Below are 57,671 nucleotides of genomic sequence, written 5' to 3' on the forward strand. Positions count from 1 at the left end.
TTCCAGGTGATCGCGCATCGCCTCGCCGACATGAAGCTGGCCTATGTCAAAGCGCGCTCGCTGCTGCTCCACACCGCCGCGCTGGCCGAGGCCGGGGTCGCCTCAGCGCGCGAACTGTCGCTGCTCAAGGCGCAGGTGGGCAGGCTCGGACGGCAACTGGGCGAAAGCGCGGTGCAGATCCACGGCGGCGTCGGCATGACCGACGAACTGTCGGTCGGGCACTACCTCAAGCGGATCTTGTTCGTGGATGCGCTGCTGGGGGGCGCCGACTACCACCTGCAAAGGATCGGCGCTGGCGTCTAGGCGGCGGCTCGCGGGGATCGTGAAAGCGCCGCGACCGCGGCCAGCACCACGAACACCGCGCCGCTGAACAGCAGGATCACGTCGATCGAGCCGAGCCCGACCAGCTCGCCCGCGACCGACGGCAGCAGCGCTGCGCCGCCCAGCTGGAAAGCGGTCAGGTAGAGCACCGCCTGCCGCGCCGGGTCGATCTCCACCAGCCAGCCCGCGAAGAAGGGCAGCGTGAACAACCACACGAAGCCGAAGGCCGCGCTCACGCCAAGGATCGCCGCCTGATCGGCACGCGCCAGCTGGAACAGGCCTACCAGACCCGCGCCCGCGAGCGCGCAGGTCGCAATCGTCATGCGGCTGGGCAGGCGCTCGCCGATGCGCGCGGCGACCAGCGCCCCCACCACTTGCGCGACAAGGCAGGTCGAAACCGCCGTGCCTTCGAACGCGGGCGCGTGGCCATGGTGGATCAGCCAAAGCCCGAAATAGCCCCACACCGAGACGATCGCGCCGAGGAACAGCCCCGAGCCGGACAGGGCGACCAGCGCCCGCCCGCTCAACCCGCTGCGCTGCTCGTGCGTCTCTGCGGGCCGGATCGCGGCAGGCAGCAACAGCGCCGATCCGGCAGAGACCACCGCGAAACCGGCCAGCGCCATCAGCGCAAGGTCGGTGCGCGATCCCATGCCCGCCAGTTGCGGCAGCACCGCGGCAACCACCGCCTGCAACAGCGTCTGCACCGCAAGGAAGATCGCGCTCGCCCGCTCGACACGCGCCACACGCGAAATGGCGACGAGCGCGACGGCCACCATCACGCCTTCGCACAGGCCCGCCGCCGCGCGGCCCGTGCCCAGCACGGCCATGCCGCCACGCCCCCGCAGGCTCGCGTCGATGGCGGCCAACGCAAGGCTGGCAAGGCAGGCAACGAAACGCGCATCCAGCCGCTTGAGCAGCGCGATCCCGCCAATCGACCCGATGACGATGGCCAGCATCTCGATGGTGACGAGGTTGCCGAGCTGCGCATCGCCCAGCCGTTGTTCCTGCACCAGCGCGCCCAGAAATACCGGATGCACCCCCAGGATCAGCAGCCCGCACGATCCGATGACGATGGCCTGTGCCAGCGCCATGCTTCCGAGCGGCGGCGCGCGCCCGGTCAAGCGGGCTTGGTCCCGGCGGCGCGCAGCGGCAGGTATTCAGGCAGGAACGTGCGCGAATAGGCGATCCGCGCCCGTCGCGCCTGTTCCTCCATGGCGTCGGTGATGAAGCCGTGGCGGTGGATCGACAGCGACCAGATCGCATCGCTGATCACGATCACTTCGACCAGCCGGTCGCGCAGGTCGGGCACTTCCGGCATCACGAACAGCGCGTCCATCAGCTCCAGGCTGCGCTGTGCGGTCACGTAGTTGCTATCGTGGTCCTGTATGCCGATGTCGGGCGACCACGCCGGCCCACCCAGCAGCACCTGCCGCGCGGCGGGGTGCGCGTTGAACCACTGCTGCGCCGCGCGGAACTGGCGGGTCTGCAGATCCTGCCAGCTTTCGACGTTTTCGGGCACTTCGGTCAGCACGGTCTGTTCGAACCGGCGCAGGTAGCGTTCGGCCAGCGCGCTGAACACCAGCTGCGGCTCGGGAAAGAAGTGATAGATCGAAGGCGGCGAAATACCGACTTCGGCAGCAATTGCGTGAATGCTGAGCGCGGCGGTGGGCAGCTTGTCTAGCAGGCGCTCGGCCCCGTCGAGGATCGCCTCGAAACGGACCTTGCTGCGCTTCTGCGCGGGGCGGCGAATTTCGGGGCGGCCGCTGGGATGGGGCGTCAGGCGAGTGTCGGACATGGCCGTAAGGATCACGCGCTTCGCATCCAAAAGCAATCGGGAGTCCGAAAAAAAGTCCATATACGAATCATTCTTGACACATTTTGCAATTCGGTCACTCCTATTGCGACAAATGTCGAAAACGGCGATGAGGGATGACGATGATGCGCGTTGCTACCCTGGTATCGGTTTCGTTGCTGGCTCTCGCGCCGCTCGCGGCAAGGGCGGAGGAGGCGCCGCCGCCCAAGGCCGAAGGGCCTAAGGCTGTGGGATTGGGGGAGATCGTCGTCACCGCGCAGCGCCGCGCCCAGAACGTGCAGGACGTGCCGATCAGCATTGCCGCGATCAGCGGCGAGGCGCTGGCGCAGGCCGGCATCCGCGATCCGCGCGACCTGTCGCTGCTGGTGCCGGGGCTGTCGTCACAGGCGGGCACGGCAGCCACCACCACGTCGCTGTTCCTGCGCGGGGTGGGCATCGGCGATTTCAACTCGAACACCACCGGCGCGGTCGGCGTCTATGTCGATGACGTGTTCCTCGGCGCCAACGCGGGCAAGCTGTTCAACGTGTTCGACAGCGACGGGATCGAGGTGCTGAAGGGGCCGCAGGGTACGCTCTATGGCCGCAATACCACGGCGGGCGCGATCCGCTTCACATCGCGCAAGCCGACCGACACCTTCACCGCCAACGGCTCGGCCTCCTATGGCCGCTACAACGAGATCCAGCTCGAAGGCGGCGTCGGCGGCCCGATCGCGGGCGATGTGTTGAAGGCGCGCGTTTCGGGCACCTATCTCAAGCGCGATGGCTGGCTGCTCAACCGCGTCACCGGGCACAAGCTCAACGATCTCGATATGTGGGCGGGCCGCGCGATCGTGGACTTCACGCCCAACGCCGACACGCTGATCCGCGCCATCGTCCACGGCGGGCAGAACCGGGGCGGCGCGCGGCAGTTCCAGCATCGCGGGCAGGGCATCGATTTCGCCGGAAACCCCAACTACGCCAACGGCGTGCCGCTCGATGGGCTGGGCTATGCCGATACCGACCACAACCTCAACGCGGGCGACTACGACGTCGAGGGCAAGGAAAAGGTCGACGTGTTCGGCGCCTCGCTGACGGCCAGCGTCCAGCTAGACAAGGTCACGCTCACCTCGATCAGCGCCTATGAACAGGTGCGCCGCCACACGCTGGAAGATACCGACGCCAGCCCCAACAACGTCATCACCGCCACCTACATCGACCGGCCCGAACAGTTCAGCCAGGAACTGCGGCTGCAATCGCGCGATGGTGGCAAGGTGAACTGGATCGTCGGCGGCTACTACTTCCACGACAATCTCGTGACCAAGAGCGCCTACGACATTCTGCGCGTGTTCCGCGATCCGAACGACCTGCTCGGCACGTTCGATCCGGCCAACTCGATCGGCAACTTCGTCTTTCCCTACACGCAGAAGACCGAAAGCTGGGCCGCCTTCGCGCAGGCCGACGTCAAGCTGACAGACAAGCTGACCGTGACCGGCGGCCTGCGCTACTCGGTCGACAAGATCGACTTCGATTTCCACTCGGCCTTCGATGACGTGATCTTCGTGCCGGTCCTCGATTTCGCCGGGTCCAAGACCTTCCGCGACCTGTCGTGGCGCGGGGCCATTTCCTATCAGGCGACCAACGACGTGCTGCTCTATGCCACCGCGTCGAAGGGCTACAACAGCGGCGGCTTTGCGGGCGGCTCGTCGAGCGATCCGGCGCAACTCAAGCCGTTCCGGTCTGAAAAGCTCTACGCCTACGAGGCGGGCTTCAAGAGCGAGGTTCTGGGCCGCACGCTGCGCTTCAACGCCGCCGCGTTCTACTACAATTATCAGGACCTGCAGGTCTTCGTGTTCGATACCTCGGGCGTGATCCCGGTGCAGCGCAAGCTCAATGCCGGCAATGCCGAGATCTATGGCGTGGAGGCAGAGCTTCAGGCGCAGCCGAGCCGCAACTTCAACGCCTTCGTCAACCTCAGCCTGCTCCACGCGCGCTACAAGACCTTTACCGCGCTGTCGGCGGCGGACTATTCGGGCAACCAGCTGGTCAACGCGCCCTCGGTCGCGATTTCGGCAGGCTTCGCGCTGACCCAGCCGCTACCCGGCGAGAGCGCGCTGCGTCTGCGCATGGACGGCAGCTTCCAGTCCGAAACCTTCCTCGCGCCCGACAACCTGCCCGGCAACCGCGTCGCGCCTTATGCGCTCGCCAATGCCCGGCTGTCGTGGCTCTCGCGCGACGAGAAGCTGGAATTCGCGCTCTGGGCCAAGAACATCACCAACACGCGCTTCATCACCTACGTCTCGCCCGTGATCACGCAGGACGAGATCAACTACAACGACCCCGCCACCTACGGCGTGCAGGTCGTCTTCAAGTTCTGACCATTCGGGAGAGGATACCCATGAACCGGGCCATCGATCAGGCTTTGCGCGAACGTGCGCTGAAGGTCATTCCCAACGGCATGTACGGCCACGAATCCGTACGTCTGCTGCCCGCCAGCTTCCCGCAATTCTTCAGCAAGGGCGAGGGCGCCTACATCTGGGATGCGGACGGCAACCGCTATCTCGATTTCATGTGCGCCTATGGCCCCAGCCTGCTCGGCTATCGCCATCCGCAGGTCGATGCGGCGGCGCGCGCGCAGCTGGAAAAGGGCGATACGCTGACCGGGCCGGGGCCGGTGATGGTCGAGCTTGCCGAAACGCTCGTCGGCATGATCGACCATGCCGACTGGGTGATGTTCTGCAAGAACGGCACCGATGCCACAACCATGGCGATGAGCACGGCGCGCGCGCAGACCGGCAAGCGCGTGGTGCTGGTGGCGCAAGGGGCCTATCACGGCGCCGCGCCGTGGTGCACGCCGATCCCGGCGGGCGTCGTGGCCGAGGACCGCGCGCATATCCGCACCTACATCTACAATGATTGCGCCAGTCTGGAGCAGGCCGTGGCTGCCGCGGGCGACGATCTCGCCGCGATCTTCGCCGCGCCCTTCCGGCACGATGCCTTCACCGATCAGGAACTGCCCGATCCGGCCTATGCCAAGCTCGCCCGAGCGCTGTGCGACCGCACCGGGGCCAAGCTGATCGTCGATGAAGTGCGCGCGGGCTTCCGCCTCGCGCGCGGCAGCAGCTGGGATGCGCTGGGGGTGCAGCCGGACCTCAGCGCCTGGGGCAAATGCTTTGCCAACGGCCACCCGATCTCGATGCTCGCGGGCGCGGAGTCCTGCCGCGAAGGCGCGGGTTCGATCTATGCCACGGGTTCGTTCTGGCTTTCCGCCGTGCCGATGGCCGCCGCGATCGAAACGCTGCGGATCATCCGCGAGACCGACTATCTGGAACACAGCGTCCGCCTCGGCGATGCGCTGCGCGCCGGTCTGGCCGAGGCCGCCACGCGCCACGGCTTCACCTTGCGCCAGAGCGGCCCGGTGCAGATGCCGCAGATCCTGTTTGCCGACGATCCCGATTTCCGCATCGGCTATGCCTGGGTCGAAGAACTGCTGGCGCGCGGCATCTACATGCACCCCTGGCACAACATGTTCCTCTGCGCCGCGATGACGGAAGGTGACATCGACATGGCGCTCGCCGCCGCCGATGAGGCCTTCGCCGCCGTGCGCGCGCGGATCGACACGCTGGAGCCGCATCCCGTTCTGGTGGCTATGGCAGCCATGCTCGAACACCACGATTGAGCATGGCTACCCCGCTCGATCTGATCGCCTTCGGCCTCACCACGCTCGACATCGCGGTGCACCGCGTCACCGCGCTGCCCGATGGCGAGGAAGGGCAACTGGTCGATACCATCGCGCTGTCGCCTGCCGGAACCGCTGGCGGCACCGCGCTGGTCGCCCGCCAGCTCGGCCTTGCCAGCGCCATCGCCTCGGCGGTGGGGGATGATCCGCAAGGCCAGCTGGTGCGCGCGCTGTTCGACAAGGCGGGCGTCGATACCACGTTGCTCGCCACCGACCCCGCGCACCCCACGTCCACCACCGTCCTGCCGATCAAGGCCAATGGCGACCGGCCCAACTGGCACATGATCGGGGCCAGCCTGTTCGCGCCCGCCGGGCCGGACCTGATCGCCGCGCTCGATCGCACGGCGGCACTGCACTGGGGCGCGGTCGGCTTTCCCGGCACGGCGGGGCAGGGCGCACAGGTGCTGCAAGCAGCGCAAGCGCGCGCCGTCTATACCACCTGCGACCTGATCGCCCCCGGTCCCGACGCCTTGCGCGAACTCGAAGCGCTGCTGCCCCACGTCGACCTGTTCATGCCCAGCCTCGCCGAAGTCGCCGCCCTGCTCGGCACGCGCGATCCGGTCGAGGGCGCACAAGCTTTCATGGCGCGCGGCGCGCGCGGCTGCCTGATCAAGCTCGGCGCACAAGGCGCGTTGCTGGTGCGACCCGACGCCCAGATCCACATGCCGGCGCTGCCGATCACCCCGGTCGATACCACCAGCTGCGGCGACAGTCTCTGCGCCGGTTTCCACGCGGCCCGGCTGCGCGGGGCTGGCGATGAAGCCGCGCTGCGTTTCGCCGTCGCCACCGCCGCGCAAGTCGCGCTGGGCGTGGGCACGCTCGGCAAGCTGGAGAGCTACGAAAGCACGCTGGAGTTGACACAATGACCGAAGCCGAAGCACGCGCCGCGCTGGTCGATGCCATGCGCGCGCTCGATGCGCGGGGCCTCAACCGCGGCACCTCGGGCAACGTCTCGATCCGTTTCGGTAACGGGATGCTGGTCACGCCCTCGGGCTTCACTCCGGACCGGCTCACGCCCGACCTGATGGTTCCCGTCAGCGCCATGGGCGAGGTGCGCGAAGGTTCGGCTCGCCCGTCGAGCGAATGGCAGATGCACATGGGCCTGCTGCGCCGCCGCCCCGACGTGGGCGCGGTGGTCCATTGCCACGCCCGCCACGCCACGATCCTGGCCTGCGCGCACCGCGCGATCCCGCCGTTGCACTACATGGTCGCGGTCAGCGGCGGCTCCTCCGTGCCCGTGGCTCCTTACGCCACCTTCGGCACCGAGGCGCTGGCCGATGCGGTGGCGGACACACTCGAAGGGCGCAACGCCTGCCTCATGGCCAACCACGGGCTGATCGCGCTCGGCCGCACGCTCTCGCAGGCGATGGCCATCGCCGAGGAGATCGAGGAACAGGCCGCCGTCTACTGCGGCACCCTCGCCATCGGCGGCCCGCAGCTGCTGGACCAGGCCGAAATGACCCGCATCGTCGATGCCTTCTCCCGCTACGGCCAGAAGTAGCGCTGCTGCCTTTGATGTGACCTGCGCCGAATGTCCTTGATCTACGTGCTTATACTGACGACAACGCCGCCGTCTTCGAGCGAGGTGGGTTGTGAAGGGATTGACGGCATCGTCCGATGAACTGCTGACGCTGGACTTGTTCCGGTTCCTGTCGTCGGTTGCGATCGTGTATCACCACTCGCACGAATATTTCGTTGCCCCTGCCTTTCGTGCTGCGGCAGGGCAACGCACGGCGGGGCTTGCACTATTTGTCGATCTGTTCTTTCTGATCTCCGGCTTTGTGATCGCCTTACGTCTACAGTGATCGTATCCACCAGCCGGGCGGTGTCCTGCGATTTGGACAGAAGCGATTTGCACGGCTGTTTCCGCTGCATTGGCTGACGCTGCTTCTGTCAATTGCGCTCTGGGCCATCGTCACGCGTTTTGTGCATGTCGATCATGCGCCGTCTACTGATCCGAAGTGCATCGTGCTGACAGCGGCGCTGCTCCAGGGAATTTTCCCCTGTGGAAACGGCATATACTACAATTTCCCGAATTGGTCGTTGAGCGTCGAGATCGCGATGTATGCACTCTACCCGCTGCTCGCTTGGCTGATCGGTGCCGGTCGGCGGATGTATCTCGGATTTTCGCTGCTGCTCTTCCTTGCCATCGGAATGTATGCGTTTCGCCTGACGACTGGCGTGCTGAACTGGACGGATTTGTACGATCCGCTGCGTGCCTTGCCATCCTTCATGCTGGGCACGGCGCTTGCCGCGAACCGCGACCTCCTCAAGGCGATTCCGGCGGCACAACCTTTGAGCCTGCTGTCATTCGCGGTCGCGGTGGCGCTGGCGTTGACGGGAGGCGCCGCGCCGCTTCAGCTTGCGGCGATGGTGCTTGCCGGCACATTCGCAATTGCTGCCGATACGCAAGGGAAGGTGGCTGGGTGGACAGCCAAGGTCGCACCATTGGGACAACTGACCTATTCGTTGTACCTTTGGCATGTCTTGGTCATCATGGTCTTGATGAACGGTATCGCGGACAAGCTGATGCGCGGCAATACGGCGGTGCTCGTGGTGTGCACCGTGCTGACGTACGTCGGCATCGCGATCCTCAGCTATCTTTCCTGGCGCTATTTCGAAACGCCTGCGCGGATATGGCTCGATGGATGGTTCCGCCGCCGCAACTCGCGAGAGGCGCGCGCCTGATCCTGCTGCGACCACCTGTCTGATCCCGCCAGAAACTTGGCGCACGCAGACGTTGCACAACGCGTCGTCCTTCGCGACTATCCCTCCACGAAAAGCCCCGAAGGGGTTGCGCAGGAGGATCTGAAAGTGAGTGACGTATTGGAGGCTGTGGCCGACGCCCGCGGCCACGCGGTCGAGGAATTCGACGTGCTCATCGTCGGGGCCGGGATTTCCGGCATCGGCAGCGCATACCATCTCCAGACGCAATGCCCCGGCAAGCGCTACGCGATCCTGGAAGCCAAGGACGACATCGGCGGCACCTGGCACACGCACCGCTATCCCGGCGTGCGCTCGGACAGCGATCTCTACACTTTCGGCTACCGCTTCAAGCCGTGGGTCGGTCCGCCGATCGCCACCGCCGATGAAATCCGCAAGTACCTGCGCAGCGTCGTCAGCGAAAACGGCATCGACAAGACCATCCGCTTCGGCACCCATATCACGCGCTGTGCGTGGTCGAGCGCGGACAAGCGCTGGACAGTCGAGACCACCACCGCCGACGGCAAGCCGGGGCGCACCTATCGCGCCAACTTCCTGTGGATGTGCCAGGGCTACTACGACCATCACAACCCCTACATGCCCGCATGGCCGGGCATGGAAGATTACAAGGGCCTGCTCGTCCATGCGCAGAAGTGGGACGAGAGCATCGACTATGCCGGCAAGCAGGTGGTGGTGATCGGATCAGGCGCGACCGCCGCCACGGTGATCCCGGCGATGGCCGACAAGGCCGCGCACGTCACCATGTTGCAGCGCTCGCCCACCTACTTCTACGCCTATCCCAACCGCAGCGATCTGGTCGACCGCCTGAACGAGATCGGCGTGGACGAAGAGACGATCCACCACTGCGCGCGGCTCGATTACCTGCACAACCTCAAGACGATGGACCGCCGCGCGCGTGAGGAACCGGACGTCGTGTTCGAGGAACTGAAGGAGCTGATCCGGCAATATGCCGGGCCGGACTTCGATTTCACGCCGCACTTCACCCCGCGCTATCGCCCATGGCAGCAGCGGCTGGCCTTCGTGCCCGATGGTGACATGTTCGAACAGATCCGCGACGGCAAGGTGTCGGCCGTCACAGATACCATCGACCACTTTACCGCCGATGGCATCAAGCTCGCTTCGGGGCAGGACCTGAAGGCCGACGTGGTGGTCGCGGCTACCGGCTTCAACCTGCTGGTCATGGGCGGTATCACGTTCGAGGTCGATGGCACGGTGGTCGACTGGTCGCAGACCCCGACCTATCGCGGCATGATGTTCGCAGGCGTGCCCAACCTCGTCTGGGTATTCGGCTACTTCCGCGCGGCCTGGACGCTGCGTGTCGACCTGCTGGGCGACTTCGTGTGCAGGCTGTTGCAGCACATGGACGAAAAGGGCCGGTCGGAGATCAACATCGTCGTGCCCGAGGGCCTCGGCGATGAAGCCCTGCTGCCTTGGATCGAGGACGACAACTTCAACCCCGGCTACCTCGTGCGCGACATGGACAAGCTGCCCAAGCGGCTGGGCGACCGCCCCGAATGGCGCCACACGCAGGACTATTGGCGCGAGGCCGAGGACATTCCCGCGATCGACCTCGACGGCGCGGAGTTCGCCTACAGTTGAGGTGAAACCCACCCCCGACCCCTCCCGCTTGCGGGAGGGGCGCGAGGCTTGATGCGCCGCAGGCGAATTTAGCCGCAGCTGGGTGGGCGAACCGCGCACCGTGCCCGCCTTCGCCCCCGGGCCGTGTCGGCCTCTCAGGCCAGCATCTGCCGCCGATATTCCAGCGCGCCCATGCCCGACCAGCGCTTGAACGCCCGCGAAAAGCTCGAAGGTTCGGCAAAGCCCACCGCGAAGGCGATGGCTTCGATCGTCATGCGGCGGTCGGCCAGCAGTTCGCGCGAGCGGGCATAGCGCGCCTCGTCCACCATCGCCGAAAACCGCGTGCCTTCCTCGGCCAGTCGTCGGTGCAGCGTGCGTTCGGACAGCGCCAGTTGCCGCGCCGCCTCGCCCGCGCTCAGGAACTCGCCGTCCGATCGGCTGAGGAGCGCGCCCAGCCGCTGCCGCACCGGGCAATCGGCCTGCGCGCGTCCGATCATCGCATCGCAGCGCGAACTGTAGAGCGTCAGCAACTCGCTATCGGCCAGCGGCAGCGCGCGGTTCACCGATCCGGGCAGGAAGATCCATTGCGTCCGGTCGGCGTTGAACTCCACCGGGCAGGGGAAGTTGTGCCGCAGCGAAGCCCAGCCCGGCGGCGGCGGTGCCGCCACGGTCACGCGTTCGAGCGGTAATTCGCCCCCCATCAGGTCGGCCACCAGCGTGCGGATGGCGCCCAGATCGCGATATTGCGTGAAGTCGTGCAGATGGGCAGCCAGGGGGCCTCCGCCACCGATCAGCGCGCAGGCGCCGTTGGGTGCGGTTGCCAAGCGATAGTTGATCAGCGAATAGGTCAGCGCCTGATAGCGGCAGGCGATTTCCAGCGCATCGCCCAGCGTGCGCGCGGTCATCATGGCAAGGCCCAGCGAGCCGTACTTGATCGAGCGATAGCGCAAGCCGACATCGAACCACACGTTCGGCATCTGCGCCGTGCAATAGACGAAGCTCTGCTGCAACAGCAGTTCGTCCTGCGCCAGAAGCTCGCTCACCCCGTCGTCGAGGCGCACCGGCTTGATGTGGCTGTTACGGCAGAATGCGTCCCAATTGACGTTGAATTCGTTGACCAAAGTATTGCGCATGATGCGCGCGCTGAGGTCTGGCAGCGCCGCGTAGAGTGCGTTGGAGTCCATGACGCCCAGCCTCCCCAATTGCCTGTTGTCCGGCTTGTGATTCCACGAGGATAACGCCCGCTGGCAATTTCCGTCAATAAGTTGGCGGACAGCGTCATGGCGCACGCGCGTCCGGCGGCGCACAACCTGCCCATAACCGGCATCAAACGGATCGGGAGGGACTGTGATTTCACGCGCGCGCATGGCGGCACTGGCCGCCGCAGCATCGATTTTTGCTGCATATGGCTTCCCGCAGCAATCGGACGCGGCCGCGTCGGCGGGCGAGGCGGTCGGATCGGCCTGGCAGGCGCTGCTGACGGCCACGAAGTCGGCCAGCAACTGGGCGACCTATGGCGGCACGTTCGAGGAGCAGCGCTTCAGTCGCCTGACCCAGATCACCGACCGCAACGTGGGCCAGCTCGGCTTTGCCTGGTCCTATGAATTCGACACCAACCGCGCGCAGGAAACCACCCCGCTCGAACTCGACGGCGTGATCTATGCCACCACCGCGTGGTCGAAGGTCGTCGCGCTCGATGCGGTCACCGGCAAGCTGTTGTGGCAGTACGATCCGCAGGTGCCCGGCGAATTCGGCGCCAAGGGCTGCTGCGACGTCGGCAACCGCGGTGCCGCGATCTATGACGGCAAGCTCTATTTCGGCACGTTCGACGGGCGTCTGATCGCGCTCGACATCAAGACCGGCAAGCCCGTGTGGTCGGTCGTCACCGTGGACCAGAGCAAGACCTACACCATCACCGGCGCGCCGCGCGTGGTGAAGGGTAAGGTGCTGATCGGCAACGGCGGCGCAGAACTCGGCGCGCGCGGATATGTCACCGCCTATGATGCGAAGACCGGCAAGCAGGTCTGGCGTTTCTACACCGTGCCGGGCGATCCGGCGAAGGGGCCGGACAACGCAGCTTCCGACGCCATCCTTGCCAAGCTCGCCAAGGGCACGTGGTTCGGCGATTACTACTACAAGACCGGCGGCGGCGGCACGGTGTGGGACTCCATCGTCTATGACGAGGAACTCGACCAGCTCTACATCGGCGTGGGCAACGGCTCCCCATGGAACCACCGCCTGCGCAGCGAAGGCAAGGGCGACAACCTGTTCCTGTCCTCGATCGTCGCGCTCAATCCCGATACCGGGGCCTACCTGTGGCACTATCAGGCCTCGCCCGGCGAAACGTGGGACTACACCAACACCCAGCAGATCACGCTCGCCACGCTGCCGGTCGACGGCAAGCCCCGCAAGGTGCTGATGCAGGCGCCCAAGAACGGCTTCTTCTTCGTCATCGACCGCGCCAACGGCAAGCTGCTGTCGGCGAAGAACTTCGTCGATGTAAACTGGGCTACCGGCTTCGACATGAACACGGGCCGGCCGATCGAAACGCCCGAGGCGCGCTATTCGGACAAGCCGCAGGTGGTGATCCCCGGCGCGCTGGGGGCACACAACTGGCAGCCGATGGCCTACAACCCGCAGGCCGGGCTGGTCTATATCCCCGGCAACCACGCGCTGTTCGGCTATGCCCAGCCTGCGAACTTCGCGGTGCGCCCTGGTCGCTGGAACCTCGGGCTTGAAACCAAGGGCACCTCGCCGCCTGACGATCCGCAGGCGATCCGCGCCGCGCGCGCCGGGCTCAGCGGTCGGCTGATCGCGTGGGACCCCGTGAACCAGCGCGAGGCCTGGGGCTTCGACTATCCCGAACCGTGGAACGGCGGCGTGCTGACGACGGCGGGCAACCTCGTGTTCCAGGGCGACACCAGGGGTAACTTCCGCGCCTTTGCCGCCGATACCGGCAAGGTGCTGTGGAGCATGAACCTTGGCATGGCCATCATGGCGGCCCCGATCACGTTCGAGCGCAATGGCAGCCAGTACGTCGCGGTCGCGGGCGGCTATGGCGGCGCCTATGCGCTGACCTCGTCGTTCAACGACAATCCGGGGCCGCGCCCCAATGGCCGCCTCTACGTGTTCAAGCTCGGCGCGAAGGGCGAGTTGCCGCACATCGAAAAGCTCGCCAACCCGCCTGCCAACCCGGCCTCCGACGCGTTCACGCCGGCGCAGGTCTCGCACGGCGAGGAACTGTTCCAGCGCGATTGCTGGGCCTGCCACGGCCCCGGCGCGATCTCCAGCGGCGTGGTGCCGGATCTCCGGCGCTCGGGGATGCTGCCCAGCGCCGAGGCATGGAACTCGGTGGTGATCGGCGGTGTGCTCAAGGATCGCGGCATGATGAGCTTCGCCGCCACGCTGACCAGCGCTGACGCGGAGGACTTGCGCGCCTATGTGTCGAGCCGGGCGCGTCTGCTTGCCCGCGAAGAAGGAACCAAGTGATGGTCGAACCTTTCGTCCTGCCCGAAACCGCGGCGGTGCTGGCCGGCCTTGCCGCACAGGAAGGCCCGCACCTTGCCGACATGAGCGCGGCCGACATGCGGGCCACCTACGGCGCGCTGGGCACGATGTTCGATGCCCCGCCCGAAGCGGGCGTACGCAGCATCGACGTGCAGGGCGGCGGCTTGCCCTTGCGCGCGTATTTCCCCGTAGCGGCGCAAGCCGGTCCCGTTATCGTCTACATGCACGGCGGCGGCTGGGTGATCGGCGATCTCGAAACGCACCACCCGCTCTGCACGATGCTCGCCGCCGTCACCGGCTTGCGCGTCGTCGCGGTCGACTACCGCCTCGCGCCAGAGCACCCCTATCCCGCCGCGCACGACGATTGCCTTGCCGCCGCGCGCTGGGTGGCCGGCAGTCCGCCCGAACTCGAAGCCCCGGTTTCGGGCATCGCCGTTGCTGGCGACAGCGCGGGCGGCAACCTCGCGCTCCATGTCGCGACCAAGATGGGCAGCGACACGGTCAAGGCCCAACTCCTGATCTACCCGGTCGGCGATTGCACCGCGCCCGACCACGGCTCGTACAAGCAATTCGCCGAAGGCTACGTGCTCGATCGCAAGCTGATGGACCGCTTCATCGGCGATTACCTGCCCGATCCGGCGCGGGCAGGGGAGCCGGCGGTCTCGCCCGTGCTGCATCCGGTGCCGGCCGACCTGCCGCCGACGATCATCCTCACCGCCGGGCTCGACCCCTTGCGCGATCAGGGCCGCGCGCTGGCGGGGCTTATCGCCGCCACCGGCACCGAGGTCCACTTCATCGAGGCGCAGGGCCTGATCCACGGCCTTGCCACGATGCGCGGGGCGTTCCCCACCGCCGACCGCAAGATGCGCCGCGCAGGCGGCCTGCTGGCCGACCTGATGCGCGGATAGTCGCCCGCCCTTTACCAGCGTGCCGCCGCCGCCCGCAGGCCAGACCTGCGGGCGGCCTATGGTCGTTCTCTTCTGAAGAATCCAGTAATTGTGGCCATTTACGCCAATAAATTGGCGGAATGCGTCATGTCGTTTTGCGAGGTGGCGGCGCATATCCACCCTGTCTTTCGGGGGCGTGTCTTCCCGACGATCAAAGAACAACGACAATAGAACAGTATAGGAGAGGGACCATGAAATCCGTTCTGCGCGCCGCGCTGGCCGCGTCCACCGCGCTTGTCCTTGCGGCCCATGCGGCCCCGGCCTTTGCCGCCGACAATGAGGACGCCGCCGCCACCCCCGGCGAGATCATCGTCACCGCCAACAAGCGCAACGAAAGCATCAGCAAGGTCGGCGCCAGCATCGCCGCCTTCGACAACACGATGCTGGAAAACCGCAACATCGTGAAGCCCGAACAGCTTGCGGCTTCGATCCCCGGCATGGCGCTGGCCCCGTCCACCCACGGTACCCCGGTCTTCACCCTGCGCGGCATCGGCTACAACGCCGACGCGCTCGGGGTCTATCCGGCGGTCAGCGTCTCGATCGACCAGGCGCCGATGCCGTTCCCGGTGCTGGCCGGTCATTCGATGTTCGACCTCGAACGCGTCGAAGTGCTGAAAGGTCCGCAGGGCACGCTGTTCGGCCAGAACTCCACCGGCGGCGCGATAAACTACATCGCGGCCAAGCCGGGCAAGGATCTAGAAGCCGGGTTCAACATCGACTATGGCCGCTTCAACGAAGTCCACGGCACCGCCTACATCAGCGGCCCGGTCAGCGACACGCTGGGCATGCGCCTTGCCGTCGATGGCACGCACCGCGACGCCTGGCAGTACAATTTCCTCGGCACGGGCCGCAATGGCGAGCAGAACTACATCGCCGCGCGCCTCGTCACGGTGTGGAAGCCGACCGACCGGCTGAAGTTCGAACTCAACGTCAACGGCTCGATCGACCATTCGCAGCCGCAGGCGCTCCAGATCGTCGCCTCGTTGCCATCCAACCCCGCCGCGCCCAGCTTCGAGGAACTGAACGCCGTGCTCACCCCGCGCGATCTGCGCGCGGCGAGCTGGTCGATCCACGGTCGCCCCGCCAACGCGCAACAATCGGCCACCGATGCCGCCACCCCGCGCGGGGATCGCAAGCTGTTCCAGGCCTTCCTGCGCGCCGACCTTGACGTGACCGATACCATCGCGCTCACCTCGATCAGCACCTACAACCGCCTGACGCAGAAGATGTCGTTCGATCTCGACGGCACGCCGTACGAACTCGTCGACAACCCGCGCGACGATGGCCGCATTTCCGATTTCAGCCAGGAACTGCGCCTGTCGAACGCCTCGTCGGGTGGGCAATTCCGCTGGACGCTGGGGGCCAACTACAACCACAGCACGGTCGATGAATACCAGGACATCACCTACGGCGACAACTCGCTGAGCAGCGCGGGCACCAATTTCATCCACATCAGCGCCGTCGACAACAAGGGCCGCATGGAATCGTGGGCAGCCTTCGCCAACGCCGAATATGACCTCACCGACCAGCTCACGCTCAAGGGCGCGGTGCGCTACACCAAGTCCAAGAACCGCAACGCGATGTGCAACTACGACCCGGCGGCCGATCGCAACGGGTCGGAACTGCTGGAACTGCTGGGCACGCTGCTGGGTGGCAAGCTGGTGCCGCTTGGTCCGGGTGATTGCTACACGCTTAACGCGAAGAACCTGCCGGGCGACGTGTTCTACAGCACGCTCGATGAAGACAACGTCTCCTGGCGGGCCGGTATCGACTACAAGGTCACGTCCGACACGCTGGTCTACGCCAACGTCTCGCGCGGGTACAAGGCAGGCAGCTTCCCGGTCATCACCGCCTCGGTGCAGGACCAGCTGAAGCCCGCGAAGCAGGAATCGGTGACGTCCTACGAAGCGGGCCTCAAGACGAAGCTTGCCAATGGCAAGGTTTCGCTCAGCGGCGCGGTGTTCTATCAGGATTACCGCGACAAGCAGATCCAGGGCACAGTGCCCACGCTGCTGTTCGGCCTGCTGCAGCGGCTCGACAACGTGCCCAAGTCGCACATCTTCGGGGTCGAGGCCGATCTTGTCATCCGCCCGGTCGATGGCCTCACGCTCACCGGCTCGGCCAGCTACCTCAAGACCAAGGTCGATGAATACGCAGGCTTCACCGTGTTCGGCGCGTACAAGGACTTTGCCGGAAGCCGCCTGCCGTTCGCGCCCGAATGGACGCTGGTGGGCGATATCGACTACCGCGTGCCCACGGCAGCGGGCGGTGCTGTGTTCATGGGCGCAGGCGTCAATTACCGCACCAGCGTCGATGCCTATGTCGGCGGCAGCACGCTGGCCATCCCCGACAACGGCGTCAACCGCTGGACCCGCCGCGTGCCGTTCAAGATCGACGGCTATGCGCTGGTCGATGCGCGGCTGGGCTACGATTTCCCCGGCGACAAGCTGAGCCTGTCGGTATGGGGCAAGAACGTGTTCAACACCTTCCACGTCCAGAACGTGATTTCCTACAACGACATCATCACCCAGGCCACCGGCCAGCCCGCCACCTATGGCGTCTCGCTCAAGGTGCGCTGGAAGTAACCGTTCCACCCTTGCGGAAGGACGCGTCGGGGCTTGCCCTGAACGCGTCCTTCCGCTCTTTTCATCGCAAGCCTGACCGCAACACCGAAAGCTACCGATGACCCTCGAAACGACCATCGCCCGCGCCCGTTCGCAATCGCTCTCGGGAATGCTGCGCCGGGTGGCCGAACGGCACGCGAGCAGGACCGCCATCATCTGCGGCGATGTTTCGTGGACCTACGCCGAATTCGTGGCCGAGATCGACCGGCTCGCCTCGGGCCTGCGCGCGCTCGGCATCGTGGCAGGGGACCGCGTCGCCATCCTTGCGCGCAACAGCCACGCCTTCATCGCGCTGCGCTTTGCCATCGCGCGTGCCGACGCGGTTCTGGTGCCGATCAACTTCATGCTCAATGCAGAGGACGTGCGCTTCATCCTCGACCACGCGGGCGCGCGCGTCCTGTTTGCCGATGCGACCACGATCGAGGTTGCCCACGCCGCGCGCGGGGCCAGCGTCGAACACCTCTTCGGCATCGACGGTGAAAACGTCCCGCCGCCTGCCGGCGTTCCTTCATGGCAGATGCTGATCCACGACGAACCGCTGCCGCAGGAAGAGCGTGGCGGCGAGGACATGCTCCAGATCGTCTACACCAGCGGCACAGAATCCCGCCCCAAGGGCGCGATGCTCTCGCACAACGCGGTCCTGTGGGAATACCAGAGCTGCATCATCGACTGCGAATGGACGCCCGATACGGTGGCGCTCCACGCCATGCCGCTGTTCCACTGCGCGCAGCTCGATTGCCACATCGGCCCCGCGCTCCACGTCGGCGCGCGCAATATCATCACCGGCACCCCGTCGGCGGACAACATTTTGCGCCTGCTGACCCAGCACCGCATCACCTCGTTCTTTGCCCCGCCCACGGTGTGGATTTCGCTGCTGCGCGCGCCCGAAATGGCCGCGTCCGACCTCTCCGCGCTGGAAAAGGGCTATTACGGCGCCTCGATCATGCCGGTCGAAGTGCTGCGCGAACTGCGCGCGCGCCTGCCGCAGCTGCGTCTGTGGAACCTCTACGGCCAGACCGAGATCGCGCCGGTCGCCACCGTTCTGTTCCCCGAAGAACACGCTACCCGCCTCGGCTCGGCAGGACGCCCGACTCTCCATGTCGAAACCCGCATCGTCGATGATGCGATGAACCCGGTCGCGCCGGGCGAGATCGGCGAGATCGTCCACCGCTCGCCCCAGCTCCTGACCGGCTACTGGAACGATCCCGAACGCACCGCCGATGCCTTCGCGGGCGGCTGGTTCCACAGCGGCGACCTCGGCACGATCGACGCCGATGGGTACATCACCGTGATCGACCGCAAGAAGGACATGATCAAGTCCGGCGGCGAAAACGTCGCCAGCCGCGAAGTGGAAGAAGCGCTCTACCAGCACCCTGCCGTCAGCGAAGTCGCGGTGATCGGCCTGCCCGATCCGCGCTGGATCGAAGCGGTGACCGCCATCGTCGTCGCACGCGAAGGCCACGCCCCCGACGCCTCCGACATCCTCGCCCACTGCGCCGCGCTGCTGTCGAGCTTCAAGGTGCCCAAGCGCGTGATCTTCGTCGAAACCCTGCCGCGCAACGCCAGCGGCAAGATCCTCAAGCGCGAACTGCGCCTCTCGCTATTGGCGGAACAGCCCAACGCATAAGCACTGGCTGCTTATTAAGTTTCACTTGACAACCTATCGCAATTCCTCAAGCGACATTTGCGCAAATCCGTGCATGGCACGCGCCTCGTTATGGGGAATTGTATGGGTCAGGCTTGCGAGGCGGAAAGTCCGCCACCCTTTGATCTGGAGCCGGTGATCGCCGGTCTGCGGCAGGTCCGCGACGACTGGCGCGGCGGGCAGGATCGCCACGCCGAATTCGGGGCGCTGGGCTTTCCTTCACGCCAGGCGATGTCGCGCGTCATCGACGTGATGTCGGCCGCGCTGTTCCCGCTGCGGCTCGGGCCCCCCGACCTGCACCTTGAAAGCGAGGACGAGTTCGTCTGCGCCAGCCTGCAGACCGCACTCCCGCTGCTCGCCGCGCAAGTGCGGATGGAACTGCACTACAGCCGCCATGAACGCGGGTCCGAAGCGATCGAACGCGCGGTCAAGGCCATCGTCGAGGAGCTGGCGCGCCGCCTGCCTGAAATCCGCCGCATGATCGATACCGATCTCGAAGCGGCCTATGCGGGCGATCCCGCAGCGCGCAGCGTCGATGAAGTGCTGCTGTGCTATCCCTTCGTCACCGCCGTGATCCACCACCGCATCGCGCACGAACTCTACACGCTCGGCGCGCCGCTGGTCGCGCGCCTGATCGCCGAGATCGCGCATTCGCGCACCGGGATCGACATCCACCCCGGCGCGCAAATCGGCGAAAGCTTCTTTATCGACCACGGCACCGGCGTCGTCATCGGCCAGACCGCCATCATCGGCAACCGCGTGCGCATCTACCAGGCGGTCACACTCGGGGCGCGCAGCTTCACCACCGACGCGGAAGGCCACCTCGTCAACGAACCCCGCCACCCGATCATCGAGGACGATGTGACGATCTACGCCGGGGCGACCATCCTCGGCCGCATCACCATCGGGCGCGGCTCGGTGATCGGCGGCAACGTCTGGCTGACGCGGTCCGTGCCCGCGTGCAGCCGCGTGCGCCAGACCCAGCCTAGCGTGAGCATCGAAGCCGCCGACTGCTTCGACTGAGGTCAGGACACGGTTGCGGCCACCTCCGGCAGCTGCGCCAGCACGGTCTCCGCCTCGGTCCGCACCAGCCAGTCCGGGCTCGCGTCGATGTAGCGAATGGTGTGGTCACTTTCGAGGATTACCACCGCCGGTTCGGTGATTTCGTAGCTTTGCGTGCCCAGCGTTGCGCCGATCCATGGCTGGCCCGGCTGCACCGCCGGCTGGTCTTCGGGCAGGAAGGTCAGCCCCAGCGTGCGGCCCAGCGCATAGTCGGGATCGGAGAACGTGGGGAAGCGCAGGCCGTGCCGCTCGGTCGGGCCCTTGTCGACCGGAACTTGGGCGCTGACAGCCAGCAGTGGAATGCCCGCCGCCGACAGCACCGGTTCCAGCGTCTCGTTGTAATAAGGCAGGGCGATGTTGCACGCCGGGCACCCGCCGAAGCGGAAGAACACCAGCACTGCCGGACCATGCGCGAGCAGCGTCTCGCTCGACACGGCCCGGCCGTCGGCATCCACCAGCGTGAACGGGGCCAGCTGATCGCCTGCGCCGGGCCTGCGCGCGGGATCAAACCGTTCGACCAGCACGCGCCGCTGCGCCGCGTTTTTCTCCAGCTGTTCCTTCGGCCAGCTCCGTTCGCGTTCGGCCTGAAGCTCGGCGAACTGGGCTGCAAGGCTTCTCGTGCTCATCGTCGTGATCCTTTCGCTTGGTCGGGATTCACGGAGCTAGGCCCGCGTCCGGCGCGGGGAAAACGAGAAGCGAGCGCAGGCGCTTGAGTGTTGCTGATAGAACCGCCGCGCCTCAGGCCGCCTGTGCCAGCCCCGCCAGGGTCTCGCGGGTCAGTTCGGCCAGCCGCTGCGTCGCCGAATCCAGTGCATTTGCGGTCTGCAGCACGCACGATATCGAAGGCAGGTCGGGCAGACCCGCATCCTGGATCGGCGCATCCCGCAGGAACAGGTGCGTGCGGCAGGTAATGCCAAGGCCCGCCTGCACCCCCGCGCGCAGCGTCGTCAGGTTGGGCGTTTCGACCGTGATCCGAAACCGACGCCCGGAATCCTCCAGCGCGCGGATCGCCGCCTCGCGAAAGCGGCAGGGCTGTTCCAGCACGGCCAGCGGGATCGTTTCGCGCGCGGCCAGCGCCGGATCGCCGTACCAGGCCATCGGCGCGTGCGTCACCGCCGCCGGATCGTTGGGCGCGGCAAAGCCCAGCACGATGTCGAGCTGGCGCCGCTCCAGCAGACCGATCAGTTCCGCCGTGCCAGCGATGCGCGAATAGATCTGCGCGTCGGGGTGCAGTTCGGCAAACTGCGCCAGCAGGCCCGACAACAGCATCTCGGCAAAGTCCTGCACCATCCCGATCCGTGCGGGGCCCGCGAACTGCCCGGCGGTGACGGCGGCCACGGCCTCGTCGTGCAGTGTCAGCACCTTGCGTGCGTAGTCCAGCATCAGCTCGCCTGCCGACGTCAGCGTCAGGCGGCGGCCATCGCGGTGGAACAGCGTCTGTTGCAGCAGGTCCTCCAGCCGCTTGATCTGGAGGCTCAGTGCCGACTGGGTGACGAAGACCTTTTCCGACGCGTTGAGCATCGAGCCCGTATCGACGATCGCGACGAACGAGCGCAGGAGATTGGTCGGCAGATTGACCGGCATGGCGGGGGGCCTTGGAATTCGAGGAGCGGGGATGGGGCCGCTGCGGTGGTCCGCCGGGCGGTCTCGATGCACCGCATTTAGGCGGCGTCACTTTATCAATCAAAATAGTAGAGGTTCTGATCGACAAAGCAAGGGTTGATTGCCGGCTTGCCGCGCCGCCCGCACGGCTCGTCGTCCTAACACGCTGAAATTTGGCTCACTATGAGGGATTCTGATAGCCGTGGCTTAAATCTCAATTGTCTTGGTAGAGTTTTGAGCGGAGTTTGTTGAAAGCCATCCCCTCGAGTGTTCCGTGCATGTCTTTCATCAACAAACTCGTTAACAGCCGCTGGTTCAGCCCGCTCGCCTTGCTGGCGGCATGGGAAGCCGGTTCGCGCCTCGGGCTCATTCCCGAACGCACGCTGGCTGCCCCCTCGGCTGTTGCGGGCACATTGTTCGGGATGCTGGTCTCAGGCGAATTGCCAAGCAACCTCGCGGTCTCCTTCGGTCGCGTGCTGACCGGCCTTGCCATCGGCGTGACCTTCGGCGTGGTCTTCGCGCTGATCGCAGGGCTCTCGCGCAAAGGCGAGGCGGCGGTCGATCCGCTGATGCAGATCAAGCGTACGATCCCGACACTCGCGCTGACGCCGCTGTTCATTGTCTGGTTCGGCATCGGCGAAACCCCCAAGATCGCGCTGATCGCCTTCGCCTCGATGTTCCCGGTCTACCTCAACCTCTACAGCGGCATTCGCGGCGTCGACCTGCGCCTGCTCGAAGGCGCGCGCAGTTTTGGCCTCAGCCGTGCCGAGCAGGTGTGGCACGTCATCCTGCCCGGCGCGCTGCCCTCACTGCTGGTCGGCCTGCGCTATTCGCTGTCGATCGCGATCCTGGTGCTGGTCGTGGCCGAACAGATCAACGCCTCGGCGGGTCTTGGCTACCTCATCAACAACGCCCGCGACTTCATGCGCACCGATGTCATCGTCGTCTGCCTGATCGTCTACGCCGTGCTGGGTCTTGCCGCCGACTGGCTGGTCCGCACGATCGAAAATCGCGCCCTCGTATGGCGCCCCAGCCTGGTGAAAGCCTGATCCCTCTCACGCGGAGAACCACGATGGACGCCCGCCTTAACCTCCTGAACAAACCGTCGGTGCCGGCTGCCGAGGCAGAGCCGCCGGTGGTGCGCCTGCGCCATTTCACGCGCCGCTTCGGTGACAACACCATCCTTGCCGATCTCAACCTCGACATCGCGCCGGGAGAATTCGTCGCGCTGCTGGGCCGTTCTGGCTCGGGCAAGACGACGCTGCTGCGCACACTGGCGGGTCTCGACAGCACCGAAGGGCAGGACGTGACTGTGCCCGCTTCGCGCGCGGTCGTGTTCCAGGATGCCCGCCTGCTACCGTGGAAGAAGGTCTGGCGGAACGTCGCGCTCGGCCTCAAAGGCAAGGACGTCAAGGCCCGCGCGGTCGCCGCGCTCGAGGAAGTCGGGCTCGACCATCGCATCGACGCCTGGCCGCTAACCCTCTCGGGCGGCGAGGCGCAGCGCGTTGCCTTGGCCCGCGCGCTGGTGCGCGAACCCAAGCTGCTGTTGCTCGATGAACCCTTCGCCGCGCTCGATGCGTTGACCCGGATCAGGATGCACCGCCTCGTGCTCGACCTGTGGCGCGCGCATAAGCCCGCGGTCCTGATGGTCACGCACGACGTGGACGAGGCCGTCGCGCTGGCCGATCGCATCCTTGTTCTCGACGAAGGGCGCATCTGCGCGCAGGATCGCATCGCCATCCCGCGCGGGGAACGCGGGGAGCTGGCGCGACCTTATCGGGAGAAGTTCCTCCAGATCCTTGAAGGCTCGGTCCGCAACGACGCGGTGATCCCGTTCCCCGCAGGAGGTGCCCAGTGAGCGCACTCGTTTCTCCATCGCCGGTCCTGCCGGGCGTGGGCCTTGCCCGCCTGCGCGGCTTCGTCACCAGCCTCGCCGAACTGATCGACGCCACGCGTGACGAGAAGGGCCTGCTTGAGACCGGCGCGAAGCTGCTGTCGCGCCTCGTCTCGCAGGACGACTGGCTGCCCGATGCCTACGCGCAGCCCGATCCCGATCGCTACCGCCAGTACCTGCTCCACTGCGACGCCCGCGAACGCTTCAGCGTGGTCTCGTTCGTCTGGGGGCCGGGGCAGGGCACGCCGATTCACGATCACCGCACCTGGGGCCTTGTCGGCGTGCTGCGCGGCAGCGAGCGGTCGGAACGCTTCGTGCGTAATCCCGACGGCACCCTGCGCCAGATCGCGACCGATGTCCTTCACGAAGGCGAAGTCGAGGCGGTGAGCCCGCGGATCGGCGACATCCATCGCGTTTCCAACGCTGAGGACCGGCACCCGTCGATCTCGATCCACGTCTATGGCGGCAACATCGGCGCCATCGAGCGCGCGACGTACGCGCTCGATGGCACCGCCAAGCGCTTCGTCTCGGGCTATGCCAACACCACCTTGCCCAACCTGTGGGACAGGTCAGTGCGGTCATGACGGTTCTGCCTGAAGACATCCGCAAGGCGCTGCTGGCGCGCGAGGAGATCGCGCTGATCGACTTGCGCGAGGAAGCGGATTTCGCGCTCGGCCATCCCTTGTTCGCCGCGCAGATCCCGCTGCGCCGGATCGAGGCCGAAGCGCGTTGGCGCATCCCGCGCCCCGATACCCGCGTGGTGGTCTACGACAACGGCGAAGGACTCGTGGCGCCTGCGCTGGACCAGTTGCGCGCGCTCGGCTTCACCGATGCCGATGCGCTCGAAGGCGGACTTTCGGGCTGGCGCGGAGCGGGCTATGAGCTGTTCGAGGACGTCAACAGCTACTCCAAGGCCTTCGGAGAACTGGTCGAACACCGCCGTCATACGCCCTCGCTGCCTGCCCACGACGTGCAGGCCCTGATCGACGAGAAGGCGGACATCGCGATCCTCGACGCGCGTCGTTTCGACGAATACGCGACCATGAGCATTCCCGGCGGGGTCAGCACGCCCGGCGCCGAACTGGTGCTGCGCGCCCGCGCCGTCGCGCCCGATCCCGACACCACGATCATCGTCAACTGCGCCGGGCGCACCCGCTCGATCATCGGCGCGCAGTCGCTGGTCAACGCAGGCCTTCCCAACCGCGTCTTCGCGTTGCGCAACGGCACCATCGGCTGGACGCTGGCCGGGCAGTCGCTCGAAACCGGCCAACAGCGCCGGGCTCCGTCGCCCGACGGCACGATCGCCGACGACGCGCGCGAGAAGGCGCGCGAGGTGGCCTATCGAGCGGGCGTGCGCCGCATCAACTGGGCGGAACTGGCCCATCTGCGGCAGGACAAGGCGCGCACGCTGTACCTCTACGATGTGCGCCTGCCCGAAGACTTCGCGGGCGGCCACTTGCCAGGTTTCCGCAACGCGCAGGGCGGCCAGCTGGTGCAGGAAACCGACCACTTCGCGCCCGTTCGCGGCGCTCGGATCGTACTGGCCGACGACCTCGGTCCGCGTGCCGACATGACCGCCTCGTGGCTCGCGCAATTGGGTTGGGAGGTCTTCGTCGTCGAATGGCAGCAAGGCGTCGCGCTCGAAGCCGGCGGCGATGGCGCTCCGAGCCCACGCGGACCGGAGGGCCGCTACAAGCGCCCCTACGAGGGTACCGACAATGCCGCCGCCGCGATGCAGGCCTATCTCGACTGGGAATTCGGCCTTGTCGAACAGCTCCGCCGCGATGGCACCCACGGCTTTTTCGTCATCTGATTTCAACGGCTTCAAGAAAGGGTTTCCCATGCCCGTCAAGTTCATCGGTTATATCGGCTTCAACAACACGTCCGAAATCCACGCCGGCCAGCGCAGCCGCATCCTCGATCGTGATTATGTCGATGCCGCCGCCCGCGCGCAGGAAAAGGGCGGGTTCGACCGCGTGCTGATCCCGTTCGGATCGAACACGCCCGAAAGCCAGATCGTCGCCGCGCACGCTGCCGCGATTACCGACACGCTCGGCTTCCTCGTCGCGCATCGTCCTGGCTTTACCCAGCCGACGCTGGCCGCGCGCCAGCTCGCCACGCTCGACCAGCTGTCGGGCGGGCGCGTGGCCGTGCATATCATCACCGGCGGCGCTGACGAGGAAATGGCGCGCGATGGCGATGTCGGCCCGGACAAGGCGCAGCGCTACGCCCGTACCAACGAATACCTCGACATCGTGAAGCAGGAATGGTCGGCGGCGCGCCCGTTCGACCACAAGGGCCGCTTCTACGAAGTGCGCCAGGGCTTCAGCGCGATCAAGCCGGACAATCTGCCGGTGTTCTTCGGCGGCTCCTCGCCCGAGGCGATCGACGTCGCCGGACGCCATGCCGACGTCTACGCGCTGTGGGGCGAAACGCTGGAGCAGGTGGGAGATTCGTTGCGGCAGGTCCGCCAGTCGGCGGCGCGCTATGGTCGCTCGCCCGGCTTTTCGCTGTCGCTGCGCCCGGTGATCGCCGATACCGAGGAAGCCGCGTGGAAGAAGGCGGCCGAGATCGAGGATCAGGTCCGCGCCGCGCGCGAGGCCGCCGGGCTTCCGGTCAGCGGCCACCGCCCCGCCAATGCCGGGTCGCTGCGCCTGCTCGAAACCGCCAGCACCAACCGCCGCGACGGTCGCCTGTGGACGGGCGTTGCCGCGCTGACCGGCGCGCAGGGCAACTCCACCGGGCTTGTCGGCACGCCCGAGCAGGTCGCGGAAGGGATGCTCGAATACTACGACATCGGCATCGACCACTTCCTAATCCGTGGCTTCGATCCGCTGGCCGATGCCATCGCCTATGGCGAGCACCTCCTGCCGCTGGTCAAGGCCAGGGTGGCAGAGCGCGATGCCCGCCCGGTCGCGCTGGCGAGCTGAGGGGAGCGCACGTCATGGCCACTGTCCTCGAACGTCCGCAGCCGTAGGACGAGCTGCGTAGCTGCGGTTTTGATCCCTGAACTTGGGCCGGTCGCCGCGCGGCGCCGGCCCCTTTTTCGTACGCCCGTACGGTGCGGCTTGAGGATTTCTCGAACTGCTATCAGCCTTCCGCGATGGCTGGGACGGCAGGCCGGGTGCACCTTTTCGGCATCGGAAATCAGGAGGTACCCATGACCAGCAAGCGCCAGCTGCGGCTCGGCTTCATTCTTCACGGCGTCGGCCCCGGCTGGGACGATTGGCGCCATCCCGATGCGCAAGTCGATGCCAGCACCAGCCTCGCGTTCTACAAGCGGCAGGCGCAGACCGCCGAGCGCGGCAAGTTCGACTACCTGTTCGTGGCTGACAGCGTTTCGATCAACGCGCGCTCCAGCCCGCACTACCTCAACCGCTTCGAACCGCTGACCATCCTGTCGGCACTGGCGGCGGTGACCGAGCGCATCGGCCTCGTCGGAACGGCGACGGTTTCGTACATCGAACCGTACAACCTTGCCCGCCAGTTCGCCTCGCTCGACCACATCAGCGGCGGGCGTGCGGGGTGGAACGTGGTGACGAGCTGGCTGGAAGGCAGCGCGGCCAACTATGGTAAGGACGAACACCTTGCCCATGACGTGCGCTACCGCTTGGCCGAGGAATACCTCGATGTGGTCAAGGGGCTATGGGACAGCTGGGAGGACGACGCGCTGGTCCGGAACAAGGAGACCGGACAATTCCTCGATGCCGACAAGCTGCACGAGCTGAACCACAAGGGCGAGTTCCTGAAGGTGAAGGGACCGCTGAACATCTCGCGCAGCGCGCAGGGCCAGCCGGTCATTTTCCAGGCTGGATCGTCTGAGGACGGGCGCAATTTCGCCGCAAAGCACGCCGAGGCGATTTTCACCCATTCCGACGATCTGGCTGAGGGCCAAGCGTTCTATGCCGACTTGAAGGCGCGAGCGAAGGGCTTCGGGCGCGATCCAGAGCAGCTGCTCATCGTGCCCGGCGCGCGGCCCGTGATCGGATCGACCGAGGAAGAAGCCGAGGCGAAGTACCGTGAATTGGCCGACCTCGGCAATCTGGAGAACGCGCTGCGTTCGCTGGGGCGCGGGTTCAACGATCACAACTTCAGCGTCTATGACCCCGATGGCTCGTTCCCGCGCGAAGTTGCCGCCGAAGGGTACAAGTCGAACCAGAGCCAGTCCAACCGCGTGCTGGCGCTGGCCGATCAGGGCCTGACCCTGCGCGAGATCGCGCTGCGCCATGCCACGCCGCGCGGAAACTTCGTCGGCACGCCCGAGCAGATCGCCGACCGCTTCGAGACCTGGCTGAACGAACGCGGGTCGGACGGCTTCAACCTGTTCGAGAGCCTGCCGGGCCAGCTCGACCTGTTCGTCGACCACGTCGTGCCGATCCTGCAGCAGCGCGGGATCTACAAGACCGACTACCCCGGCGGGACCTTCCGCGAGACGCTTGGCCTCGACGTTCCCGTGAACCGCAACACCGCCGCTCGCCTGCAACGCGACGCGGCCTGAGGAGAGGAGCTTACCCCCATGGCTACCACCGCAATCGACACCGCCATCACCGGCCTCGACATTCGCCCGCTCCAGCCGACCATTGGTGCTGAAGTCCATGGCATCGACATTTCGCAGCCGATCAACGACGCCCAGCGCGCCGCGATCCGCGCGGCGGTGCTGAAGTACAAGGTGATCTTCTTTCGCGACCAGCCGCTGACCAACGAGCAGCACGCGGCCTTCGCCGGGCAGTTCGGCCCGCTCTACACCCACCCGACCACCAAGCGGCAGGACAACCTGTCGCCGGTCCATTCGATCGCGGCCGCCGACGATCGCGAATATGGCGAGCGCTTCAAGGCGGTGCTGGATTCTGGCGATGCCTATCACACCGACACCAGCTGGCGCCTGGTGCCGACCTGGGGTGCGGTGCTGCGCGACATCACGCTGCCGGAGGTGGGTGGCGATACGATCTGGGTCGATGCCAACCTTGCCTATGAGGCGTTGTCGGATGACCTGAAGGCGCGGCTCGAAGGGCTGCACGTGACGCACAACTTCATCGGCGCGCTGAAGGCTGTGGGCCATGAATATCCGATCGTGGCGCACCCGATCGTGCGCACGCACCGCGAAACCGGGCAGAAGATCCTGTGGGTGAACTTCTCGCAGCAGCCGCAGATCCTGGGACTGGAGCTGGCGGAGAGCAAGGCGCTGCTCGACGAGATCCTGCGCCAGTACAAGCGGCCCGAATTGCAGGTGCGCTTCAGCTGGCGCAAGAACTCGGTGGCGTTCTGGGACAACCGCGCGGCGGTACACTACGCGGTGCGCAACTACGGCAATTTCCCGCGCGAGCTGCATCGCATCCTGATCGCGGACGAACCGCTGTGGGGCGATCTCTGACCATGCTGTCCCGACGTCAAGCCATCCTGACGTCCGGCGCCTTCTTCGCCCTGGCCGCGTGCGGCCGGGGCGGGGGAGGCGCCAAGACGTTGCGCGTAGGCAGCCAAAAGGGCGGCACCAAGGCGCTGATGCTGGCTTCGGGCGCGCTGGAAGGCGTGCCTTATGCCATCGAGTGGTCGGACTTTCCCGCCGCGCAGAACCTGCTGGAAGCGCTGGCCAGCGACGCGGTGGACGTGGGGCTGGTGGGCGATGCCCCATTCCAGTTCGCCTTCCAGAGCGGCAGCCCGGCGCGGGTGGTCGCGGCGATGAAGTCGGACAGCCGGGGTGCGGGCGCGCTGGCCGTGGTGGTCAATGGCCATTCGCGCGCGCATTCGATCCGCGATCTGGTGGGCAAGCGCGTGGCGACCACGCGCGGCAGCATCGGGCACTATCTGGTGCTGCGCGCGCTGGCGGCGGCGCGACTGCCAGCCGATGCGGTAAAGATCACCTGGCTCACCCCCAGCGATTCCAAGGCGGCGTTGCAGACGGGGGCGATCGACGCATGGTCGACCTGGGTGCCCTATACCGCCGCCGCGCTGGCCGAAGGCGCGCGCATCGCGGTGGATGGCCGCGACTTTTCGCAAGGGGTGGGCTTCGACGTGGCGAGCGCCGGGGCGATCCGCGACAAGCGGGCGATCCTTGCCGATTTCCTGGCACGCGAGGCGCGGGCGCTGGATTGGTCAAACGATCACGTTGACGATTATGCGCGCATCCTTGCGAGCGAAACCGGGCTGCCACTGCCGATTGCCGAGGCGACGGTGAAGCTCAACAGCAGGCGGCGTACGCCGATCGATGCCGGGCTGGTGGCGAGCCAGCAGGTCATTCTCGATACCTTCCGCGAGGCGGGCGAGTTCAAGGCCTCGCGCGCGCTGAAAGAGGCCTTCGTGCCGCTCGCTTGACTGGAAGCAATAACGACGTTTGATAAGTCAATTGGATTGGTAGAGATAATCGCGGCACGGTCTCCCCGAAACCAATGAGGGCTTTCGGGGAGTTCCAATGAAACTGCTTCTTTCGTCGAGTGTGCTGGCTTCGGGCTTGCTGCTTGCAACCCCTGCCAGCGCGGCAGACGCCGCGCCTGCCGCCGAAGCTGCTGCCGACGCGGCCAGCGACATCGGGGGCGATGCGATCATCGTGACCGGCGTGCGCGGGGCGACGCCGCGCACGGTCGCTGATAGTCCGGTGCCGATCGACGTGATCACGCCTGCGGAGCTGAAGGCCACGGGGCGAACCGGCCTGAAGGAAATTCTGGGTAACATCATCCCGTCGCTGACGATGCCCGCGCTGGGCGGCGGCGGCACGTCTGCCAGCGTGCGCCCGATCTCGATCCGCGGGCTGTCGGGCGATTACCTGCTGGTGCTGGTCAACGGCAAACGTCGACACACCACCTCGCTGATCAACAACCTGTCGCGCGTTTCGGGCGGCTCCACGCCGGTCGATATCGACCTGATCCCGACCAACGCGGTGGGCAGGATCGAAGTGCTGCGCGATGGCGCGGCGGCGCAATATGGGTCGGACGCGATTTCGGGGGTGATCAACCTGATCCTCGATTCCAGCCCCGAAGGCGGCGAGTTCAGCGCGACGGCGGGTCAGCTTTACGAAAAGGGCGGGGCGCTGCTCCAGCAATCGCTGGGCTATGGCACGCGGCTGGGCGATGGCGGGTTTGCAAGGGTTTCGGTGGAGGCCAAGTTCCACGACAGGGCCGACAGCTCGGCCGATCCGATTGCGCGCGTGTTCCCGCTGGTGAACGGCCAGCCTGACCCGCGCGAAGGCAGCGTCGATCACGTCATTGCCGGGGGCTATGGTCGGTCGAACCGCGACAAGATCATCAATTCGAGCTTCAACGCCGAATTGCCGCTGTCGGACACGCTGAAGGGCTACACTTTCTCGACGCTGAGCTATCGCGACATCAAGGACGCGCGCGGGGCTTATGCGCCCTCCACCTCGATCGGCGCCCTGCCGCAGATCTATCCTTCGGGCTTTCAGGCCTATCGCCGGATCTGGGAGTGGGACTACCAGACAACCTGGGGGCTCAAGGCGCAACTAGGCGGCTGGGATGCGGACGTTTCGACCAGTTTCGGGCGTGACCATGTAAGGCTTGGGGCGGAAAATACGCTCAATCCGTCGCTTGGGCCGACCAGCCCGACCAGCTTCTTCATGGGCAAGCAGGTGCAGACGCTGTGGGTCAACAACCTCGACCTGTCACGCGCGTTCGACGTGGGGCTGGCTGACAAGCTGGAGGTCGCGCTGGGCGTCGAGCAGCGCTGGGAGAAGTTCCAGAACATCGCGGGCGAGCCCGACAGCTATCGCGACGGCGGCTATGTTGTGCCAGTGGATGGCACTGGGTTCGGGCAGGCCTATGGCGGTAAGTCGCCTTCGCCGGGGCTGGTCTCGTTCACGGGCACGTCGCCCGCCGATGCCTCGTCGATCTCGCGCGGGAACGTGGCGGCATATCTCGACGTGTCGACCAAGCTGACGCCCGCCTGGTTCGTGGGCCTGGCTGGACGGTTCGAGCATTATACCGACAGCGCGGGCAACACGTTCAGCGGCAAGTTTTCGACGCGATACGAACTGGCGCGGGGGGTTGCGTTGCGCGGCGGCGTGAACACGGGCTTCCGCGCGCCGAGCCTTGCGCAGACGGCGTTTTCGACGACGCAGAACACGGTGACGGTGGTGGGCAACGAGCGCGTGACGACCACGTCGAAGTTCCTGCCAGTGAACAGCGCGGCGGCGCAGGCGCTGGGGGCGCAGTCGTTGAAGCCGGAAAAGTCGCTCAACTTCACGGCGGGGCTGACGTTCGAGCGCGGGCCGTTCCGGCTGACGGTGGACGGCTACCAGATCCGCATCGACGACCGCATCGTCAAGACCGACTTCCTCGGCACGGCGAGCAACGGCGGGGCGGCGATCAAGGCGATCCTGGTGGCGAACGGCGTGGCCAACGTCGACAGCGCGCAGTTCTTCACCAACGCCATCGACACGCGCACGCGCGGCGTGGACGTGGTGGGCGAATATACGTGGCGCACGGGTGGACTTGGTACGGTGCGACTGAATGCGGCGTGGAGCTATTTCGACACCAAGATCCTGCACGTGATCGACAATCCGGCGCAGCTTTCGGCGATCAATGTCGTGCTGTTCGGGCGGCAGGTGCAGCGCGACCTGCTGGTGGCGACGCCCAAGAGCAAGGTCGTCCTTTCGGCGAACTGGGATCTGGGCAAGGCGCGCATCCTCGCGCGGGCAACGCGCTATGGCCAGTATACGGAGTCGAGTTCGGTCGAGGCGAGCGACCGGACGTTCGGCGCGAAGTGGGTGGCGGATCTCGAACTGGGTTACGAACTGTCGGACCACGTCAACTTCTCGGTAGGTGCGAACAACCTGTTCGACAGCTACCCCGAACGCAACGGGCTGGTCGCACAGGACGGGTCGGGCGCTTACGGCAGCTTTGCGCCCTTTGGGCTGAGCGGCGGGTTCTACTACGCGCGTGTTGGCGTGACGTTCTGAGGCGGCGCGGGGCTGTGTCCCCGCCTGTCTGATGACTATCGGGAAGGGGCGTGCGCTGTTGCGCGTGCGCCCTTTTTCGCGTGCAGGCAGAACGTGCTTTTTCCCAAGTGCCGTGGCGAGCCCAAAGGCGTATGATTACGAATGCAGCAGGGCTGCGGCATCTGCGCGAACTTGCGTTTACGGCAAACGTGACGTAATCAGGCAAAGGTTTGCTGAATGGCGCGAAAGCGCGGCAGCAAGATGGGAACCGAAATCGGTTCCCCGTGCCAACAGGGGGAGGACAAGTCCATGAATGCACGCAAGAGTCTCGTCTGCTCGACCGCGATCGTCGCGTTGTTGAGCGGCAGCGCCGCGCTGGCCCAGACGGCCGGTGCGCCCAGCGACCCGAATGCAGCGCCGCCGCCCGCCGATGAAGGCATCGTTGTCACCGGCATCCGCGCCAGCCTCCAGCGTTCGCAGGCGGTCAAGCAGAACAGCACGACCGTGGTCGAAGTGCTGGCCGCCGAAGATATCGGCAAGTTGCCGCAGTCTTCGGTCGCCGATTCGCTCGGTCGCCTGGCCGGTCTTGCGGGCGAACGCCGCGCCGGGCGCGTCAGCGGCATCTCGGTGCGTGGCTTCCGCGAAGACTTCGTCGGCACCACCATGAACGGTCGCGAACTGATCGGCATCGGCGACAACCGCGGGGTCGAATACGATCTCTATCCGTCGGAAATCATCGACAGCGCCGTGGTCTACAAGACCCCCAGCGCCGACCTGAGCGCGATGGGCGTGGGCGGCACGGTCGACCTTCGCACGATCCGCCCGCTTGAGCACAAGCGGACGCTGGTGGTGAACGGCACGTTCGAGAAGAACGGCATGAAGTCGATGAACCCCGACTTCAAGGATACCGGCTATCGCGTCGCGCTGTCGTACAGCGACAAGTTCGCCGACGACACCATCGGCATTGCGCTGACCGCCGCCACCACCTCTTCGCCCACGCAGGACCGCTTCTTCAGCGTCTGGGGCTATGACAAGGGGGCGATCAGCTCTGGCCCGGATGCGGGCAAGTACGTTCCGGCCGGCATCGACATTTCGTCGCGCTCGCGCGTGCTCAAGCGCAAGACGCTGGCGGGCGTGCTGGAATTCAAGCCTTCGGACACCTTCTCGATCACGCTCGATGGCCTTTACATCGATTTCTCCGACCGCGGCATCTCGCGCGGGTTCATCGAGGCCCTGCCGGTGGCATCGGACGGCAGCACGGTGATCAGCTCGAACAGCACCGCCGTTACGTCGGCCACGACCACTGGCTTCAATTCGGTGCTGCGCACCGACCCGCTCGACAAGCGCGGCAAGCTCAAGACCTTCGGTGGCAACCTCAAGTGGGAACCGGCGCACGACCTCCACGTGGTGCTCGATGTTTCGCACGCCGAGAGCGACAAGCGCGATACGCGTGGCGAGAGCTATTCGGGTCTTGGCCGTGCGGGCCTGACCACCCAGGGTCCGAACAACATCCGCACCTACAACTACACGCCCGATGGCCTGCGCTTCTCGAACAGCACGCAGTCCTATGACGACTTCAACGTGGTACGTCTGGCCGGGCCGCAGTCGTGGGGTGGCAGCCTCGCCCCGATCGGGGAACTGAGCCAGTCGGAAGTGCTGGGCCGCAACGGCGAGCCGATCGGCTTTGCGCAGGCGCAGGACGGCTTCGTCAACACCGGCATCTTCGACGAGCGGCTCAACTCGCTGCGCTTCGAAGTGGTCAAGGACTTCGATGAAGGCTTCATCCGCCACGTCAACGTCGGTGTGCGCTATTCCGATCACAAGAAGGCCAAGACCAACCAGGGCTACTTCCTGACAGCCGAGACTTATCCGCTCGACGGTGCGATCCCCGAAAGCGCGCGTCGCGGCACGGCGGACCTGGGCTGGGTCGGCATGGGCAACGTCGTCGCCTATGATGCGCTGAGCCTGATCAACAGCAACTTCTACACGAAGTATGACGCAGGCAGCCTCGAACCCGATCGTCTGGGCGACACCTACACCATCCGCGAGAAGGTGTGGCAGCCGTTCATCAAGGCCGATTTCGAGCACGAGTTCGGCGGCGTCCGTATGTTCGGCAACGTGGGCGTGCAGGGCGTGATCACGCGCCAGCGCGGCTCGGGCTTCAACTCACAGATCGGCGCGGACTTCTTCGACATCGCGACGCCGATCAACGACGGCGCCAATTACAGCCGCGCGCTGCCTAGCCTGAACGTGAACTTCGACCTCGGCGGTGGGCACACGCTGCGCTTCGCGGCATCGAAGGTGATCAGCCGCCCGCGCATCGATTACCTGAACCCCGGCTCATCGGTGAAGTTCCGCAACAACATTGCGAACGTCCTCAACACCGATCCCAGCCTTGGGCCATGGGTTTCGACGTCGGGCAACGCGCGCCTTCGTCCTTATGAAGCCAACCAGTTCGACGCGAGCTACGAATACTACTTCGCACCGGATGGCTTCATCTCGGTCGCTGGCTTCTACAAGAAGCTGGTGAACTGGAACGTCGCTACGACCACTCTGCGTGATTTCACCCAGTTCTACATTCCCAGCTACCACTACGGCACCGATGATGAGGGCGTGAAGCACGCGCCGGCCACCTTCACCGGCCTCAACACCACCTACACCGGCGGTCTGAAGGGCTCGGTCAAGGGCGTGGAACTGCAGCTGAGCGTGCCGTTCGGTCGCCTCGTTCCGGCGCTGACGGGCTTCGGCGTGGTCGGCGGCGCGGCCTTCACCGATGGCAAGCTCGACAACGGCACGGCCGTGCCGGGCCTGTCGAAGCGGGTCTATCAGCTGACCGGCTACTTCGAAAAGGCGGGCTTTTCGCTGCGCGGCTCGCTCAACAAGCGGTCTTCGTGGCTGTCGGAAGACCGAGGCGGTTCGAACACGATCTCGCCGGTCAACCGAGCCGGGCAGACGCTGGTCGATGCCCAGATCGGGTATGACTTCAAGGATAGCGGTATCAAGTACCTCGAAGGCCTGCGCATCTCGGTGCAGGGCCAGAACCTGACCAACCAGAAGGACGTCTACACCGACTCCGCCAGCGGCCTCGTGACGCGTGTGGAAACCTTCGGTCGCAACGTGCTGCTGAACATGACCTACTCGTTCTTCTGATCGAACGGGCGTGATACGTCTCCCCGTCGGCGACGACCGACGGGGAGACTCATGGTGTCGCATTCGGGGTTGCATTCGGGAGAGGAAGGCGACGTGACCAGACCGATCCGCAAGGTCGTGATCCTGGGCGGGGGCACCGCCGGGTGGATGACCGCCGCGCTCATGGCCAAGGTGCTGGGGCGGCAGGTCGCGATCGAACTCGTCGAATCCGACGATATCGGCATCATCGGCGTGGGCGAGGCGACGATCCCGCCGATCCAGCAGGTCAATGCCGTGCTGGGTATCGACGAAGCCGATTTCCTGCGCGAGACCAAGGCGACGATCAAGCTCGCCATCCGGTTCGAGAACTGGGGGGCGCAGGGTGATTCCTACTACCACACCTTCGGCACGGCGGGGCGCAACCTGGCGTTCTGTTCGTTCCACCACTTCTGGACGCGCGCGCGCAAGCTCGGCATCGAGGGTAGTTACTGGGACCACGATCTCAACTACCTCTGCGCCGAGGCAGGCAAGTTCGCGCCGACGCAGGGCAACGATCCCATCTGGGATATGCCCTATGCCTACCATTTCGATTCCGGCCTCTATGGCCAGTTCCTGCGCCGCTATTCGGAACGGTTGGGCGTAACGCGCACCGAAGGCATGGTCGCCGACGTGCAGCGCGCGGCGGGGATCGGCGATATCATGGCGCTGGTGCTGCGCGATGGGCGCGTGATCGAAGGCGACCTGTTCGTCGATTGCTCGGGCAGCCGGGGCGTGCTGATCCAGCAGCATCTGGGCACCGGCTACGAGGACTGGGGGCACTGGCTGCCCTGCGACCGCGCGATGGCGGTTCCCTCCGAACGCTTTGCGACGACGCTGCCGTTTACGCGGGCCATTGCACACGGCACCGGCTGGCAGTGGCGCATTCCCTTGCAGCATCGCAACGGTAATGGCCTCGTCTACTCAAGCCGCCATACCAGCGATGACGAGGCGGCGCGTATCCTGCTGGGCAACCTCGATTCTCCGGCGCTTGCTGATCCCAAGATCATCCATTTCCGCACTGGCCGGGCGCGCAGGCAATGGAACCGGAACGTGGTGGCGGTCGGGCTCTCAAGCGGGTTCCTCGAACCGCTGGAGTCCACCAGCATCTACCTGATCCAGTCGGCGATCGTGCGGCTGATCCACCTGTTCCCGCACGAAGGCATCACGCCCGAACTGATTGGCGAGTACAACCGCCAGTCGCAGATCGAGATGGAGCTGATCCGCGACTTCATCATCCTGCACTATCACGCCAACAATCGGCGCGATTCCGCCTTCTGGCGCGACTTGCGGCTGATGGACGTGCCCGAGCGGCTGGCGCGCAAGATCGCGCTGTTCCAGGCCAACGGTACGCTGGTGCAGGACCAGTACGACATCTTCATGGAGCCTTCGTGGGTGCAGGTGCTGATGGGGCAGGGTGTGCTGCCGCAAGACCATCACCCGCTGGCCGATGGCCCGAGCGACGACGAACTACGCGCGCAACTGGCGCAACTGGCGGAACTCAAGCGCCGCCCGCTGGCACAATTGTCGAGCCATGACGAATACCTTCTGCGCAAAGTTGGCGGGGATCGGGTCGGCGTTGCGGCATGAGTGCGCCCGCGCCCTTGCGTATCGTCATCGTCGGCGGGGGAACGGCGGGGTGGATGACGGCCAATCTGCTGGCCGAGCGATGGGCGGATCGCGGGGTAAGGATCACGCTGATCGAAGCGCCCGACATCGCCACGATCGGCGTGGGTGAGGGCTCCACGCCGTCGCTTAAGCGCTTCTTCGAGGTGCTGGGCATCGCGGAGGCCGAGTGGATGCCCGCCGCGCACGCCACCTACAAGGCGAGCATCCGTTTCTGCGGCTGGAGCCCGGCTTCGGGGATGGCGGACTATGCGCATCCCTTCCTCAGCCAGGTTGACGTGCACACCGAGGACGCCTTCGTGCTCAACTGCCGCAACCGGCGGCTGGGTTATGACGTGCCGACCGCGCCCGAGCGCTTCCTGCTGAACGGGGAACTGGCGCGGCAGGGCAAGGCCCCGGTCGCGCCCGCCAACTTCCCGTTCCGCATCGAATACGGCTACCATTTCGACGCCGGCCTGCTCGGCGCGTTCCTGCGCGATCATGCGGTGGACCGGGGCGTCACGCACCTGCCGCGCAAGGTGACCGGCTGCCTGCGCCATGATGGTGGCGACATTGCCGCGGTCATGACCGACCGCGACGAGCGGATCGAGGCCGACCTGTTCGTCGATTGCAGCGGCTTTGCCCGGCTGTTGATGGACAAGTCGCTGGCCGTTCCGTTCCGCAGCTTTGCCGACAACCTGTTCAACGATGCCGCCGTGGTCATGCCGACGCCTACCGAAGCAGACATCCCGGTCGAGACGCGCTCCACCGCGCTGTCGAACGGGTGGCTGTGGTCGATCCCACTGACGCACCGCACCGGCAACGGCTATGTCCATTCTTCCGCCTTCATCAGCGCCGATGCCGCCGAGCGCGAGTTGCGCGCCGCGCTGGGCATGACCGACAGCCCGGTCGAGGCGCGCCACCTGCGCTTCGAGGTTGGCCAGCTCGAACGCCACTGGGAGCGCAACTGCCTTGCCGTGGGGCTGGCGCAGGGCTTCATCGAACCGCTTGAAGCGACCGCGCTGCATCTGGTGCTCAACACGGTCGAGCTGTTCATGGGCCATTTCGAGCAGGGTGACTTCACGCCCCGCCATCGCGATGCCTTCAATGCGCAGATCACCGCGCGGGTCGAGCGGGTGCGCGATTACATCGTCGCGCATTACAAGCTGAACACCCGCGATGACAGCGACTACTGGCGTGCCAACCGCGCCAACGAGGCGCTGTCCGATCCGCTGCTGCACATCCTTGATACATGGTTCCGTCGCGGCGATCTTGCCGCCGAGCTGGCGCAGGCGGGCGATCTCAGCCACTTCACCAGCGCTTCGTGGCACTGCTTGCTAGCAGGGTACGGGGCCTTCCCGCCGCTCGCGGCGCAGCAGCGCGATGACGTCGATTTCCACCGCGACCGTGACATCGCCCGCCTGCTCGAAGGGTCGGCGCTCAATTTCGCTCCCCACGCCGAGGTGCTACGCGCCATGGCCCCATCGGAGATTCCCGCATGAAGACATCCCGCATCGCCCGGCTGGCGCTGGCTGCCGCGCTGGCCCTTGGCGCGCTCCCCGCCGCCGCCAAGCCTGCCGCCAAGGCCGACGCATGGTGGAAGAACGCGGTGATCTACGAGATCTATCCGCGCAGCTTTCAGGACACCAACGGCGACGGTATCGGCGACCTCAAGGGCGTGACGCAGCGGCTCGACTACCTCAAGAAGCTGGGCGTCGATGCGATCTGGCTGACCCCGTTCTTCCCGTCGCCCAATGCCGATTTCGGCTATGACGTGGCCGATTATACTGGCGTTGCGCCCGAATACGGCACGATGGCGGACTGGGACGAACTGGCGCGCGAGGCCCGCAAGCGCGGCATCCGCGTGCTGGTCGATCTGGTGCTGAACCACTCCTCGGATGAGCACCCGTGGTTCAAGGAATCCCGCTCGTCGCGCAACAATCCCAAGCGTGATTGGTACGTCTGGCACGATGCTGCGCCCGATGGTGGCCCGCCCACCAACTGGCAGTCGATCTTCGGCGGCTCCACCTGGGCGTGGGACGAGAAGACGAAGCAGTACTACTACCACATCTTCCTGCCCCAGCAGCCCGATCTCAACTGGAACAGCCCCGGCCTGAAGCGCGCGATGTACGATGTCATGCGCTTCTGGCTGAAGCACGGGGCGAGTGGGTTCCGGCTGGATGCCACGCCCTATCTGTTCGAGGATCCGAACTGGCCCAACGATCCCGACGTGAAGGGGGGGCGGCCGGTGTGGCTCAAGCCCTACAATTCGGGCTTGCCCAAGGGCAACGCGATCCTGCGCGACATGCGCGCGATCGTGAACAAGGCGCCGGGCGGGGCGATCCTGCTCGGGGAATCCTCGACCGCGACGATCGAGGATCTGCGCAAGGTCTATGGAAAGAACGCCGACGAGATCAACCTGCCGATGGACTTCCTCTATGGCAACCTGACCAAGCTCGACGCCAGGGTGTTCAAGCAGCAGATCGACGATGCCCATGGCAAGCTCGACGGGTTGCCGCCGGTGTTCTTCTTTTCAAGCCACGACCACTCGCGCCAGTGGACCAGCTTTGGCGATGGCGTGAACAATGACCGCATCGCGCGCATCACTTCTGCCATGACGCTGACCCTGCGCGGCACCGCGCTGATGTACTATGGCGAGGAGATCGGTGTGGCCGATCTTCCGGCGCAGGAACTGAAGGACTTCCCGCTCGGGCCGAAGCGCAGGGTGGCGGACAACCGCGATCCTGAACGCTCGCCGATGCAGTGGACAGGCGAAACGGGCGCAGGCTTTTCGAGCGGCGCTTCGTGGTTGCCGGTGGCCAAGGCGGCCAGCACGGTGAACGTCGCGGCGCAGCTGGCCGATCCGGGGTCGATGTACCATTGGTATGCGCGGCTGCTGGAACTGCGCAAGACCGTGCCCGCCCTGCGGGACGGGGCTTATTGGCCGCTCGAATCCGGCAATCCGGCGGTGCTGGCCTATGCGCGCGTGGATGCGCAGGGCGATGGCGTGATGGTGCTGCTCAACATGAGCGATGTGGCGCAGACGGCGACGATTTCCGGCTGGCCCACGGGGCCGCGCACGGCGGCTGCGGTGTTCATGGCCAGCCCGGCAGCTAGCCCGGCGGCAGGCGCCAGCCTGTCGGCCGCAAGCCTTGAGCCTTACGCGGCGCGGCTGGTGTCGTTCAGGGGGCGGTGATGGCACTGGCCGCAATCCGGCGTGGCCATCGTCGCCCCGCATAGCGGGCAGGTGGCGGCCTGCGCCCAGCGGGCGAGCAGGCGGAGCAGCTTCAGCATGGGCAGGTCTCCATGGCAGCGGTTGCGGTGATGACGGTACGCTCGGCCAGCGCCTGCCCGATCAGCAGCAGCGCCGGGCCATCGCCCAGCGCGCTGCGCGCGGCGATGGGCAGCAGGTCGAGCCGGGTGCGGAAGTGGCGCTCGGTTGGCAGGCTGGCGCTTTCGACCAGCGCGACGGGCGTGTCGGCGGGAAGCCCTGCGGCGATGAGCTGGCGCGAGACCTCGGTCGCCGCGGCCTTGCCCATGTAGATCGCCAGCGTCGCGTCGCGGTCGGCAAGGCTCGCCCAGTCGAGATCGAGCGTTTCCCCGGCGCGGGCGTGGGCGGTGACGAAGGTAAGCTTGCGGGCAAGGCCGCGCAGCGTCAGCGATGCGCCGAGCGAGGCGGCGGCGGCGCTGGCGGCGGTGACACCGGGGCAGATCGACACGGACACGCCCGCAGCGCGGCAGGCGTCGAGCTCCTCGGTCGCGCGGCCGAAGATCGCGGGATCACCGCCCTTGAGGCGCACCACGCGTTCCCCCTTCAGCGCGGCGTCGACGATCAGGCGGTCGATCGTGCCCTGATCCTTCGAGTGACGCCCCGACCGCTTGCCGACATGGACGAGGCGCACGTTCGGCCCGGCGAGGGCCAGCACGCCTTCGCCCACCAGTGCATCGTAGAAGATGGTCTCGGCGCTGGCGATCAGGCGCTCGGCCTTGCGGGTGAGAAGTTCGGGATCGCCGGGGCCTGCGCCCACGAGCCATACGCTGCCTTGGGGGAAGTCGTTCATGCCGCTTTCTCCTCGATGGGTTTCACAAGCGCTTCGAGCAATTTGGCGATGGCCGGGCGGCACGAGCCGCAGTTCGTGCCAGCTGCCGTGGCCGCGCCGACGGCAGCGACGGTGCAAGCCCCGCCGCGCGCCGCCGCTTCGATCGTGCGCGCGCCGATGCCGTGGCACACGCAGACGATCGGGCCGAGATCGGGCGCCGGGCTGGCGGGACGGGCGGCGAGCAATTCGGCGGGCGCCGCTTCGCCGAGGCCGACCTGCGCCGCGATCCAGTCGCGCGCCGGAAGCGTGCCGCTGCGGGTGACGTAGAGCGCGGCGGCGACCGTGCCGTCCTCGGCCAGGACGATGATGCGTCGCATCCCGCGTGACGCATCGGCCACTTCCAGCCGCTGGCCTTGCGGAAGCAGCGCGTCGATGTCGATCATGCCCATCCCGGCGAGTTCGGTCAGCCAGCCTTGTAGCAGGCGTGCGGTCGTCCAGTACAACAGGCCCTCGGGCCGCACCGCGTCGGCGCGGACGAGGAAGGCGCGCCAGTCCGACGGCACCGGCTCGATCCGCGCAGCGCCGTTCTTGAAGCCGGGCTGGCCCGAGACCGGATCGACGTTCGGCGCGACCAGTCGGTTGGCGCGGCCTTCGCCTGCCATCGCGTCGGTCCAGTGCATCGGCACAAATACTTCGCCGGGGCGCTGGCCACTGTGGACCGAGACGCGGAACACTGCGCTGCCCTGCGGCGTGACCACGCGGGCGAGCGCGCCATCTTCGATCGCTGCCGCCGCCGCGTCGTCCGGGTGGACTTCAAGCAGCGGCTCGCGACGGTGCTGCGACAGCTTGGGGCTGAGGCCGGTGCGCGTCATGGTGTGCCACTGGTCGCGATAGCGCCCGGTGTTTAGCCGCAGCGGGAAATCGGGATCGACCTGGATCGAGGCGGCGCGGACCGGAACCAGCTGCATCGCGGAGGGGAGGGCGTGGCGTCCGCCCCACTGGAAGGGGTTGAGCGTTTCGTAGTCCTCGTCTGACAGCGCAGCGAGGGCCGACAGGTCCAGCACCTTGCCGTGGCGCGGGGCGAGCGCGGTCATCGCGGCATATTCGCGGAACACGTCGGCGGGCTTTTCCCAGCTGAAGGCGTCGGCGTGGCCAAGGCGGCGGCCAACTTCGGCGACGATCCGCCAGTCGGCGCGCGCTTCACCCGGCGCGTCGAACAGCGCGCGCTGGCGGCTGATGCGGCGTTCGGAATTGGTGACGGTGCCGTCCTTTTCCCCCCAACCCAGCGCGGGCAGGCGGATATGGGCAAGGCGCGCGGTGTCGGTCTCGGCAATGACGTCGGAGACGACCAGCGTTTCGCACTTGGCCAGTGCCTCACGCACGAATCCCGCATCGGGCATCGATACGGCGGGGTTGGTGGCCATGACCCACAGGAACTTGATCCGCCCTTCGTCCACCGCACGGAACAGGTCCACGGCCTTGAGGCCGGGACCAGCGCAGAGGAGGTCGGTGTCCCAGAAGGTAGCGACATCCGCGCGCTCGGCATCGGAAAAGCCCAGGTGGCAGGCGAGCGTGTTGGAAAGGCCGCCCACTTCGCGCCCGCCCATGGCGTTGGGCTGGCCGGTCATGCTGAACGGTCCCGCGCCGGGCTTGCCAATCCGGCCTGTCGCGAGGTGCAGGTTGAGGATCGCGTTGCCCTTGTCGGTGCCGCCGACCGACTGGTTCGCGCCCATGCTGAACAGCGTGACCATGCGCGGGTTGGCGGCGACGAGATCGACCAGCTGGGCAAAGACGTCGGCGGGCACACCGGGGTCGCAGGCCAGCCCCTCCCAAGGAACGAGGTCGGCAAGGCCCATCCCGTGCAGGGCGTGGAGCAGCGCGTTGAACAGCGCAGTGTCGCCATCGGGGGCGAGCGCGACGTGCAGGTCGGCCTGTTCGGCGGTTTCGGTGCGGCGCGGGTCGATCACCACGATCTTGGTGCCGCGCGCTTCGCGCGCCGCTTCGATGCGCTGCCAGATCACCGGGTGGCACCAGGCGGTGTTCGAGCCGACCAGCAGGATCAGGTCGGCCTCTTCCAGATCGGTGTAGGAGCAGGGCACGAGGTCTTCGCCGAAGGCCCGGTTGTGCGCGGCGACCGCGCTTGCCATGCACAGGCGGCTGTTGGTGTCGATGTTGGCGGTGCCGACGAAACCCTTGAGCAGCTTGTTGGCGGCGTAATAGTCCTCGGTCAGCAACTGGCCCGAGACGTAGAAGGCGACGCTGTCCGGCCCATGTTCGGTGATGCAGGCGCGCATCCGGTCGGCCACGAGATCGAGCGCTTCGTCCCATCCGGCGCGTTCGTTGCCGATCATCGGGTGGAGCAGGCGGCCTTCGAGACCGACGGTTTCGCCAAGGTGCGTGCCCTTGGAGCAGAGGCGGCCGAAGTTGGCGGGGTGTTCGGCATCGCCCTTGATGGTGACGGCGCGCGGGCCGGTCACCGTGGCGCGGATGCCGCAGCCGACACCGCAATAGGCGCAAGTGGTGCGAACGTCGGTCATGCGAGGCTTCTCCGGCTGGACAGGGAGGGGCGGGCGCACCGATTTGGGCCCGCCCCCGATCATCACGCGGCCTTCCGTCCGACCACTGCTTCGCGCAGCAGGTAGATGCGCCCGGCGTCCACCTTCAGCGGGATCACCGGCACGCAGCCCTTGTCATCCCCCTGCGCCTCGCCGGTCTTGAGCGAGATGTTCCAGCTGTGCAGCGGGCAGGTGACCACGCCGCCGTGGACGATGCCTTGCGACAAAGGCCCATGCTTGTGCGGGCACTTGTTGACGAGCGCGTGGAACTCGCCGTTCTGGGTGCGGAACACCGCGATTTCCTCACCGCCGCGCACCGGCAGGGTGCGCGCGGTGCCGGGGGCGATCTGGTCCACGGGACCGATGTCGAGCCAATCACCGATCATGTCAGGCAAACTCCATGGGGCGCACTTCGGCGAGGTGCTGGTGCAGGTCGGCGTGCGCGCCGGCGGCGCGTTCGGCCCAGGGATCGTCCTGGCAGAACTGTTGCGAGTGACGGAACCGCGCGGCGAGGCGGGTCACGCTGTCGGGATCATCGAACAGCCCGGCCTTGACGTGATCGAGGCCGACGCGCTCGATCCACGGCGCGGTCCGTTCGAGGTAGTGCGCCTGTTCGCGGTAGAGCTGGATGAAGGCCGCACAGACCTCCATCGCTTCCGCTTCGGTCGAAACCTTGGTCAGAAGGTCGGTGGCGCGGACCTTGATCCCGCCGTTGCCGCCCACGTGCAGCTCGTAGCCGCTGTCGACGCAGACCACGCCGAAGTCCTTGATCGTCGCTTCGGCGCAGTTGCGGGGGCAGCCCGAAACCGCGATCTTGAACTTGTGGGGCATCCACGAACCCCAGGTCATGCGCTCCAGCTTGACGCCGAGGCCGGTGGAATCCTGCGTGCCGAAGCGGCACCATTCGGATCCCACGCAGGTCTTCACCGTGCGCAAGCTCTTGCCATAGGCATGGCCCGAGACCATCCCGGCGGCGTTGAGATCGGCCCAGACCGCGGGCAGGTCTTCCTTCTTGATGCCGAAGATGTCGAGCCGCTGGCCGCCGGTCACCTTGACCATCGGGGCGTTGTACTTTTCGACCACGTCGGCGATGGCGCGCAGCTCCTTGGGGTTGGTGAGGCCGCCCCACATGCGCGGGACCACCGAATACGTGCCGTCCTTCTGGATGTTGGCGTGCATGCGTTCGTTGACGAAGCGGCTCTTCTGGTCGTCCTCGACCTCGCCTGGCCAGGCGCAGAGCAGGTAGTAGTTGAGCGCCGGACGGCACGAGGCGCAGCCATCGGGCGTCTTCCAGTGCAGCTCCTGCATCACCTGCGGGATCGCCTTGAGGTTCTTTTCAAGGATCAGGCGGCGCACGTCGTCGTGGCCGAAGCTGGTGCACTTGCACAGCGTCTTGGGGCCCGACTGGACTTCGCCGCCAAGGGTGAGGGCGAGCAGGCTTTCAACCAGCCCGGTGCAGCTGCCGCAGCTGGCCGAAGCCTTGCACGCCCCGCGCACCGCGTCGAGGCTGCACGCCCCGGCCTCGATGGTGGCCACGACCTTGCCCTTGGAAACGCCGTTGCAACCGCAGATCTCGGCATCGTCCGAGAGGGCGGCAACGGCTGCGTTAGGGTCCAGCGAGGGCCCTCCATTGGCGAAGGCCTGCCCGAAGATCAGCGCTTCGCGGATGGGTGAGATGTCCTCGCCCTTCTTCAGCAGGTCGAAGTACCACGATCCATCGGCGGTTTCGCCATAGAGCACCGCGCCGACCAGCTTGTTGTCCTTGACGACGACGCGCTTGTAGATCCCGCGCGAGGCGTCGCGCATGACGATGTCCTCGGCCCCGTCACCGCCCGAGAAGTCGCCCGCGCTGAACAGGTCGATGCCGGAGACCTTGAGCTTGGTCGAGGTGACCGAGCCGGTGTAACCGGTCGGTTCCGCGCAGGCTGCATCGGCAAGCGCGCGGCACATATCCCACAGCGGCGCGACGAGGCCGTAGCAGGCCCCCCGGTGCTGGACGCATTCGCCCACGGCCATGATCGCCGGGTCGCTCGTTACCATGTGATCATCGACGACGATGCCGCGTTCGACCACGACGCCCGCCGCCTTGGCGAGCCCGGTGGCAGGGCGGATACCGACCGCCATGACCACGATGTCGGCGGCGAATTCGCGCCCGTCCTTCAGCTTGACGCCGGCGACCTTGCCGTCGCGGCCGGTGATCTCGGCGGTGTCGCCGCCGGTGACGATGGTCTGGCCGCGACGTTCCAGCTCGCTCTTGAGCAGGAAGCCTGCTGCTTCGTCGAGCTGGCGCTCCATCAGCGTGGGCATCAGGTGGACGACGGTGACCTTCATGCCGCGCAGGGTCAGGCCGTGCGCCGCTTCAAGGCCGAGCAGACCGCCGCCGATAACCACCGCCGAGCCGCCGTTTTCGGCCGCCGCGAGCATCTTGTCGACATCGTCGAGATCGCGGAAGGTGACGACGCCGTCGAGGTTGTGGCCGGGGACGGGGATGATGAACGGGTCGGACCCCGTGGCGATCAGCAGGCGGTCGTAGGCCTCGACATGGCCTGACCGCGTGGTGACGGTGCGGGTATCGCGATCGATGGCGGCGACCGGATCGCCCGAGATCAGCGCGATTTCGTTGTCCGCGTACCATTCGGGACCGTTGATCACGATGTCCTCGAACGCCTTTTCGCCTGCCAGCACGGGCGAGAGCATGATGCGGTTGTAGTTCACGCGCGGCTCGGCGCCGAAGATCGTCACGTCGAAGCGGGCGGGATCGCGGGCGAGGATTTCCTCTACCGCGCGGCACCCGGCCATGCCGTTGCCGATCACCACCAGGCGCTCACGGACCTGCGCGGATTCCGCTCGGTCCTGTTCGGTCACTGTCGTCGGGGCGTTCACTTCAAGGTTTCCCTTTGCGAAACGCGCGGAACACGAAAAAGCCGCCCGAACGCATCCCTGTTGGGAAGGTCTGGGCGGCGACGTTGCCACGCGATGTTGAAACTGGATGAGGCGGCGCTGGATTGCCCATCGTTGGGCGGCGCTTGTGCCTTCGAGAGAAAGGCTAACCGATTCGGGGCGGTAAGCGCAAGCCGTTTTTGCACTGCAGCAAAATGGGCGACGAATTTTGTGGGGACGGCGCCAGCGTTGGCGTTGTTTGACTCACGGACCGCCCACCCGGACGCGCCGTCCCCCGTACTGGCTCAGAAGGCGTAATCGGCCTCCAGCCAGAACTTCTTGGTATCGACGCCAAAGCCCTTGGCCTTGTAATCGGCATACTTGGCCAGGATCGCCACCTTGCGCACCTTGAAGCCAAGGCTGGCGTCCCATTCCTCGCCGTACTTCACGTGGCCGACGTCCGAGTGGAAATCGTGCCAGACCACGTTGGCGGTCAGGCCCTTGGCCTTGGGGAAGGCTTTGGCGAGGCCAACGTAAACATCTTCCAGCCCCGCTGCCGGGGTGGTCAGGAACAGGTCCGCCCAGCCGTTGAACTTGTGCAGCGTCGCCATCGGGGTCTGGAGCGCGATGCCCTTGTCCGATCCCAGCTTTTCGTATCCGCCGGTCGCGGTGAAGCCGTATCCGGCCAGGCCCGCCTCGGCATTGACGTAGTCGACGCCGTATTTCGCCGGGTTGTTCTTCCACCCCTGCTGGTGCGCGTAGCTGCCGACAAGGTTCAGCTTGACCTTCTTGCCCAGCGGCAGCGCGGCCGTCGCGCGCACGCCATAGGTCTGCGTATCGGCCAGCGTTACCGCCAGCGGCCCGATCTGTTCCTTGGTGTCGTAGTCGAGCAGGTAGGAGAAGCCCTTGACCGTCACCGGGCCCTGCTTGACGCCTGCCTGAAGGAACCAGAAGTGCCCGTCGTAGGAGGTGCGCGGTCCGGCATCGTGGCCGAAGATCGTGCGCTGGCTGTCGGCATAGGTGACGTCGGCCATGACCGGGCCGATGCTGGCCTCTCCGCGAACGGCATCGAAGGTCTGCTCGTTCTGGCGCCAGGCGACCCCGCCGACCCAGCGCTGGTCATCGAGGTTGATACGCTGCCGCCCGACGGTCAGGCCCAACTGCTTGGTGCGATACTGGAGCTGGAGGCGGTTCAGTTCGACGTTGGCGGGATCGGCAACCCCAGCAAAGGCCGGGCGGGCCTTGGTGGGCACGAACGACAGGCCGTTGTAGTTCTCGTCGATCGCCAGCGTCGCTTCCGCTTCGGCCAGCACGGAGAGGTGCGAGGGCGCGTGCTTCAGCTCGAAGCCGCTGCGCAGGCGCAGGGTGACGGCGTCGGCGTCCTTGGTAGGGGTATCGACGTTCTCCCAGCGGAGGCGAGCGTCGAGCATCGGGTCGATGGTCAGCGTGTCCGAGATCTTGACCGGATCGCCGAAGGTCTTGGGTGCGGCGAGCGCGGGCTGAGCGAGGGCGAGCGGCGCCGCCAGCGCGGCCGCGCCGAGAAGCATGGTCTTCATGGTTGGATTTTCCCTCATGATTGGGGCCGGGGCGGTATCGTGCCGCCCCGGTCACCCGGCAGGACAAATCAGATGCGGGCGCCCGAAAGGGCGGCGCCCCAGGTGGTCCGCCAGCGGCTCTTGACCGCGGTCAGCCCGGCGAGGGCGACGATGGCCAGTGCGGCGAAGATCATGAAGCCCAGCGAGGCGCTGCCTGTGGCCTTCTTGATCGCGCCGAGCGAGCTGGCGAGGTAGAACCCGCCTACGCCGCCGCCGAAGCCGACGAGCCCGGTCATCACGCCGATCTCCTTGCGGAAGCGCTGCGGCACCAGCTGGAACACCGCACCGTTGCCGACGCCCAGTGTGCCAATCACCGCCACGAACAGCGTCACGGCCACGGCGATCCCGCTGGTAGCGACCATCGCGATCACGGCCAGCAGCACGGCCGCCACGACATAGACCACGGTCAGCGTGCGGATGCCGCCGAAGCGGTCCGCCAGCGCGCCGCCCATCGGCCGCAACAGCGAGCCCATGAACACCGCCGCGGCCGTGCAATAGCCTGCGATCACAGGCGTCACGCCGAAGCTGTCGGCGTAGAAGGTCGGCAGCGAGCTGGACAGGCCGACGAACCCGCCGAAGGTCACGAAGTAGAACAGCATGAACCACCAGGCATCGGCTTCCTTGAGTACCGAGGCATAGGCCGACAGCGGCTTGGGCGCGGGCTGGTCGGGGCTGTCCTTGGCTGCGACCAGGTAGAACACGAAGACTGCGATCAAGGGGATCAGCGCGAAGCCGAACACGTTGGTCCAGCCATAGGCCTTGGCCAGCAGGGCTGCGAACAGCGATGCGAACACGGTGCCCGAATTGCCCATGCCGGCAATGCCCATGGCTTTGCCCTGGTGTTCGGGCGGATACCAGCGGCTGGCGAGCGGCAGCGAGACTGCGAAGCTTGCTCCGGCAAAGCCGAGGATCACGCCGAGCGCCAGCGTGCCTTCGTAGCTCGAAATGCCGAAGTGCCACGCCACCGCCAGCCCGGCGATGACGATCACCTGGCTGATCGTGCCGGTCAGCTTCGGCCCGATGCGATCGACCAGCAGCCCGTTAATCAGGCGGATGACGGCCCCGGCCAGCGTCGGGATGGCGACCATCATGCCCTTCTGCGCGGGGTCGAGGCCCAGCTCCTTGGAGATGATCGGCGCCAGCGGCCCGAGCAGCACCCAGACCATGAAGGCCATGTCGAAATAAAGGAATGCGGCCAGAAGCGTCGGGCTGTGCCCGGACTTCCAGAAGCTGGTGGACGTGGATCTGTCAGATGCCATTTGCGATCCTGGGGCAAGCGTGGCCATGGTTGGTCCTCCCTGCACTTGACGAGCGATGGGTTGAAGCGATCCTCACGCGGGCGGGCGACGTGCCCGTGCGCATGGGGTGCGAGCGGAAATGAAGAACGTGGGTGAACTGGTTGTTGCGGCGGGCTTTTTCAGCGCGACCGGGCCGCGTGCGGACAATCAGGATTTCGGCGGCGTCCATCTCGGCACCGCGACCGAGCGCGCGCGTCACGGCGTCGTCGCGGCGGTGGCCGATGGCGTCAGTGGCGGGCGCGAGGGGCGCGCTGCGGCGGAACTCGCCGTGCGCGCGCTGGTCGAGGGTTTCTACGCCATGCCCGAAACGTTGGGTCCGGCGCGCGCGATCCAGCAGCCGATGACCGCTTACAACCGCTGGCTCCACGCGCAGGGCCGGGGCGACAGCATGGCTAACAGCGGCGCGACCTTCACCGCGCTCGCGCTGCGGGGCCGACAGGCGCACGTCGCACACGTCGGCGACAGCCGCGCCTGGCGCTTTGCCGGAGGCAGGCTGACCTGCTTGACCACCGACCACGTCCGCCCGGAACCGGACCTCAACCACGTGCTGATCCGCGCGCTGGGGTTGGAAGCAGACTTGCGGCTCGATCACCTGACACTGGAGCTGGCTGAACTCGATCGCCTGCTGCTGACCACCGATGGCGTCCATGCCGTGCTGTCGCAGGCCCGCATCGCCGCAATCCTTGCCGAAAATGCCAGCGCCGAGGCGACCGCCGAACGTCTGGTCGAGGCCGCTCTGGCGGCGGGCGGGCGCGACAACGCCACCGCGCTGGTGCTTGATGTGGTCCGTCTGCCCGCACCCGATCACGAAGGCATTCTCGCGGGCGTATCCGCGCTGCCCTTCGCCGAACCGCCGCGCGTGGGCGAGGGGATCGACGGATTTCGCATCGACCGCGTGCTGAGCGAGGGCCGTCACGCGGTGCTGCTGGTCGCCACCGACCAGGAGAACGGCGAGCCCGTCGTGCTGAAATTCCCGCGTCGTGAAGTGCTGTCCGACCACACGCTGCGGCTGGCTTTCGCGCGCGAACTGCTGCTGTCGCGCCGCGTCTCCAGCCCCTTCGTGCTGGCCGCCCGCACCGTCCGTCCCGATCGGCAGAGCGCGCTCTACTCGGTCCTGCCGCTGCTGGAAGGGGAGAGCATGGCCGAACGGCTCGAACGCGGTGTGCCGCCGCTCGAAGAGGCGCGACAGGCGGCGATCAAGCTGGTGCGCGCGGTCGCCGCCATCCACAAGCTGGAAGTGGTCCACCGCGACATCAAGCCTGACAACGTCATGCTCACCGTCGATGGCGGGTTGAAGCTGATCGACCTCGGCGTCGCGCGCCTGCCGCGCGTCGAGGATTTCCATCCCGACGAGATCCCCGGAACGCCCGGCTACATGGCGCCCGAGCAATTCGAGGGCAACGCCGGCGATGCGCTGACCGACCAGTTCGCGCTGGGCGTCACGCTCTACCGCTGGTTCACCGGCCACTGGCCCTATGGCGAGCAGGAAGCTTTCCAGCGCCCGCGCTTCGGGGTTGCGCCGCCGCCCTCGCGCCATCGCCCGGACCTGCCGAGCTGGCTCGACGCTGCGATCCTCGCAGCGATCGCGCCGCGCCGCGAAGATCGTTTCGGCGATATCGTGGAACTGCTGCGCGCGCTCGAAAGCGGCGGGGCGCTGGGGCTTGCCGCCGCGCGTCGCCGCCCGCTGATCGAGCGCGACCCCGCGCTGTTCTGGAAGGGCACGAGCGCCGCGCTGGCGCTGGCGTTGATCGCCTTGCTCTTGCTGCGCTGATGCCCCGTTCCTCGTCACGCCGGATCGTCCCTGCCAGACGCGCAACGCAAAAAAGCCGCCTCGATCTGACCGGAAAGGGCCAGTTCGGGCGGCGACGTTGCCACGCGTAGTTGATGCTGTGCGAGGCGACCTTTGGTCGCACCCCATCGTCGGGGCGCGGCCGTCTCACGAGAAGGAAGCTAAGCGATTCGCGGGGGCGGCGTAAAGTTCTTTTTGCGATGCAGCATCAGGTCGGCGTCAGGGAAGGCGGGCAAGGTATCCTGCAAGGTCCGCCGGATCGAACACCCCACCATCAAAGAACTGGTTGCTTTCCAATGTCATGCGACCCTGCTGGGTGCCTACGACCGTGGTCCCGGCAAGGCTGCCTTCGACTTTCGAACTGGCCCCCGGAAGCGGTTCGGTGCTGCCGATGAGTGCGCTGCGGTAGACGTCGGGGCGGAACACCCGCGCGGCCTTCCGGGCCTCCTCAGAGTCGATCGTCCCATGTTCCCAGCGCACCATCTGCGTGTAGAGCCACTCGGCCTGGCTCACCCACGGGAAGTTTGCCGCCTCGCGGTACTGGAACATGAAATCGGGGAAAGGCACGATCTCCCCGCCGCGCGCCAGCAGCAGGCGATCGGAAATGGCGCGGCGGATCAGTACCGGATCGCCGTCGAGATATTCGCTCCGCGCGAGGATCGCGGCGTTCTCGTCCCAGTGCTCCGGATCGACGAAGTGCCGCGCGGCCCGTACCAGCGCCCGCACCAGCGCCTCGACGTCCTCGCGCCGCTCGAGGAGCAGGCGCTCCTTCATCGCCAGCACCTTTTCCACGCCGCGCCGCCAGATCTGCGCCGTCATCAGCACGATCTCGCCCGCGCCGCGTTCCACCGCAACGCTGTTCCACGGCTCGCCCACGCAGATCGCGTCGACTTCGCCCGCCTCCAGCGCGTCGGCGCAGAAAGGCGGGGCGACGGTCGTGATCTCGACATCGTGGTCGGGACGGATGCCACAGCCTGCCAGCCAGTAACGCAACATGTAGTTATGGCTGGAATGGCGATGCACGACGCCGAAGCGCAAGGGATTCCCGGCCTCGCGCCGCTCTTGCGCCACCACGCGCAAGGCCGCGCCCGCCGCCACCGGATCGGCAAGGTGGCCGGGCGTGGTCAGCCGCCGGGCAAGGTCGGGTCGCATCGTCACCGCATTGCCGTTCAGCCCCAGTACGAAGGGCACCGACAGCGGCTGTGCCGGGCGTCCCCGCCCCAGTGTGGTGGCGATGGCGAGCGGGGCGACCATGTGCGCGGCGTCGCTGTGGCCATAGAGCAGCCGGTCGAGCACGGTGGCCCAGCTCATGTCCTTGACCAGCCGCAGCGACAGCCCCTCGGCCTCGGCGAAACCGTGTTCGCGGGCCAGGATCGGCAGGCAGGCATCGACCAGCGGCAGGAAGCCGACGGTCAGTTCGCTCGACATCACTTGCCTCCCATCAACTGGTGCGCGGTGACTACCGCTTCGGCGATTTCGGCGATGCGCCGTCCCTGATTCATCGCGGTCCTGCGCAGTTCGGCATAGGCCTGCGGCTCGCTGAACCCGCGACTGTCCATCAGGATGCGCTTGGCCTTGTCGATCGCCTCGCGCTCGGCCAGCTGGCCCTTGGCTTCGGCAAGGTCGGCCTGAAGCCGGGCGAAGGCGTTGAAGCGCTTGACCGCGAGGTCGAGGATCGGGCGGATGCGGTGCGCGGCAAGGCCATCGACCACGTAGGACGACACGCCCGCGTCGATCGAAGCGGCAATGGCCTCGTCGTCGCTCTCGTCCACGAACATGGCGATGGGCCGGGCCAGCGCGCGGCTGACCGCGAAGTATTCCTCCAGCACGTCGCGCGAGGGATTGCCGAGGTCCATCAGCACGATGTCGGGATCGATTTCGGCGATGCGGGCGACTAGGGCGCGCCGCTCGGTGACGACGAACAGCTCGCAATCATCCAGCGCGGCCAGCCCTTCGCCGATGACGGCGGCGCGTGAGGCGCTTTCATCGACAATGGCGATCCGCATGCCTGTCTATTGCATTGCAACACGCAGCAATTGCAATGCCCTAAAGGACGAGCCGCCAGAATGGCGACAGACGTGCTGGACCCGGCGGGCGAGGAGCCTAGCGTGGCGGGCATGGTCCGTCTGCTGTGCCTGCTCGTCGCGCTGCTGCTCCCGGCCCTCGCCGCAGCGCGAGCGCTGCCTTCGCCGCTGCGCGGGGTCACGGTCGATGCGGTCGGCAATCTGCCCGCGCTGGTGGCTGCGGTTTCGGCGCATGGCGCAAGACCCACGGTGCGGATAGTGTTCGATCCGGGGACAACGGCAGCAGACTATGCCCCAGTAATCAAAGCCTTGTACCCCCATGCTTATATCATGGGTGAACTTGTCGACTCAACCGCTCTGCGCCGGATCACGCCTGCGCAGATCACCGCGCGGGCGCGGGCGTTCGCGCGGGCCTTTGGTGATCAGGTGGATCTATGGGAGATCGGCAACGAACTGAACGGGGCCTGGGCCGGGCGCAATCCCGACGAGATCAATGCCAAGGTGCTGGCTGCCCACCGCGTGATCGCAGGCGAATATCACCTGCGCACTGCGGTGACGCTGAACTACTGGGCCGGGCCCCAGTGCTATGAAAAAGGATGGGAGCCGACGCTGACTTTCGCGCAGGGGATGCCCGAGGAACTGCGCGCAGGGACCAACGTCCTGCTGCTGAGTGTCTACGAAACCGCGTGCAGCCCCGCGCAGCACCCCGGGGCAGCGGATCTTGCGCGCACGCTCACCCGATTGGGCAGGGTGTTCCCCAAAGCGCGGCTCGGTATCGGCGAAATCGGCGCGCAAGGTTTGGCCGATGGGCTCCTCGCCAATCCGACGCTCGCCGAAAAGACGCGGATCGCGCGTACCTACTACGCAATGCAACCCGAACTGCGACTGCGCGTCGGCAGCCGGTTCGTCGGCGGCTACTTCTGGTGGTACTACCGTCGGGACGCCGTGCCGAAGGACCGCAAGGGCTCGCTATGGCCCGAGCTGGATCGGCTGTTGACCGGCCTGTGACGCGCTCAGGCGATGAGCGCGGGCAAGCGTCGTTCGAGCAGGTCGATCAGGGCGCGCACCTTGGGCACGGTGAATCGGCGTTGGGGATAGACCGCCCAGACCGGCTCGGGCAGATCCTCGTAATCTTCCAGCAGGCGTACCAGCCGCCCGGCAGCTATCGCCTCGCGCACGTAGAAAGCCGGAAGCTGGCACAGCCCCATGCCGTTTTCCGCCGCGTGCATCACGGCATTTCCGCTATTGCAGCGCAAGCGCCCGGTGGGAACGAGGCTGGAGCGCTGGCCGTCTTCGCGGAAGTGCCAGTTGGTGCTGGTGCCGAGCAGGCATTCGTGCGCCACGAGTTCGGCGGGATGCGCCGGGGCCCCTGCGCGCGCGATGTAGGCAGGGGCGGCACAAACCAGCAGCGACCGCTCCGCCACCTGACGGGCGGCAAGGCGCGCGTCGAGCTGGTTCCCCGTGCGGATCGCAATGTCGAACCCTTCGCTGACAAGGTCGATCACGCGGTTGGTTGTCTCCAGATGCACGGACAGCCCCGGATGAGCGCGCAGGAACTCCTCGACCACCGGGGCCACGAACCGCTCGCCGATCGCCACGGACGACGTTAGCCGCACCTCGCCGCGCATCTCGCCCTGCGCGTGTACCAGTCGCAGGGTCTCGTCACGCTCCTCGATGATGCGGCGGAACTGCTCGACGATCGATCGCCCCGCGTCGGTCAGCGCGACCGAGCGCGTGGTGCGTTCGAACAGGCGCAGGCCCAAGCGCTCTTCCAGCCGGGCTACTGCCCGGCTTATCATCGACGTCGACTCGCCCAGACGGCGCGCGGCGGCGACGAAGCTGCCCGTGTCCGCTATCGCGACCACTTCATCCATCCCGTCCCAGCGCGACACCTTATTATCCCTAACCTGCAACATTGAAAATCGAATTTGGCGGTTTATCGCGGTAGGGCAGCAATGTTAAGCGCTTCGCCATTCCACGGAAAGGGTTCCCATGAAGACACGCGCCGCCGTCGCTTTTGCGCCCAAGCAGCCGCTCGAAATCGTCGATCTTGATCTCGATGGTCCGAAGGCGGGCGAGGTTCTGGTCGAGATCATGGCGACGGGCGTGTGCCACACCGACGCCTACACGCTCGATGGTTTCGATAGCGAGGGCATCTTCCCCTCTGTGCTGGGCCACGAAGGCGCAGGCGTGGTGCGCGAAGTCGGCGCCGGCGTGACCAGCGTGAAGCCCGGCGATCACGTGATCCCGCTCTACACCCCCGAATGCCGCCAGTGCAAAAGCTGCCTTTCGGGCAAGACCAACCTGTGCACCGCGATCCGCGCGACGCAGGGGCAGGGCCTGATGCCCGACGGCACGTCGCGCTTCAGCTACAAGGGCCAGACCATCTTCCACTACATGGGCTGCTCGACGTTCTCGAACTTCACCGTCCTGCCCGAAATCGCGGTCGCCAAGATCCGTGAGGACGCGCCCTTCCAGTCGAGCTGCTATATCGGTTGCGGCGTGACCACGGGCGTCGGCGCGGTGATCAACACCGCCAAGGTGCAGGTGGGCGACAACGTGGTCGTGTTCGGCCTCGGCGGCATCGGCCTCAACGTGATCCAGGGCGCGCGGCTTGCGGGTGCCAACAAGATCATCGGCGTCGACATCAACCCCGATCGCGAAGAATGGGGCCGCAGGTTCGGCATGACCGATTTCCTCAATTCGAAGGGCCTCAGCCGCGAGGACACCGTGGCGAAGATCGTCCAGCTGACCGATGGCGGCGCGGACTATACCTTCGACGCCACCGGAAACACCGAAGTCATGCGCACCGCGCTTGAAGCCTGCCACCGGGGCTGGGGCACCTCGATCATCATTGGCGTGGCCGAGGCGGGCAAGACCATCGAGACCCGTCCGTTCCAGCTCGTCACCGGCCGCAACTGGCGCGGCACCGCGTTCGGCGGGGCCAAGGGCCGCACCGACGTGCCCAAGATCGTCGACATGTACATGCAGGGCAAGATCGAGATCGACCCCATGATCACCCACGTCATGGGTCTCGAAGAGATCAACACCGCGTTCGACCTGATGCATGCGGGCAAGTCGATCCGCAGCGTGGTGGTCTTTTAAGCATGGAACAGGTCAGCGCCAACCGCAGCCATGGCGGCACGCAGAGCGTCCATACCCACCAGAGCGCGGTGACGGGCACGGCGATGACCTTCTCGGTCTTCGTGCCCGATCACGCGCCGGGCACGAAGCTGCCGGTGCTGTGGTATCTCTCGGGGCTGACCTGCACCCACGCCAACGTCACCGAAAAGGGCGAATTCCGCGCTGCCTGCGCCGAACACGGCGTGATCTTCGTCGCGCCCGATACAAGCCCGCGCGGCGATGACGTGCCCGACGATGAAGGCTACGATTTCGGCAAGGGGGCGGGCTTCTACGTCAACGCTCGCCAGGCGCCGTGGGCCGCGAACTTCCGGATGCGCGACTATATCGAGCAGGAACTGCCGGCGCTGATCGCCGCGCATTTCCCCGCTGACATGGCGCGCCAGGGCATCATCGGCCATTCGATGGGCGGCCATGGCGCGCTCACCATCGGCTTGCGCAACCCGCAGCGCTTCCGCTCGGTCAGCGCGTTTTCGCCCATCGTCAGCCCGCTGAACTGTCCGTGGGGCGAAAAGGCGCTGACCGGCTATCTCGGCCCCGACAAGGCGGCATGGCGCGAATATGACGCCTGCGCGCTGATCGACGACGGCGCGCGCCTGCCCGACCTGCTGGTCGATCAGGGGGAGGCCGACAGCTTTCTGGAAGGCCAGCTCAAGACCCACCTGCTGGTCGAAGCCTGCGAACGCGCGGGCCAGCCCGCGACGATCCGGATGCAGCCGGGCTATGACCATTCCTACTACTTCATCTCCACCTTCATGGCCGAGCATATTGGCTGGCACGCTGCCCGCCTGAAGGCGTAGAAGGCGGCATGGACGACGCAGCGCGCATCGCCGGGATCGTCGCGGCACATCGGGGCCGGGAAGGGCCGCTGCTGCCGATCCTGCACGATGTGCAGGCCGCGTTCGGCCACGTGTCCGAAGCGGCGATCCGCATCATCGCGCACGACCTGAACCTCAGCCGGGCCGAGGTCCACGGCGTGGTCAGTTTCTACCACGACTTCACCCCCGCCCCTGATCCACGCCCCGCGATCAAGCTGTGCCGGGCCGAGGCCTGCCAGGCGCGCGGTGCCGAAGCCCTGGTCTCCACACTGCCGGCGCAGGACAAGGTGCGGATCGAAACGGTCTATTGCCTGGGCCTGTGCAGCGTCGGCCCCAACGCCATGATCGATGGCCGGCCCCATGCAAGGCTCGATGCGGCAAGGCTGGCGGCGCTGGTGGACGGGCTGGCATGACAGTCGTGCGCATCAGCGACGATAGCCTCGCG

At 66.4% G+C, this 57,671-nt stretch carries 47 protein-coding genes (2 of these 47 running past the window's edge); 32 read left to right on the top strand and 15 right to left on the bottom strand.

Going from position 1 to position 57,671, the window contains the following annotated elements; all coding sequences use genetic code 11:
- Positions 1 to 303 carry the 3' portion of an acyl-CoA dehydrogenase family protein gene (locus tag K3A84_RS00475; protein ID WP_225007101.1) on the top strand. It extends 771 nt beyond the left edge of the window, so 303 of the gene's 1,074 nt are visible here — the last part of the coding sequence; its start codon lies beyond the left edge, outside the window; the stop codon is at positions 301 to 303.
- Here the strand turns inward: K3A84_RS00475 and K3A84_RS00480 are convergent.
- Positions 300 to 1,412 carry an MFS transporter gene (locus K3A84_RS00480; RefSeq protein WP_225007102.1) on the bottom strand — a complete coding sequence of 371 codons (1,113 nt, stop codon included), beginning with the start codon at positions 1,410 to 1,412 and terminating at the stop codon, positions 300 to 302. The genes K3A84_RS00475 and K3A84_RS00480 overlap by 4 nt on opposite strands.
- Positions 1,413 to 1,438: 26 nt before the next feature.
- The gene (locus tag K3A84_RS00485) at positions 1,439 to 2,116 is read right to left on the bottom strand and encodes a TetR/AcrR family transcriptional regulator (protein ID WP_225007103.1); all 678 of its coding nucleotides are present in this window, start codon (positions 2,114 to 2,116) and stop codon (positions 1,439 to 1,441) included.
- 140 nt (positions 2,117 to 2,256) lie between these two features.
- Between K3A84_RS00485 and K3A84_RS00490 the strand changes: the two genes are divergently transcribed.
- The 7 genes from K3A84_RS00490 (at position 2,257) to K3A84_RS00520 (ending at position 10,172) form a co-directional block, all read left to right on the top strand.
- The gene (locus K3A84_RS00490) at positions 2,257 to 4,488 is read left to right on the top strand and encodes a TonB-dependent receptor (protein ID WP_225007104.1); all 2,232 of its coding nucleotides are present in this window, start codon (positions 2,257 to 2,259) and stop codon (positions 4,486 to 4,488) included.
- 20 nt (positions 4,489 to 4,508) lie between these two features.
- A complete protein-coding gene (locus K3A84_RS00495; protein ID WP_225007105.1) occupies positions 4,509 to 5,789 on the top strand; it encodes an aminotransferase class III-fold pyridoxal phosphate-dependent enzyme in 1,281 nt (426 codons plus the stop codon).
- A 2-nt stretch (positions 5,790 to 5,791) separates the two neighbouring features.
- Complete coding sequence (locus K3A84_RS00500; protein WP_225007106.1) at positions 5,792 to 6,715, top strand: carbohydrate kinase family protein; 924 nt, start codon at positions 5,792 to 5,794, stop codon at positions 6,713 to 6,715.
- On the top strand, positions 6,712 to 7,350 hold the full coding sequence (locus K3A84_RS00505) for a class II aldolase/adducin family protein (protein WP_225007107.1): 639 nt from the start codon (positions 6,712 to 6,714) through the stop codon (positions 7,348 to 7,350). Before K3A84_RS00500 ends, K3A84_RS00505 begins: the two co-directional genes overlap by 4 nt.
- Before the next feature lie 91 nt (positions 7,351 to 7,441).
- On the top strand, positions 7,442 to 7,654 hold the full coding sequence (locus K3A84_RS00510) for a hypothetical protein (RefSeq protein WP_225007108.1): 213 nt from the start codon (positions 7,442 to 7,444) through the stop codon (positions 7,652 to 7,654).
- A gap of 25 nt (positions 7,655 to 7,679) precedes the next feature.
- Entirely contained in the window at positions 7,680 to 8,537 is an 858-nt protein-coding gene (locus tag K3A84_RS00515) for an acyltransferase family protein (RefSeq protein ID WP_225008102.1), read from the top strand.
- Between the two features lie 126 nt (positions 8,538 to 8,663).
- A complete protein-coding gene (locus K3A84_RS00520) occupies positions 8,664 to 10,172 on the top strand; it encodes a flavin-containing monooxygenase (RefSeq protein ID WP_225007109.1) in 1,509 nt (502 codons plus the stop codon).
- Positions 10,173 to 10,306: 134 nt separating this feature from the next.
- Here K3A84_RS00520 and K3A84_RS00525 read toward each other — a convergent pair whose 3' ends face one another.
- Positions 10,307 to 11,335, bottom strand: coding sequence for a helix-turn-helix domain-containing protein (locus tag K3A84_RS00525; RefSeq protein ID WP_225007110.1), 1,029 nt, complete (start codon positions 11,333 to 11,335; stop codon positions 10,307 to 10,309).
- Between the two features lie 163 nt (positions 11,336 to 11,498).
- Here K3A84_RS00525 and K3A84_RS00530 point away from each other — a divergent pair, with 163 nt between their 5' ends.
- The 5 genes from K3A84_RS00530 (at position 11,499) to epsC (ending at position 19,897) form a co-directional block, all read left to right on the top strand.
- Complete coding sequence (locus tag K3A84_RS00530) at positions 11,499 to 13,640, top strand: PQQ-dependent dehydrogenase, methanol/ethanol family (protein WP_225007111.1); 2,142 nt, start codon at positions 11,499 to 11,501, stop codon at positions 13,638 to 13,640.
- The gene (locus K3A84_RS00535; protein ID WP_225007112.1) at positions 13,640 to 14,566 is read left to right on the top strand and encodes an alpha/beta hydrolase; all 927 of its coding nucleotides are present in this window, start codon (positions 13,640 to 13,642) and stop codon (positions 14,564 to 14,566) included. The genes K3A84_RS00530 and K3A84_RS00535 overlap by 1 nt, the downstream gene beginning before the upstream one ends.
- 230 nt (positions 14,567 to 14,796) lie before the next feature.
- Positions 14,797 to 17,190: a TonB-dependent receptor gene (locus tag K3A84_RS00540; RefSeq protein ID WP_225007113.1), complete on the top strand. Its 2,394-nt coding sequence runs from the start codon at positions 14,797 to 14,799 to the stop codon at positions 17,188 to 17,190.
- 97 nt (positions 17,191 to 17,287) lie between these two features.
- On the top strand, positions 17,288 to 18,856 hold the full coding sequence (locus tag K3A84_RS00545; RefSeq protein ID WP_225007114.1) for a fatty acyl-CoA synthetase: 1,569 nt from the start codon (positions 17,288 to 17,290) through the stop codon (positions 18,854 to 18,856).
- 102 nt (positions 18,857 to 18,958) lie between these two features.
- Positions 18,959 to 19,897 (top strand): serine O-acetyltransferase EpsC, encoded by a 939-nt coding sequence (gene epsC, locus K3A84_RS00550; RefSeq protein ID WP_225007115.1) that lies wholly within the window; start codon positions 18,959 to 18,961, stop codon positions 19,895 to 19,897.
- Positions 19,898 to 19,899: 2 nt separating this feature from the next.
- On the opposite strand, the gene K3A84_RS00555 is transcribed toward epsC, so the two are convergent.
- A complete protein-coding gene (locus tag K3A84_RS00555; protein ID WP_225007116.1) occupies positions 19,900 to 20,562 on the bottom strand; it encodes a peroxiredoxin-like family protein in 663 nt (220 codons plus the stop codon).
- Between the two features lie 112 nt (positions 20,563 to 20,674).
- Complete coding sequence (locus tag K3A84_RS00560) at positions 20,675 to 21,520, bottom strand: LysR substrate-binding domain-containing protein (RefSeq protein ID WP_225007117.1); 846 nt, start codon at positions 21,518 to 21,520, stop codon at positions 20,675 to 20,677.
- A gap of 296 nt (positions 21,521 to 21,816) precedes the next feature.
- On the opposite strand from K3A84_RS00560, the gene K3A84_RS00565 reads away from it, so the two are divergent.
- From K3A84_RS00565 to K3A84_RS00625, 13 genes are all read left to right on the top strand, one after another.
- Positions 21,817 to 22,587 (top strand): ABC transporter permease, encoded by a 771-nt coding sequence (locus K3A84_RS00565; RefSeq protein ID WP_225007118.1) that lies wholly within the window; start codon positions 21,817 to 21,819, stop codon positions 22,585 to 22,587.
- Positions 22,588 to 22,610: 23 nt separating this feature from the next.
- On the top strand, positions 22,611 to 23,396 hold the full coding sequence (locus tag K3A84_RS00570; RefSeq protein ID WP_225007119.1) for an ABC transporter ATP-binding protein: 786 nt from the start codon (positions 22,611 to 22,613) through the stop codon (positions 23,394 to 23,396).
- Positions 23,393 to 24,016: a cysteine dioxygenase family protein gene (locus K3A84_RS00575; RefSeq protein ID WP_225007120.1), complete on the top strand. Its 624-nt coding sequence runs from the start codon at positions 23,393 to 23,395 to the stop codon at positions 24,014 to 24,016. The genes K3A84_RS00570 and K3A84_RS00575 overlap by 4 nt, the downstream gene beginning before the upstream one ends.
- Positions 24,013 to 25,245 (top strand): rhodanese-like domain-containing protein, encoded by a 1,233-nt coding sequence (locus tag K3A84_RS00580; protein ID WP_225007121.1) that lies wholly within the window; start codon positions 24,013 to 24,015, stop codon positions 25,243 to 25,245. Before K3A84_RS00575 ends, K3A84_RS00580 begins: the two co-directional genes overlap by 4 nt.
- Positions 25,246 to 25,273: 28 nt before the next feature.
- Positions 25,274 to 26,362 (top strand): LLM class flavin-dependent oxidoreductase, encoded by a 1,089-nt coding sequence (locus tag K3A84_RS00585; protein ID WP_225007122.1) that lies wholly within the window; start codon positions 25,274 to 25,276, stop codon positions 26,360 to 26,362.
- A gap of 230 nt (positions 26,363 to 26,592) precedes the next feature.
- Positions 26,593 to 27,930, top strand: a complete 1,338-nt coding sequence (locus K3A84_RS00590) for an LLM class flavin-dependent oxidoreductase (RefSeq protein WP_225007123.1) — start codon at positions 26,593 to 26,595, stop codon at positions 27,928 to 27,930.
- Positions 27,931 to 27,948: 18 nt separating this feature from the next.
- Positions 27,949 to 28,803 (top strand): TauD/TfdA dioxygenase family protein, encoded by an 855-nt coding sequence (locus K3A84_RS00595; protein ID WP_225007124.1) that lies wholly within the window; start codon positions 27,949 to 27,951, stop codon positions 28,801 to 28,803.
- Between the two features lie 89 nt (positions 28,804 to 28,892).
- Positions 28,893 to 29,741: an ABC transporter substrate-binding protein gene (locus tag K3A84_RS00600; protein WP_225007125.1), complete on the top strand. Its 849-nt coding sequence runs from the start codon at positions 28,893 to 28,895 to the stop codon at positions 29,739 to 29,741.
- A gap of 97 nt (positions 29,742 to 29,838) precedes the next feature.
- A complete protein-coding gene (locus tag K3A84_RS00605; protein ID WP_225007126.1) occupies positions 29,839 to 32,337 on the top strand; it encodes a TonB-dependent receptor plug domain-containing protein in 2,499 nt (832 codons plus the stop codon).
- A 288-nt stretch (positions 32,338 to 32,625) separates the two neighbouring features.
- A complete protein-coding gene (locus K3A84_RS00610) occupies positions 32,626 to 35,466 on the top strand; it encodes a TonB-dependent receptor (RefSeq protein ID WP_225007127.1) in 2,841 nt (946 codons plus the stop codon).
- Positions 35,467 to 35,559: 93 nt separating this feature from the next.
- Complete coding sequence (locus tag K3A84_RS00615; protein WP_225007128.1) at positions 35,560 to 37,071, top strand: tryptophan halogenase family protein; 1,512 nt, start codon at positions 35,560 to 35,562, stop codon at positions 37,069 to 37,071.
- Positions 37,068 to 38,588 (top strand): tryptophan halogenase family protein, encoded by a 1,521-nt coding sequence (locus K3A84_RS00620; protein ID WP_225007129.1) that lies wholly within the window; start codon positions 37,068 to 37,070, stop codon positions 38,586 to 38,588. Before K3A84_RS00615 ends, K3A84_RS00620 begins: the two co-directional genes overlap by 4 nt.
- On the top strand, positions 38,585 to 40,282 hold the full coding sequence (locus K3A84_RS00625; RefSeq protein ID WP_225007130.1) for a glycoside hydrolase family 13 protein: 1,698 nt from the start codon (positions 38,585 to 38,587) through the stop codon (positions 40,280 to 40,282). Before K3A84_RS00620 ends, K3A84_RS00625 begins: the two co-directional genes overlap by 4 nt.
- Here the strand turns inward: K3A84_RS00625 and K3A84_RS20305 are convergent.
- From K3A84_RS20305 to K3A84_RS00655, 7 genes are all read right to left on the bottom strand, one after another.
- Positions 40,246 to 40,380 (bottom strand): hypothetical protein, encoded by a 135-nt coding sequence (locus K3A84_RS20305; RefSeq protein ID WP_263626071.1) that lies wholly within the window; start codon positions 40,378 to 40,380, stop codon positions 40,246 to 40,248. The genes K3A84_RS00625 and K3A84_RS20305 overlap by 37 nt on opposite strands.
- Complete coding sequence (cobA, locus tag K3A84_RS00630; RefSeq protein ID WP_225007131.1) at positions 40,374 to 41,147, bottom strand: uroporphyrinogen-III C-methyltransferase; 774 nt, start codon at positions 41,145 to 41,147, stop codon at positions 40,374 to 40,376. Before cobA ends, K3A84_RS20305 begins: the two co-directional genes overlap by 7 nt.
- Positions 41,144 to 43,663 carry a nitrate reductase gene (locus K3A84_RS00635; protein WP_225007132.1) on the bottom strand — a complete coding sequence of 840 codons (2,520 nt, stop codon included), beginning with the start codon at positions 43,661 to 43,663 and terminating at the stop codon, positions 41,144 to 41,146. The genes cobA and K3A84_RS00635 overlap by 4 nt, the downstream gene beginning before the upstream one ends.
- Before the next feature lie 62 nt (positions 43,664 to 43,725).
- On the bottom strand, positions 43,726 to 44,067 hold the full coding sequence (nirD, locus tag K3A84_RS00640) for a nitrite reductase small subunit NirD (RefSeq protein ID WP_225007133.1): 342 nt from the start codon (positions 44,065 to 44,067) through the stop codon (positions 43,726 to 43,728).
- 1 nt (position 44,068) lies between these two features.
- Positions 44,069 to 46,564: a nitrite reductase large subunit NirB gene (nirB, locus tag K3A84_RS00645; protein WP_225007134.1), complete on the bottom strand. Its 2,496-nt coding sequence runs from the start codon at positions 46,562 to 46,564 to the stop codon at positions 44,069 to 44,071.
- A gap of 302 nt (positions 46,565 to 46,866) precedes the next feature.
- The gene (locus K3A84_RS00650; RefSeq protein ID WP_225007135.1) at positions 46,867 to 48,117 is read right to left on the bottom strand and encodes an alginate export family protein; all 1,251 of its coding nucleotides are present in this window, start codon (positions 48,115 to 48,117) and stop codon (positions 46,867 to 46,869) included.
- Between the two features lie 68 nt (positions 48,118 to 48,185).
- Positions 48,186 to 49,415, bottom strand: a complete 1,230-nt coding sequence (locus K3A84_RS00655; RefSeq protein WP_225007136.1) for a nitrate/nitrite transporter — start codon at positions 49,413 to 49,415, stop codon at positions 48,186 to 48,188.
- 118 nt (positions 49,416 to 49,533) lie between these two features.
- Between K3A84_RS00655 and K3A84_RS00660 the strand changes: the two genes are divergently transcribed.
- Positions 49,534 to 51,225, top strand: coding sequence for a bifunctional protein-serine/threonine kinase/phosphatase (locus K3A84_RS00660; protein ID WP_225007137.1), 1,692 nt, complete (start codon positions 49,534 to 49,536; stop codon positions 51,223 to 51,225).
- 237 nt (positions 51,226 to 51,462) lie between these two features.
- Here the strand turns inward: K3A84_RS00660 and K3A84_RS00665 are convergent, their stop codons facing one another.
- Positions 51,463 to 52,671 carry an ABC transporter substrate-binding protein gene (locus tag K3A84_RS00665; RefSeq protein WP_225007138.1) on the bottom strand — a complete coding sequence of 403 codons (1,209 nt, stop codon included), beginning with the start codon at positions 52,669 to 52,671 and terminating at the stop codon, positions 51,463 to 51,465.
- The gene (locus tag K3A84_RS00670; RefSeq protein WP_225007139.1) at positions 52,671 to 53,249 is read right to left on the bottom strand and encodes an ANTAR domain-containing response regulator; all 579 of its coding nucleotides are present in this window, start codon (positions 53,247 to 53,249) and stop codon (positions 52,671 to 52,673) included. The genes K3A84_RS00665 and K3A84_RS00670 overlap by 1 nt, the downstream gene beginning before the upstream one ends.
- A gap of 60 nt (positions 53,250 to 53,309) precedes the next feature.
- Between K3A84_RS00670 and K3A84_RS00675 the strand changes: the two genes are divergently transcribed.
- Positions 53,310 to 54,275 carry a hypothetical protein gene (locus K3A84_RS00675; RefSeq protein ID WP_225007140.1) on the top strand — a complete coding sequence of 322 codons (966 nt, stop codon included), beginning with the start codon at positions 53,310 to 53,312 and terminating at the stop codon, positions 54,273 to 54,275.
- 5 nt (positions 54,276 to 54,280) lie between these two features.
- Here K3A84_RS00675 and K3A84_RS00680 read toward each other — a convergent pair whose 3' ends face one another.
- Positions 54,281 to 55,159: a LysR family transcriptional regulator gene (locus K3A84_RS00680; protein ID WP_225007141.1), complete on the bottom strand. Its 879-nt coding sequence runs from the start codon at positions 55,157 to 55,159 to the stop codon at positions 54,281 to 54,283.
- Between the two features lie 100 nt (positions 55,160 to 55,259).
- On the opposite strand from K3A84_RS00680, the gene K3A84_RS00685 reads away from it, so the two are divergent.
- The 4 genes in view from K3A84_RS00685 to K3A84_RS00700 are tightly spaced (at most 8 nt apart) and all read left to right on the top strand, a layout consistent with a single transcriptional unit that may run on beyond the window.
- Entirely contained in the window at positions 55,260 to 56,372 is a 1,113-nt protein-coding gene (locus K3A84_RS00685; protein WP_225007142.1) for an S-(hydroxymethyl)glutathione dehydrogenase/class III alcohol dehydrogenase, read from the top strand.
- A gap of 2 nt (positions 56,373 to 56,374) precedes the next feature.
- A complete protein-coding gene (fghA, locus tag K3A84_RS00690; RefSeq protein WP_225007143.1) occupies positions 56,375 to 57,208 on the top strand; it encodes an S-formylglutathione hydrolase in 834 nt (277 codons plus the stop codon).
- An 8-nt stretch (positions 57,209 to 57,216) separates the two neighbouring features.
- A complete protein-coding gene (locus K3A84_RS00695; protein ID WP_225007144.1) occupies positions 57,217 to 57,639 on the top strand; it encodes an NAD(P)H-dependent oxidoreductase subunit E in 423 nt (140 codons plus the stop codon).
- On the top strand, positions 57,636 to 57,671 hold the 5' portion of the coding sequence (locus tag K3A84_RS00700) for an NADH-ubiquinone oxidoreductase-F iron-sulfur binding region domain-containing protein (RefSeq protein ID WP_225007145.1). The gene runs 1,494 nt beyond the window's last position; 36 of the gene's 1,530 nt are visible here — the first part of the coding sequence; its start codon is at positions 57,636 to 57,638; its stop codon lies beyond the right edge, outside the window. The genes K3A84_RS00695 and K3A84_RS00700 overlap by 4 nt, the downstream gene beginning before the upstream one ends.

The organism is Novosphingobium percolationis, assembly GCF_020179425.1.
Lineage (GTDB): Bacteria > Pseudomonadota > Alphaproteobacteria > Sphingomonadales > Sphingomonadaceae > Novosphingobium > Novosphingobium percolationis.

What these genes read in the sequence shown, in the direction of transcription:
- K3A84_RS00480 (WP_225007102.1), bottom strand. Translation starts at nt 1,412, where the DNA reads ATGGCGCTGGCACAGGCCATCGTCATCGGATCGTGCGGGCTGCTGATC.
- K3A84_RS00485 (WP_225007103.1), bottom strand. Translation starts at nt 2,116, where the DNA reads ATGTCCGACACTCGCCTGACGCCCCATCCCAGCGGCCGCCCCGAAATT.
- K3A84_RS00490 (WP_225007104.1), top strand. Translation starts at nt 2,257, where the DNA reads ATGATGCGCGTTGCTACCCTGGTATCGGTTTCGTTGCTGGCTCTCGCG.
- K3A84_RS00495 (WP_225007105.1), top strand. Translation starts at nt 4,509, where the DNA reads ATGAACCGGGCCATCGATCAGGCTTTGCGCGAACGTGCGCTGAAGGTC.
- K3A84_RS00500 (WP_225007106.1), top strand. Translation starts at nt 5,792, where the DNA reads ATGGCTACCCCGCTCGATCTGATCGCCTTCGGCCTCACCACGCTCGAC.
- K3A84_RS00505 (WP_225007107.1), top strand. Translation starts at nt 6,712, where the DNA reads ATGACCGAAGCCGAAGCACGCGCCGCGCTGGTCGATGCCATGCGCGCG.
- K3A84_RS00525 (WP_225007110.1), bottom strand. Translation starts at nt 11,335, where the DNA reads ATGGACTCCAACGCACTCTACGCGGCGCTGCCAGACCTCAGCGCGCGC.
- K3A84_RS00535 (WP_225007112.1), top strand. Translation starts at nt 13,640, where the DNA reads ATGGTCGAACCTTTCGTCCTGCCCGAAACCGCGGCGGTGCTGGCCGGC.
- K3A84_RS00540 (WP_225007113.1), top strand. Translation starts at nt 14,797, where the DNA reads ATGAAATCCGTTCTGCGCGCCGCGCTGGCCGCGTCCACCGCGCTTGTC.
- K3A84_RS00545 (WP_225007114.1), top strand. Translation starts at nt 17,288, where the DNA reads ATGACCCTCGAAACGACCATCGCCCGCGCCCGTTCGCAATCGCTCTCG.
- epsC (WP_225007115.1), top strand. Translation starts at nt 18,959, where the DNA reads ATGGGTCAGGCTTGCGAGGCGGAAAGTCCGCCACCCTTTGATCTGGAG.
- K3A84_RS00555 (WP_225007116.1), bottom strand. Translation starts at nt 20,562, where the DNA reads ATGAGCACGAGAAGCCTTGCAGCCCAGTTCGCCGAGCTTCAGGCCGAA.
- K3A84_RS00560 (WP_225007117.1), bottom strand. Translation starts at nt 21,520, where the DNA reads ATGCCGGTCAATCTGCCGACCAATCTCCTGCGCTCGTTCGTCGCGATC.
- K3A84_RS00565 (WP_225007118.1), top strand. Translation starts at nt 21,817, where the DNA reads ATGTCTTTCATCAACAAACTCGTTAACAGCCGCTGGTTCAGCCCGCTC.
- K3A84_RS00570 (WP_225007119.1), top strand. Translation starts at nt 22,611, where the DNA reads ATGGACGCCCGCCTTAACCTCCTGAACAAACCGTCGGTGCCGGCTGCC.
- K3A84_RS00580 (WP_225007121.1), top strand. Translation starts at nt 24,013, where the DNA reads ATGACGGTTCTGCCTGAAGACATCCGCAAGGCGCTGCTGGCGCGCGAG.
- K3A84_RS00585 (WP_225007122.1), top strand. Translation starts at nt 25,274, where the DNA reads ATGCCCGTCAAGTTCATCGGTTATATCGGCTTCAACAACACGTCCGAA.
- K3A84_RS00590 (WP_225007123.1), top strand. Translation starts at nt 26,593, where the DNA reads ATGACCAGCAAGCGCCAGCTGCGGCTCGGCTTCATTCTTCACGGCGTC.
- K3A84_RS00595 (WP_225007124.1), top strand. Translation starts at nt 27,949, where the DNA reads ATGGCTACCACCGCAATCGACACCGCCATCACCGGCCTCGACATTCGC.
- K3A84_RS00605 (WP_225007126.1), top strand. Translation starts at nt 29,839, where the DNA reads ATGAAACTGCTTCTTTCGTCGAGTGTGCTGGCTTCGGGCTTGCTGCTT.
- K3A84_RS00610 (WP_225007127.1), top strand. Translation starts at nt 32,626, where the DNA reads ATGAATGCACGCAAGAGTCTCGTCTGCTCGACCGCGATCGTCGCGTTG.
- K3A84_RS00620 (WP_225007129.1), top strand. Translation starts at nt 37,068, where the DNA reads ATGAGTGCGCCCGCGCCCTTGCGTATCGTCATCGTCGGCGGGGGAACG.
- K3A84_RS00625 (WP_225007130.1), top strand. Translation starts at nt 38,585, where the DNA reads ATGAAGACATCCCGCATCGCCCGGCTGGCGCTGGCTGCCGCGCTGGCC.
- K3A84_RS20305 (WP_263626071.1), bottom strand. Translation starts at nt 40,380, where the DNA reads ATGCTGAAGCTGCTCCGCCTGCTCGCCCGCTGGGCGCAGGCCGCCACC.
- cobA (WP_225007131.1), bottom strand. Translation starts at nt 41,147, where the DNA reads ATGAACGACTTCCCCCAAGGCAGCGTATGGCTCGTGGGCGCAGGCCCC.
- K3A84_RS00635 (WP_225007132.1), bottom strand. Translation starts at nt 43,663, where the DNA reads ATGACCGACGTTCGCACCACTTGCGCCTATTGCGGTGTCGGCTGCGGC.
- nirD (WP_225007133.1), bottom strand. Translation starts at nt 44,067, where the DNA reads ATGATCGGTGATTGGCTCGACATCGGTCCCGTGGACCAGATCGCCCCC.
- K3A84_RS00650 (WP_225007135.1), bottom strand. Translation starts at nt 48,117, where the DNA reads ATGAAGACCATGCTTCTCGGCGCGGCCGCGCTGGCGGCGCCGCTCGCC.
- K3A84_RS00655 (WP_225007136.1), bottom strand. Translation starts at nt 49,415, where the DNA reads ATGGCATCTGACAGATCCACGTCCACCAGCTTCTGGAAGTCCGGGCAC.
- K3A84_RS00660 (WP_225007137.1), top strand. Translation starts at nt 49,534, where the DNA reads ATGAAGAACGTGGGTGAACTGGTTGTTGCGGCGGGCTTTTTCAGCGCG.
- K3A84_RS00665 (WP_225007138.1), bottom strand. Translation starts at nt 52,671, where the DNA reads ATGTCGAGCGAACTGACCGTCGGCTTCCTGCCGCTGGTCGATGCCTGC.
- K3A84_RS00670 (WP_225007139.1), bottom strand. Translation starts at nt 53,249, where the DNA reads ATGCGGATCGCCATTGTCGATGAAAGCGCCTCACGCGCCGCCGTCATC.
- K3A84_RS00675 (WP_225007140.1), top strand. Translation starts at nt 53,310, where the DNA reads ATGGCGACAGACGTGCTGGACCCGGCGGGCGAGGAGCCTAGCGTGGCG.
- K3A84_RS00685 (WP_225007142.1), top strand. Translation starts at nt 55,260, where the DNA reads ATGAAGACACGCGCCGCCGTCGCTTTTGCGCCCAAGCAGCCGCTCGAA.
- fghA (WP_225007143.1), top strand. Translation starts at nt 56,375, where the DNA reads ATGGAACAGGTCAGCGCCAACCGCAGCCATGGCGGCACGCAGAGCGTC.
- K3A84_RS00695 (WP_225007144.1), top strand. Translation starts at nt 57,217, where the DNA reads ATGGACGACGCAGCGCGCATCGCCGGGATCGTCGCGGCACATCGGGGC.